This is a genomic window from Saccharothrix sp. NRRL B-16314 (assembly GCF_000716595.1).
Classification (GTDB): Bacteria; Actinomycetota; Actinomycetes; order Mycobacteriales; family Pseudonocardiaceae; genus Actinosynnema.
In genome coordinates this window covers 1-50303 of sequence record NZ_JNXC01000046.1, presented here as the reverse complement: position 1 = coordinate 50303, position 50303 = coordinate 1, and the positions used below count along the sequence as shown (strand labels likewise).

The window sequence follows — 50303 nt, the reverse complement described above, 5'->3', positions numbered from 1 at the left end:
TTATGGTGCGACATAACAGCGGTGCAGGTCTTTCACCTCCACATTGGTTGACAGCGCCTCGTGGCGCACCCCCGGAAAAGCACATCCCCGATCCCGGGCATGCAGCGCCTTGCGCTGCGCGACACTCACCGTCCGCTTCGTCCGCCCCAAATCCATTACCTCGGAATCGCTGCCCATCACCACGGGGAGAACTTTCGCGTCGCACGCGATCCGCCGAGCTTGGGCGGCACTCAGGTAACGGTCGCCGTCCAACACCGCGTGCCCCACACCCCGCCGCAGCGTCTCCAGGTCGACCGTGACGCTGATGTGCGGACGTTCCCCCGCCTCCGACGGCAGGTCACCCGACCGCGACGCGAGCGACACGATGTCGGCGAAGGCCTCGCCGAACCGGTGCGCCCGGTCCTTCGGCCCTTCCGGACGCGGCGTCGCGAGTGGTTCCAGCATCGCGGTGAACCGGGCACCGGTCTCCGCCGACACCTCACCCCAGAACTCCACCCGTCCACCCGGCAGATCCCGCACGTACAACACGTCCGCCGGTTCGGCCGCAGGTTCGTCCAGCTCGTCCACCGAGTCCTGCTCGACCCGGTCCCGGATGCGGTCGGCGAGCTGGCGGACCACCTTCGGCTCCACGGACCCGGCCGCCTCGACCAGGATTTCCTCCGACCAGTCCGGCAACTTCAACGTCGTGACGGCCCTCGTCAACTCCCGCAGATGGCCCTCCGACAACGTCCCTTCGGCCAGTGCCGCGCCGGCGGCCCGGTACAGCGGCGGTAGCGGCTGCCCGGTCGGTGTGGTGGACGGCAGGAACAACTCCACCTGCGCGATCCACTGCTTCACCTCCGCCGGATTCGCCCGCACCAAAGCCCGGTACGAATCCAGGTCATAACCACACCGCAACACCTGTGCCAGCAATTCCAGCCGCCGCCGGTGCGATGCCCGAATCGACGCTTCCGCCTCCGCGATGGCGGCGAACACGTCGTCCTCGGTCAACAACACCGGCGAAACATCCATACCTCGAACAATAGTCGAACAGGCATTCGCAGGTCATCACTCGACCGTGTAAGAAAATCGGTCGAAAACAAATGCGCACCGTCATCGATCGCACTGAGGGATGAATGCGATTGTCGAGCCCCGCGCGTCAGTCCAGACCCTGGCCCTGCTGGGCGGTGCGGCTGCCTCGGCGGGCGGCGGACCGTTGCCAGGCGAACACGCCGTAGCCGATGATCCCCAGCAGTCCGCCGGTGAGGCACGTCCACACCAGGACCGTGTCGTCCCGACCGAACAGCAGCACGCCGACCAGCGCCAGCAACCACAGCGCCGTGCCCGCCACGATCGCGGGCACCGGATCCGCCAGCCTGGGCGGTAGCGGGGGTGGGGGCGGGAGGGGTGTTGCGTCCTGTTCGGCCACGTCCGGCAGGCTACCTCGCTGAAACACGGGTGGGGCACGCTCTGCCTGCTCAGCCGACGGCACCCCCGCCTGGCCGCACAATTGCCCAGCCCGAGCCGCACAGACCCAGGAGACGCGATGGCCACCGCCGAGACACCCGCCGCCGACACGCCCGCCGGTGGCCCGGCCCGTTCCAAGCTGGACGGGTTCTTCAAGATCTCCGAACGCGGCTCGTCGGTCGGCCGGGAGGTGCGCGGTGGGCTGGTCACGTTCGTGACCATGGCCTACATCGTCGTGCTGAACCCGCTGATCCTGGGCAGCTTCGCCGCCGACGACCCCGGCGCGAAGGTCGACGTGCTCGGCAACATCCTCACCATCCCGCAGGTCGCGGCGGTCACGGCGCTGGTCGCCGGTGTCATGACGATCCTCTTCGGCCTCGTCGCCAACTACCCGTTCGCCCTCGCCACCGGCCTGGGCATCAACTCGTTCGTCGCCGTCACGATCGTCCCGCAGATGTCCTGGCCCGAGGCGATGGGCCTGGTCATGGTCAACGGGCTCGTGGTCCTCCTCCTGGTCGTCACCGGCGTCCGGACCGCCGTGTTCAACGCCGTCCCCGCCGAGCTCAAAGCGGCCATCGCGGTCGGGATCGGGTTGTTCATCTGCTTCATCGGCCTGGTCGACGCGGGTTTCGTGCGCCGTCTGCCGGACGCGGCGGGCACGACGGTGCCGGTCGGCCTCGGCATCAACGGCTCGATCGCCTCGTGGCCGACGCTCGTCTTCGTCGTCGGACTCGTCCTCACCGGCATCCTGGTCGCCCGCAAGGTCAAGGGTGCGATCCTCATCGGCGTCCTCGCCGCCGCCGTCCTGTCCATCGTGATCGAGGCCATCGTCAAGGTCGGCCCGTCGAAGGGCGTGAACCCCTCCGGCTGGAACCTCGGCTACCCCGCCCTCCCCGACCAGGTGTTCGGCCTGCCGGACCTCTCCCTCCTCGGTGACGTCTCCTTCGGCGCGTGGACCAGGATTCCGGCGCTCGCCGCCGCGCTGCTCGTCTTCACGCTGGTGCTCACCGACTTCTTCGACACCGTCGGCACGATGACCGGCCTGGGCAAGGAAGCCGGCCTCATCGGCAAGGACGGTCAGCTCCCGGGCGTCTCGAAGGCCCTGTTCGTCGACGGTGTCGGCGCGGTCGCGGGTGGGGCGGCGTCGTCGTCGTCCAACACCGTCTACATCGAGTCGGCGTCGGGCATCGCGGAGGGCGCGCGGACCGGGCTGGCGAACGTCGTCACCGGCCTGCTGTTCCTCGCCGCCATGTTCCTCACCCCGCTGTACGCGGTCGTGCCGATCGAGGCGGCGGCGCCCGCGCTGGTCATCGTCGGCGCGCTGATGATCATCCAGATCCGGGAGATCGACTTCACGGACTTCTCCGTCGGCCTGCCCGCGTTCCTCACCATCGTGGTCATGCCGTTCACGTACTCCATCGCGAACGGCATCGGCGCGGGGTTCGTCAGCTACGTGGTGCTGCGCGCGCTCACCGGACGGGCGCGCAGCGTGCACCCGCTGATGTGGGTCGTCGCGGCGGCGTTCGTCGTCTACTTCGGCATCGGACCGATCCAGGCCCTTCTCGCGGGCTGAATGGAGGAGTTCACATCCTGGGCGGCGAGATCGTGAGGTATGCTAACTACGTGACGGAGACCGAGGCGGAAGCGGGACTGGCAAGCCGACTGCGGCTGGCCGTGGTCCGGCTGACCCGTCGACTCCGCGCGCAGCGGGTGAACTCCGCGATCTCGCTCACCCAGGTGTCCGCGCTGTCCACGCTGCACAAGTGCGGACCGCTGACGCCGGGCGAGCTGGCCGCCAAGGAAGGCGTCCAGCCACCGTCGATGACCAGGGTGATAGCGGCTCTCGAGGAGTACGGGTTCGCCACGCGCCGCCCGCACCCCACCGACGGCCGCCAGGCCATCGTGGAGCTGAGCGCGACGGGGCTCGACTACATCAACGAAGAGGTGTCCGCCCGGGAAGCCTGGCTGGACAAGCGGTTGGCCGAGCTGACACCGGAGGAACGGGGCGTGCTGTCGCGCGCCGCCGAGATAATCGACAGGATGGCGGGGCAGTAACGACGTGCCGGCGTACGCGGGTGGGGCAGAGACCGATCAGCTCGATCGCAACACAGCCGCACCCCCGTCCCGACGTCCGAAACCGCAGCGCTCCGGCATGTTCGGTTCGCTCCGCGTCCGCAACTACCGCCTGTACGCGTCCGGCCAGGTCGTCTCGCTCATCGGCCTGTGGATGCAGCGCGTCGCGCAGGACTGGCTGGTGCTGGAGCTGTCCGACGGTTCGGCCGTGGCGCTCGGCGTCGCTGCCGCGTTGCAGTTCGCACCCACGCTGTTCCTCTCGCTGTGGGCCGGTGTGCTGGCCGACCGGATGGACAAGCGCAAGCTGCTGCTGTTCCTGGAGAGCGCGCTCGCGCTGTGCGCCCTCGCCCTCGGCCTGATCGACGTCACCGGGGTCGCGCAGCTGTGGCACGTCTACGCGCTGTGCCTGCTGATGGGCGCGGTCAGCGCGGTGGAGACGCCGGTCCGGCAGAGCTTCGTGGTCGAGATGGTCGGCCGCGACCAGCTCACCAACGCCGTCGCGTTGAACTCGATGACGTTCAACCTGGCCCGGATGGTCGGCCCGGCGGTCGCCGGTGTGCTGATCGTCGTCATCGGCACCGGCTGGGTGTCCATCATCAACGCGGTCACGTTCGCCGCTGTGCTGCTCGGCCTCCTGCTGATGAACGCCGCCAAGCTGTACCGGCTGGACCCGGTGCCGCGCGAGAAGGGCCAGCTGCGCGAGGGCCTGCGGTACGTGCGGCAGCGGTCGGACCTGGTGATCCTGCTGGTCCTGGTGTTCTTCATCAGCACGTTCGGGCTGAACTTCTTCGTCACGCTGGCCGTCCTGGCCCGCAACACCTTCGGCGGTGACGCCGACGCGTACGGGCTGCTGTCCACGATGCTGGCCATCGGCACGTTCGCGGGTGCGACGCTCGCCGCCCGGCGCAGCACGCGGGGCAAGCCGAGGCTGCGGTTGCTGATCATCGGCGCGCTGGCGTTCGGCGTGCTGGAGGTCGTGGCGGGCCTGATGCCGACGATGTGGCTGACGGGGGCGATGCTGATCCCGGTCGGGATCGCCATGATGACGTTCACGACCACCGCGAACGCGACCGTGCAGCTGGCCGTGTCGCCGGAGATGCGCGGCCGGGTCATGGGCCTCTACATGCTGGTCTTCCTGGGTGGCACGCCGGTCGGCGGACCGGTCATGGGCTGGCTCGCCGAGCACTTCACCGCCCGCGCGCCGATCGTCTTCGGCGGCGCGGTGTCGATCGTGGTGGCCGTGGTGGGCGGGATCGTGCTGGCCCGACGGGGTGGCATCACCCTGCCGGCGTACCGCCTGCGCCTGCGCCGCCGCGCCCGCCGTTGACCGCACGGCGGCGTTGACCGCACGGCGGCGCTGACCGCAGGACGGCGCTGACCGCACGACGGCGCTGACCGCAGGACCACCGCTGAACGCACGGCAGGCGGCGGCGCGTCCGACAATGGCCGGGTGGTCATCGCAACGGACTGGGTCCGGCTGCTCGTCGTCTGTCTGATCTTCACCGCGGTCGCCGGCGCGGTGGTGCGGTGGGCCGGGCTGGCGTCGCCCCGGCCGGTGGTGCGGGCGGCCGTGCGGGCGGCGGCGCAGCTGGCGGCGGTGTCGGCGGTGATCACCGTGGTGCTGGCGTCGCTGCCGCTGACGGCGGGTTTCCTGGTGCTGATGGCGGCCGTGGCCACGGGCACGTCCGCCGCGCGCACCAAGACGGGCCGGCGCGGCGCGTGGGTGGCCGCCGCGATCCTCGCCGGTACGGTGCCGGCGATCGCGGCCCTGGTGGCGAGCGGCCTGGTGCCGTTGCGGGGTATCGCGCTGGTGCCGGTCGGCGGCATCCTCATCGGCGGCGCGATGACCGCCACCACGCTGTCCGTCCGCCGGTCGCTCGACACGCTGCGGGACCGGCACGGGGAGTACGAGGCGGCGTTGGCGCTCGGGTTCGGCGAACCGGTCGCGGTGCGCGAGCTGATCCGGCAGCCGGCGGCGGAGGCCCTGATCCCGGCGCTGGACCAGACCCGGACGGTGGGCCTGGTGACGTTGCCCGGCGCGTTCGTCGGGATGCTCCTCGGTGGTGCGCCGGTGTGGCAGGCGGGCGCGTTGCAGCTCGTGGTGCTGCTGGGCCTGCTGGCGGTCGAGGCGGTGGCGATCGCGGTGGTGGTCGAGCTGGTCGCGCGCGGTTTCGTGCGCAGGACTGGTGCGACGACAGAAGTTAGGCTAACCTAAGTCTCGTCGCTTCGTGGTGGGAGCGGCAGTCAGTTCGGGAACAGACGAGGCCCCGCCTCCCGGCCGTACCACCGGGAGGCGGGGCCTCGTCGCGCCCGGGACGAGACCGGAAAACGGGATGCCGTCCGCGGGCGGTCCTGTCACGATCGGACCGTGTTGACAGCCAGGAACGTGACGCTGTCCTTCGGTCCCCGGATCGTGCTCTCGGAGGTGGATCTCGATGTTCCCGCAGGTGAACGCGTAGGCCTGGTCGCGCCGAACGGCGTCGGCAAGTCGACCCTGCTGCGGGTGCTGGCGGGTGAGCTGACACCGGAAACGGGCACCGTCACCGCGCGCGGGGTGGTCGCCCACCTGACCCAGGAAACCGACATCCGGCCCGGTGAATCGTTGCGGGACCACCTGGCCCGTCGGACCGGCGTCGCGTCCGCCGTCCACGAGTTCGAGCGCGCCACGCAGGCCCTGACCGACGGCACGCCGGGAGCCGAGGACGCCTACGCGCGGGCGTTCGACCTGTGGACCGCGTCCGGCGCCGCCGACTTCACCGAACGCGCCGACGAGGTGTGCGACCGGCTCGGCCTGCCCGCGACCCTGCTGGACGAACGCGGCTCCGGTGAGCTGTCCGGTGGCCAGTCGGCGCGGCTCCGGCTCGCCGCCGTGCTGCTGACCACGGCCGACGTGCTGCTGCTGGACGAGCCGACGAACGACCTCGACCTGCACGGGCTGGACCTGCTCGAATCGCACGTCCTGCGCAGCACCGCCGGCATGGTCCTGGTCAGCCACGACCGCGAGTTCCTGGCCCGCACCGCGACCGCGATCGCCGAGCTGGACGAGTTCAGCCACGGCGTGACCGTGTTCGGCGGCGGGTGGGAGGCCTACCTCCAGGAGCAGGCCAACGCGCGGCGGCGGGCGCAGGAGGATTACGAGGCGTACGCGGCGAAGCGCGACACGTTGACGCAGCGGGCCCGGCAGACGCGGGAGTGGTCGCGGCAGGGCGTGCGGCGCAACGCGAAGTCGGACGAGAGCGACAAGTTCATCAAGTTCTTCCGCAAGCAGGGCGCGGAGAACCTGACCGCCAAGGCGTCCATTGTGGACCGTCAGCTGGCCAGGCTGGAGGAGGTCGAGGAGCCGCGCGAGCCGTGGGAGCTGCGGTTGACGCTGCCGAGCGCGGGACGGGGCAGCCAGGTCGCGTTCACGTTGCGCGGCGCGGTGGTGAGCCGCGGTGACGTGACGCTCGGGCCGATCGACCTCACCGTCGGCGCGGGGGAGCGGTGGCGGATCACCGGGCCCAACGGTTCCGGCAAGTCCACGCTGCTCGGAGCCCTGCTGGGGCGTCTGCCGCTCGACGCGGGCGATCGCGCCCAGGGGCCGGCGGTGGTGGTGGGCGAGGTGGACCAGGTGCGCGCCGACTTCGCCGTGCCCGAGTCCGTGCTGGAAGTCGTGACCGCCCAGACCGGCCTCGCGGAGGTGGAGGCGCGGACGTTGCTGGCGAAGTTCCGCGTCGGGGCGGACGCCGTGCTGCGGCCCGCGCGTTCGCTGTCGCCGGGCGAGCGGACCAGGGCGGGGCTGGCCGTGCTCCAGGCCAGGGGCACGACGTGCCTGGTGCTGGACGAGCCGACCAACCACCTCGACCTGGCCGCGATCGAACAACTCGAACAGGCGCTGGAGGACTACGGGGGCACGCTGCTGCTGGTGACCCACGACCGGCGGTTGGCCTCCGCCGTGGGGGTTGACCACACCTTGGACGTGCGGAGCCTGGCAAGATAGGCGCATGGGCACCGAGGAGGACTGGCCGATCGAGCAGACGTGGTCACTGCGCAACACACATTGGCACGCCTATGTGGAGCACACGTCGCTCGACCACGCCTCCCCGCGCCAGGAGCGCCTGGAGCGGACGCCGGAAGAGGTCCTGACCACCCCGACCGAGGTCGCGGCGTGGCTGGAGGTCAACCTGCGGAGCGCGACGAAACCCGAGGAGGCCGGGAAGAAGCGGGCCAAGGACGAGCGGGACTTCTCCGACTCGAACCGGGTGCACGCCTCCCTCGCGTCCGCGGGCGAGAGCATCTACACCGGCGTGAAGGGCATGTTGACCCTCGCGGTGGAGGCGGTCACGCCGGACGAGTGCCGCAGTTCGCACGACGGCGCCGACGTCGCGCCCCTGAAAGCCGGCCGCCGCCGCTGACCGGCGTCCCGCCCTCCACGGCAGCACGCCACGCCACCACGACCCCGGACGTGCCCGCCGCGCCTCGACAGCGCGGCGGGCTGACGAGCGGGTTACAAGCCCACGGGCCAGGTGTGGACGGGTTCGCCGGCGTGCGACAGCTCGACGTACTGCTCGAGCATGGCTCTCAGGGCGGTGTCCCGGTCGGCCCCCCGCTCCTCCAGCAGCGCCACCGTGTCGCGCTGCCACTGCGACCCCGTGCGCCGCGCCAGGCACCGCGCCTCGATCACCCCGAGGTAGCGTTCGCGCGCCGCGTCGGACACGCCGCACGCGCGCAGCCCGTCATGGGCGAGCGGCAGGAGTCGGCGGAGGACCAGTTCGTCCGGTGGCACCCAGCCGATGCCCGGCCAGTAGAGCTGCGCGCCCATGCCGTGCCGTGAGCCGGCGTACAGGTTCTCCTCCGCCGCGTGGAACGACATTTGTGTCCACAAAGGACGTTCCAGGGTGGTGAGGGCCCGCTGGGCGCCGTAGAAGAACGCGGCGTTGGCCATCGTGTCGAGCACCGTCGGCCCGGCCGGCAGCACCCGGTTCTCCACCCGCAGGTGCGGCACGCCGTCGACCACGTCGTACACCGGCCGGTTCCACCGCCACACGGTCCCGTTGTGCAGCCGCAACTCGGTCAACGACGGTGTGCCGCCCGACCCGAGCACGTCCAACGGGTCCTCGTCACCGGTCTCCGGCAGCAACGCCGGGAAGTACCGCACGTTCTCCTCGAACAGGTCGAAGATCGACGTGATCCACCGCTCGCCGAACCACACCCGCGGCCGGACGCCCTGGTTCTTCAGCTCCTGCGTGCGGGTGTCCGTCGCCTGGAGGAACAGCGGTATCCGGGTTTCGTGCCACAGCGCCCGCCCGAGCAGGAACGGCGAGTTCGCCGCGATCGCCACCTGCACCCCGGCCAACGCCTGCGCCACGTTCCAGTGCGCCGCGAAGTCGTCCGGCGCGACCTGCAAGTGCAGCTGCACGGACGTGCACGCCGCCTCCGGCATGATGGATTCCGCGTAGCTGGACAGCTTCTCGCCCGCCCGGCCCGGCAGCGGCGCGCCTTCCATGGACAGCACGACCTCTTCACCGCGCGCCGCGAGGATCTGGTCGTTCAACGTCGTGTACCGCGCCTGCTGCGACAGCCACCGCCGCTCGAAGTGCTCCTGCCGCAACGTCGGCAGCACCCCGATCATCACGATCGACGTCCCGGCGTCGTGCGCCTTGTCGTCGGCCGACGCCAGCGTGGAGACCAGCTCCCGCTCCAGGTCGAGCGTCTCGTTCCCGGCCAGCTCGCGCGGCGGGACGTTGACCTCCAGGTTGTGCTGACCCAGTTCCAGCGTGAACGACGGGTCGTCGATCTTCTCCAGCACCTCGGAGTTGGCCATCGCGGGCCGGCAGGCGCCGTCGACCAGGTTCAGCTCTATCTCCAGCCCCATCTGCTGTCGGGGGAAGGAGAAGCTCTCCTCCACCAGCATGGTTCCCAGGGCGTCCATGCACCGCTGCATGCGCTCGCGGTAGCGCTGGCGGTCCTCTCTGGTGAACGTCCGACTGGACACATCCGTACCCATGCCGCCTCCCAATCGGTAAGGGCTGCTCCGGCGGGCTTAGCGGAGGCCAACCGTGACACAGCAATTACCGGCCCGCCAGCGTCCAAATCGGTGCTCTCTGTCACGTGCTGGTAACAATCAGCGAGAACGTGCTGGTTATCGCCGTGTGGGACACTTCACCTGTGATCGAGATCGACGATCCGGCCGACCCCCGGCTGGACGACTTCCGGGACCTGTCGACGGCAGACCGCCGGCCGGACCGCCCCGGCGGACGGGGACTGGTGATCGCCGAGGGCGTGGTGGTCGTCGAACGCCTCCTCGACTCGCCCTTCCCGGTGCGCGCGCTGCTCGGCGTGCGCCGCCGCGTGGAAGCGCTGGGCGAACTCCCCGCCCCCGCGTACGTCACGTCCGCCGAGGTCATGGCCGAGGTGGTCGGGTTCCACCTCAACCGGGGCGTGCTGGCCGCCGCCGACCGCGCACCGCAACCGGACCTCGCCGGGCTCGTCGCGTCGTCCCGCCGGCTGGCCGTGCTGGAAGGCGTCGGTGACCACGAGAACCTCGGCTCGTTGTTCCGCAACGCCGCCGCGCTCGGCATCGACGGCGTGCTGCTGGGCCCGGGGTGCAGCGACCCGCTGTACCGGCGCAGCGTCCGCGTCTCGATGGGTCACGTGCTGCGCGTGCCGTTCGCGTCGGTGCCGGACCTAGCCGAGGGCTTCGAACTGCTGCGCCACAACGGTTTCACGGTCGCCGCCCTCACGCCGCGCGCGGACGCGACCGGCTTGGCCGACGCCGGGCTGCGCGGGCGGAAGGTCGCCGTGCTGCTCGGTTCGGAGGGTCCGGGGCTCACCGAGGAGACCATCGCGGCGGCCGACGTGGCCGTCCGCATCCCCATGGCGGGCGGGGTGGACTCGCTGAACGTGGCGACGGCCGCCGCGATCGCCTTCTACGCGATCGTTTGAGCCGCTAGGTTCTGACCGAGCAGAGGAGGACGTAGGTGGAACTGCGGGTCCAGGACGGCAAGGCCGTGCTCGCGGGCCGCGACGACGCGGGCGAGCGGGAAGTCGACCCCCACACCCTCCCGCTCGGCGCAGGCCTCGCCGACGCGTTGCACGAGTGGGCGAAGGTGGCGGACGCGGTGGTGCGCACCGACACGCCGTCCGACGGCGCCGCGAGCGCCCTCGTGACCAGGCGCGGGCGCCAGTTGGCGGGCCGGTTGGCCGCCGACATGCGCACGCCGGTCGAGTACACCGATCCCGTGACCGGTGAGCTGGTCGTCGTCGACGCGCCCCCCGAGTCCGAAGCCGAGGCCGGAGCCGAAGCCGGGACCGGGCCGGAGTCGGTCGAGGAAGCGGAGGCCGGCCAGGAGGCGCCGGAGCCCGAGGAGGAAACCCCCTGGGGCACCGGCCTGACCGTCACCCTGATCACCGCCGCCGTGGTGACGTTCACCGTGTTCACCCTGTCCGTCGGCCTCGGTGAGACCAGCCAGTGGCTCGCGCTGCTGGCGAACGCCCTGGTGGTCGGCGGCATCGCACCGTCCGTGTGGCTGGCCCGCAACACGCCGGTGTGGCGGTGGGTCGCCTACGGCGTCGTCGCGGGTGTCCTCGCCGCCTGGCTCTCCCTCCTGCTGAACACCCTGCTCTGACGACTCCTGCCCTGACGACTCCTGCCCTGACGACTCCTGCCCTGACGACTCCTGCCCCGACCGGTCACGCCAGGGACTCCCGCCAGGCGGTGTGCAGGGCGGCGAACCGGCCGCGCCCGCCGATCAGCTCGTCGGGCGTGCCGTCCTCCACCACCCGGCCGTCGTCCAGCACCAGCACCCGGTCGGCGATCATCACCGTCGACAGCCGGTGGGCGATGATGAACGCCGTCCGGTCGGCCAGCACGGTCTCCAGCGCGCTCTGCACCGCGCGCTCGGTCGGCACGTCCAGGCTGGACGTCGCCTCGTCCAGCACCAGCACCGCCGGGTCGGCCAGGAACGCCCGCGCGAACGCCACCATCTGCCGCTGCCCGGCGGAGAGCCGCCCGCCGCGCTTGCGCACGTCGGTGTCGTAGCCCTCGGGCAGCGCCCGGATGAACCCGTCCGCGCCGACCGCCAGCGCCGCCGCCTCGATCTCGTCCCGCGTCGCCGACGGGCGGCCCAGCGCGATGTTCTCCGCCACCGACCCGTCGAACAGGAAGTTCTCCTGCGTCACCATGACGACCGCGCGCCGCAGGTCGACGTCGGCCACGGACCGCAGGTCGACCCCGTCCAGCAGCACCGCGCCGGACGTCGGGTCGTAGAACCGGGCGACCAGCTTGGCCAGCGTGGTCTTGCCCGCGCCGGTCGCGCCGACCAGCGCCACCGTCTGCCCGGCGGGCACGGCCAGGTCGAACGTCGGCAGCACCACCGGTGTCGTGTCCGAGTACCGGAACCCGACGTGGTCGAACCGCACCGACCCGTGCACGTCGCCGAGCGGCGTCGGCTCCTCCGGCTCGGGCACCTCGGGCCGTTCCTCCAGCAGGCCGGAGATCTTCTCCAGCGCCGCCGTCGCCGACGCGTAGGCGTTGGCGAACATCGCGAGCTGGTCGAACGGGTCGTAGAACCGCCGCACGTACAGCGTGAACGCGGCCAGCACGCCCAGCTCCAGCTGCCCGCCCGCGACCCGCAGCGCGCCCCAGGCGAGGATCACCGCCAGCGACAGGTTGCCGATCACCCGCACCAGCGACGTGAACGCCGCCATCACGCCCATCGCGTCGGTGTTGGCGTCGCGGAACCGCCCGTTCAGCTCGCCCATGATCTTCTCGTTGCGGCGCTCGCGGCGGAACGCCTGCACCGCGCGGATGCCGTTCATGGTCTCCACGAACTGGACGATGATCTTCGCGATCGCGCCGCGGGTGCCGCGGTAGGCGTGGCCGGAGCGGCGGTTGAACCAGCGGGTGAGCAGGATCAGCGGCAGGAACCCGGACAGCACCACCAGCGCCAGCGGCACGTCCAGGTACAGCAGCACCACGGAGATGCCGAGCAGCGACAGCATCGACGTGAAGAACCCGTCCAGGCCCTCCTCCACGAGGTCCTGCAACGAGTCGACGTCGCTGGTCAGCCGGGAGATCACCTTGCCGGACGTGTACTTCTCGTGGAACGAGACGGACAGCCGCTGCACGTGCCGGAAGACGCGCTCCCGCAGCACCAGCAGCATGTCCTGGCCGATCCGGCCGGTGAGCCGGACGAACGACCAGCGCAGCAGCGTCGCGGTGATCGCCGCCACCACGTACCCGCCGACGCACCACGCCAGGGTGTCCGGCCGGCCGTCCAGCGCGGCGGGCACCCCGGCGTCGATGGCCGCCGCGATCAGCAGCGGCCCGGACAGGTTGACCAGGTTCTCCGCCACCACGATCACCAGCGCGAGGATCGCCGCCCTGGTGTGCGGGCGGACCAGCTCGCCCAGCAGCCGCCGCGACCGGGCCTGCAACTTCACCCCGGTCGCGTGGTCCACGTCGACGTCCTCGGCGGCGACGCCCCGCCACTCCTCCTCGCCTTGCGCCGTCGGCTCGGTGGTCGTCACGCCGCCACCTCCTCATCCTCCATAGTGGACAACAGGTTCCGGTACTCCTCGTTGTCCGCCAACAGCTGCGTGTGGGTGCCGGTGGCCGCGATCCGGCCGTCGACGAGCATCGCCACCCGGTCGGCCAGCTGCACGGTGCTCGGCCGGTGCGCGACGACCAGCGCCGTCACGCCCTTGAGCACGCGGCGCAGCGCGGCCTCCACCTCGGCCTCGGTGTGCACGTCCAACGCGGACAGCGGGTCGTCCAGCACCAGCACCGCCGGGTGCCCGACGACCGCCCGCGCCAACGCCAGCCGCTGCCGCTGGCCGCCGGACAGGGAAAGCCCTTGCTCGCCGATCCGGGTGTCCAGGCCCCACGGCAGGGCGTCCACGAACTCCTCGGCCCGCGCCACCTCCAACGCCTCGCGGACCCGTTTCCCGCCCACGTCCTTCGCGCCGAGCGCCACGTTCTCGGTGACGCTCGCGGAGAACAGGATCGGCTCCTCGAACGCCGTGCCGACGACCCGGCGCAGCTCGGCCAGGTCCAGCTCGCGCACGTCCACGCCGTCGAGCGTGACGCGCCCGTCCGTGACGTCCGCCAGACGCGGCACCAGCGCGGTGACCGTCGTCTTGCCCGAGCCGGTCGCGCCGACCAGCGCCACCGTCTCGCCAGGCCGGATGTCCAGGTCGACGCCGCGCAGCACCTCGTGCTCCGCGCCGGGGTGCCGGTAGCGCACCCCCTCGAACCGCACGTGCCCGAGCACCGGCGTGGCCACGGGCTTCGGGTCCGCCGGGCTGGTCACGGTCACCTCGGCGTCGATCACCTCGAAGTACCGCTCCAGCGCCGACGCGGTCGAGTTCGTCTCCGCCAACAACCACCCGATCGAGTCGACCGGCCAGCGCAGGTAGGCGCTGACCGTGACGGCCGCGACGAGCGTGCCGACGGTGACCGTGCCGTTCGCGATGCCGATCGAGCCGAACGCGAGCTGGCCCGCGATGCCCAGCTCCGGCAGCACGATCAGCACCGCCCACAGCCCGGCGAAGATCCGCACCTTGGCCAGTTCCGTGTCCCGCAGCTCCCGCGCCTGCCGGAGGAACCGCTTGGACAGGTGAGGCCCGCGGCCGAACGCCTTCAGCACCCGGATGCCCAGCACCGACTCCTCGACCACGGTGGTCAGGTCGCCGGACTGGTCCTGCGCCCGGCGGGCGACGACCTTGAACTTCGACTCGAACAGGTACGACAGCGCCACCAGCGGCAGCGTGCTGGTCAGCACGATCAGCCCGAGCACCGGCGAGAGCCAGAACAGCACGCCGAGCCCGACCACCACGACCAGGCTGTTGACCACCAGGAAGATGACGGCGAAGCCGACGAACCGCCGCACCTGGGTCAGGTCGGTGGTGGCGCGGGACAGCAGCTGCCCCGACTGGTAGCGGTCGTGGAAGGCCACCTGGAGGTCCTGCAGGTGGTGGTACAGCTCGGCCCGCATCCGCGCCTCGACGTCCGACGCCGGTCCGGCGATCAGCTTCCGTCGGGCGTAGAACAGCGCCGCCTCGGCGCAGCCGAGCAGGGCGACGACGCCGATGAGCAGCGGCAACGCGTCGAGGTCGCGGCCGGCGATCGGGCCGTCCACGATCTGTTGGGTGATCAGCGGGATGCCCAGCCCGCACATCATCGCGAGCATGGTGGCGGCCATCGCGAGCGCCACCGGTGTGCGCACGGGTTTGAGGTACGGCCACAGCCTGCGCAGTGTCGCGGCTGTGGAAGTACGTTCTTCCGACACGAGTCCCCCTCCGGTCCACCCCTGACGGTACGAAGGTGGACCGACAATCGGCATCCGGTTTTCCCGCGTCCGACCCTGCAAGCTCGACATAGGTGGAGGTCAAGATGGAGGTGCGGTTCCTGCGCGCCGAGCCGACCATGGCGTTCCCGCGCGGCCGGCTCCTGGCGGTGCGCGGCGGGCGGCTGCACGTGCTCGCGCCGGACGGCTGGGACGTGCTGGGCGGCGCTCGACCCGAGGGCGCGAGGCCGATCAGCAGGGAGGACGCAGCCGAGTGGTGCCGGTTCGGGGGTTTCGACGAAGCGGTGCTCGACGCCGTCCCGTCACCCGGATAGCTACTTCTTGCGCAGCATGGTCGGCGCGGTGATCAGCCCGGCCACGCCGTAGCTGACGCCGGCGAACAAGGTCAGCACGGTCCACTTGTCGCCGACGTCGGCGAACTGCTCGGGCAGCTTGAAGTAGTGCGCGAGGCCCAGCAGGATCGGCCCGGTCAGCACGATCGGCCACACCGGGCGCACCTTCAGCAGCCACAGCACCGGCCCGGCCAGCAGGGCGCTGACCAGCAGCGCGATCGGCAGGCCGACCACGATCAGCAGGATGAACGCGCCGAGGCTGGTCTCGTTGACGACCCGGTCGAGGAGCCCGGCGCGGTAGGCCCAGATCCAGGCGATGAGCAGCCCGGACCCGACGGCGGCCGACACCAGGACGCGCACGAGCACCTTGAACGCGAAGCCGCCCGGGGCGCGGTGCGGGGTGTCAGTCACGTGCGGAAGTGTGGCCGACGGGGTGCCGTGCTGTCACCGGGGCCGCCAGCACGAACCCGATGACACCGGCCAGGACCGAACCGGCGGGCACCGACACCCAGATGGTCAGCAGGGTGAGCACGGCGGTGAACGTCACGCCGACCGCCGCGAACCCGAGCGGGCGTTCCTGGCGCGCGGCCTTGAGCACGACCCAGCCGAGCAGGACGCCGACGACCATGCTGATCGGCATCGCGAACAGGCCCATCGCCAGGCAGTCCCAGTCGTCCTTCGAGCAGATCGCACCGGACGCGATCAGCTCCCGCAGGCCCCACCAGGCCGCACCCAACCCGGCACCCAGCGCCGCACCGACGACCACTCGTCCCAGCATGACGACCGGTTACCCGCGTGATCACTCCCGATAAACCGATCACGCCGCGAGCAGTGCGGCCAACAGGAACGAGACCGCGCCCAGCAGCACCGCCCAGGGTGAGAACGGGATGTCCCGCAGCGCCGTGATCACGCCGAGCACCAACGCCACCACGACGCCCACCGCCGCCGTCACGCCCGGCCGGTCGACCTGCCGCCGGTCCAGCACGAACCAGGCCGCGAGCCAGCCCGCCACCGCCCACGCCGGTGCGAGCAGCACGGTGACGATCGTGCAGCCCAGGAAGGTCGTCCCGCAGTCGGCCGTCACGGCGAGGTGGAGCAGCCACCAGCCGAGGCCGAGGACCGCGCCCGTGCCGGTGACCCCGACGACCCGCCGCGTCAGTTCCCCCATGGGGGTGATGGTCGAGCACGACCGGGGCGGTGTCTTGAGTACGACTACGCGAACAGGGCCCCCGCTTCGGCGGAGGCCCTGCCCGACTGGTCCGTTCGACCGATCAGCCGCGGTTGGAGCGGACGCCCAGCAGGACGTCTTCCCACGACGGCACGATCGGGTGGTTCTTCTTGCCGCGCTTGGGCGGTGCTTCCTTGCGCGCCGGCTGCTTGGCCCCCGCACCCGCCGCGGGCTGGGGCGGCGCCGTCGGCGCGGGTGGCTCCTCGGCCGCGGGTGCGGGCTCCGGCTCCACCACGGGCAGCGGTTCCGGTGCGGGAGGGGGCTGCGGCGCCGGCTCCTGCGCGAGGATCTCCGGCTCCTCCAGCTTCTCCAGCTCCAGCGCCTGGCGGGCCAGCTGGGTCACCGGCCGGACCGTGCGCAGCGTCCGGTTGGGGTTCGGGTCCATGAGCTCCATGGCGCCGTCGTCCAACGCGGTCACCGTGCCACCCTGCGCACCGGGGTGGAACGCCCAGTGCGCCAGGTTGTCCGACCTGCCCGCGGTCCAGTGCAGCTGGACGACCCACCGGCCGTCCTCACCGCGCCACGAGTCCCAGCTCACGTCCGCGTACTCCTGGCCGCGCAGGCCGAACGAGTGCGCGACGACCTCGCCGAGCGTCTGCACGTCCGGCCCGTCCTCGCGGACGGGGTGCGCGCGCTGCGCCAGCTCCGCCGTGCGGGACCGCTCCAGCAGCACCGGGTACGCGTACCTCTCGACCCGGTGGGCGGGGATGCCCGCCGCCGCCGCGACCTGCGCGACGGATTCGCCGGCGCGGATCCGCGCCTGGATCTCGCGTGGCCGCATCTGGCTCTCCACCTCGATCTCGATCTGTCCGAGTCGGGTCAGGTCGCCGCGCGCCGCCGCGCGCAGCCGTTCGTCGGCCGGGAGCGCGAAGCGCTCGCCGCGATCCGGGTCCTCTAGGATGACGGTCTTGCCGTCGTCTTCGAGCCCGATGACTCGCAACGCTCGCATCATGGCCTCCCGGATGACTCACCTCGCCAGGTACTGACGTTAATGCGGCGCGCCGCCTTGACGCGGGAGACTCGCCGTGTTCACCGATATCTTCGTGTGATCTTGCCGTATGTCGTCGGCGACCGCACGTCCGTTACGGAGAGTTCATCCTCCGCGCAGCCGCCGGAGCGGCTCGAACAGCCTTGGCGCCACTGCGCCGAGCCGGGCGCGGCACGGGTCCGCGCCGAGTGCGGGTTCCCGAAGTCCCCGGTCGGCGGGTCGACGGGTCGGTGAAACGCCGAAGGGCCCGCCGGCTCGGCGGGCCCCTCGGTGCGGCACACGGTGCGGAACGCGGCTCAGAGCTTCGACACGACCCAGTCGACGGCCTTGGTCAGCGTGCTCACGTCGGTCGGCTCGACCGCCGGGAACATGGCCACCCGCAGCTGGTTGCGGCCCAGCTTGCGGTACGGCTCGACGTCCACGATCCCGTTGGCGCGCAACACCTTCGCCACCACGGAAGCGTCGACCGTGTCGTCGAAGTCGATGGTGCCGACGACCTGCGAGCGGTGCGCCGGGTCGGCCACGTACGGCGACGTGTACGAGGTGGCCTCGGCCCACGAGTACAGCCGCGACGACGAGTCGGCGGTGCGCTCCACGGTCCACGGCAGGCCGCCGTTGCCGAGCATCCACTGGATCTGGTTGTCCATCAGGAACAGGGTGGCCAGCGACGGCGTGTTGTACGTCTGGTCCTTGGTGGAGTTGTCCAGCGCCGTGGTCAGCGACAGGAACTCCGGCACCCAGCGGCCCGACGCGCCGATCTCCGCGACGCGCTCCAGCGCGGCCGGCGACATGAGCGCGATCCACAGCCCGCCGTCGGAGGCGAAGCACTTCTGCGGCGCGAAGTAGTAGACGTCGAAGTCCGCCGCGTCGACGGCCAGGCCGCCCGCGCCGGAGGTGGCGTCGATGGCGACGAGCGCGCCGTCGGAGCCGGCGGGCCGGGAGACGGGCACCGAGACACCGGTCGACGTCTCGTTGTGCGCCCAGCCGACGAGGTCGGCGCCCTCGGCGTAGGCGATCTCGGGCGCGCTGCCCGGGTCGGCCTTGACCACGATCGAGTCACCGAGGAACGGCGCGTCCGAGGTGACCTTCGCGAACTTCGACGAGAACTCGCCGTAGGTGAAGTGCTGGGCGCGCTCGCGGACGAGGCCGAACGCGGCGGCGTCCCAGAACGCGGTCGTGCCACCGTTGCCCAGGACCACCTCGTAGCCCTCGGGCAGCGAGAACAGCTCCCGCAGACCGGCGCGCACGGAGCCGACCAGGGACTTCACCGGCTTCTGCCGGTGGGAGGTGCCCATCAGCGCGGCGCCGTCGGCCGCGAGGGCCGCCAGGGCCTCGGGACGGACCTTGGAGGGCCCGCACCCGAACCTGCCGTCGGACGGCTGCAGGTCGGAGGGCAGGACCAACGTGGTCGGGTCGGCGGTCTGGGTCATCGCGAAGCCTCCGGTTACCGGGGAGGGGGACGGCACGACCGGCGCCGTTGCCGGGCCTCCAGTGTTGCAGCCGCGTGGCCGGGCGGTGACATCCGGGTGTTCCGGGTCACGCCAAGCGGGGTGGAAACGCCCAGATCGGAGGTCACGGGCGGGCCGGCGCCGTGACGTGCCCGACGCGGTCGGGCGGGCCCGGCGAGCGCCACGCCCGCCGAACCCGCCCGACCCGGTCACCCGACCGGTCACGTCACGCGATCTCGGCCCACCCCTGCACCTCGGACGGCTTGCGCGGGCCGGGGCCGACGTACTTCGCGGCCGGGCGGACCAGCCGGCCGGTGCGCTTCTGCTCCAGGATGTGCGCCGACCACCCGGCGGTGCGGGCGCAGGTGAACATCGCGGGCATCATGTGCGGCGGCACCTCGGCGAAGTCCAGGATCACCGCGGCCCAGAACTCGACGTTCGTCTCGATCGCCCGGTCCGGCCGGCGCTCCCGCAGCTCGGCCAGCGCCGCCTGCTCCAGCGCGTCCGCCGCCTCGTACCGGGTCGCGCCCAGCTCCAGGCACGTCCGCCGCAGCACCCGCGCCCGCGGGTCCTCCGCCCGGTACACCCGGTGGCCGAAGCCCATCAGCCGCTCGCCCCGGTCGAGGATGCCCTTCACGAACCCGCGCGCGTCGCCGGTCCGCTCGACCTCCTCGATCATCGGCAGCACCCGCGCGGGCGCGCCGCCGTGCAGCGGGCCGGACATGGCGCCGATCGCGCCCGACATGGACGCCGCGACGTCCGCGCCGGTGGAGGCGATCACCCGGGCGGTGAACGTGGAGGCGTTCAGCCCGTGCTCGGCGGCCGACACCCAGTAGGAGTCCAGCGCCTTGACGTGCGCCGGGTCGGGCTCGCCGCGCCACCGGGTGAGGAACCGCTCGGTGACGGTGGTGCACTCGTCGATCCGGCGCTGCGGCACGGCGGGCCGCCCGATGCCCCGCGCGGACTGCGCCGCGTACGACAGGGCCATCACGGACGCCCGCGCCAGCTGTTCGCGCGCCTGCTCGTCGGTGATGTCCAGCAGCGGCTGGTAGCCCCAGATCGGCGCGACCATGGCCAGCGCGGCCTGCACGTCGACCCGGACGTCACCGGTGTGCACCGGGATGGGGAACGGCTCGGCGGGCGGCAGGCCGGGGCCGAACCGCCCGTCCACCAGCAGCGCCCACACGTTGCCGAACGTGACCTCGCCGGCGAGGTCCTCGATGTCCACGCCCCGGTAGCGCAGGGCGCCACCGTCGCGGTCCGGTTCGGCGATCTCGGTGCGGAAGGCGACCACGCCTTCGAGACCTGGCCGGAAACCGTCGTCCTCGGTCTGCACCACGCTGTGCGCTCCTTCTCCGCGAAAGTGAAGAGTTGGAGAAACCTTGCTCCCCGGAAGACGCACTGGCAATCGCGGGTACGCGTGTCGTCGGTCACGATCAAGGAACCGATTCAGAGCAGGGGCGGTCGTCGAGTCGATCGTTAACGCCTTGTTTCGGCTCGGCGGTCCCGGGGGTTTCCCGTGGTAGACCACCGCCATGCACCTGACGCCGCACGAGCGGGACAAGTTGCTGGTCCACGTCGCGGCCGACGTCGCGCGCAGGCGGTTGGAGCGCGGCGTCGCGCTGAACTACCCGGAAGCGGTGGCCCTCATCACCGACCACGTGCTCGAAGGCGCCCGCGACGGCCGCACGGTGAGCGAGTTGATGGACAGCGGTCGCCACGTCCTCACGCGTGACCAGGTCCTCGCAGGGGTGCCCGAGATGATCGAGTCCGTGCAGGTCGAGGCGACCTTCCCGGACGGGACCAAGTTGGTGACCGTGCACGACCCGATCGTGTGAACCCGAGCGGAGGAGGTCCGATGAGCGCCATCGTGCCGGGGGAGATCGTCACCGGTGCGGAGCCGGTCGAGCTGAACCCGGGCCGCCCGCGCACCACGCTCGTCGTGGTCAACGCCGCGGACCGCCCGGTGCAGGTCGGCTCGCACTACCACTTCGCCGCGGTCAACCCGGGGCTGGAGTTCGACCGCGAGGCGGCGTGGGGCAAGCGGCTGGACGTCCCGGCGGGCACGGCGGTCCGGTTCGAGCCGGGCGTCGAACGCGAGGTGACGCTGGTCCCGCTGGCGGGCGCGCGGCGCGTGCCCGGTCTGCGGCCCGACTTGGCCGGGGAGCTGGACTGGTGACGCACATCAGCCGCGACCGCTACGCCGAACTGCTCGGCCCCACCACCGGCGACAGGATCCGGCTCGCCGACACCGACATCCTGATCGAGGTCACCGAGGACCGCAGCCGCGGCGCGGGCGCGGGCGACGAGGTGATCTTCGGCGGCGGCAAGGTCATCCGCGAGTCGATGGGCCAAGGCGTCGCCACCAGGGCCGAGGGCGCGCCGGACCTCGTCATCACGGGCGCGGTCGTGCTCGACCACTGGGGCGTGGTGAAGGCGGACGTCGGCGTGCGCGACGGCCGGATCGTCGGCATCGGCAAGGCGGGCAACCCCGACACCATGGACGGCGTGGACCCGGAGCTCGTCATCGGCCCCGGCACCGAGATCGTCTCCGGCAACGGGAAGATCCTCACCGCGGGCGGCATCGACTGCCACGTCCACTTCATCTGCCCGCAGATCGTGGACACCGCGATCGCGTCCGGCCTGACCACCCTGATCGGCGGCGGCACCGGACCGGCCGAGGGCACGAAGGCCACCACGGTCACGCCCGGCGCGTGGAACCTGGGCCGGATGCTCGCGTCGATGGACCACATGCCGGTGAACGTCCTGCTGCTGGGCAAGGGCAACACCACCCGCGAGGACGCGCTGCGCGAACAGCTCCGGGGCGGCGCGGGCGGCTTCAAGCTGCACGAGGACTGGGGCACCACGCCCGCCGCGATCGACGCCTGCCTGCGCGTCGCGGACGAGTCCGGCGTGCAGGTCGCCATCCACACCGACACGCTGAACGAGGCCGGTTTCCTCGAGTCCACCCTGGACGCCATCGCCGGCCGGTCGATCAACGCCTACCACTCCGAGGGCGCGGGCGGCGGGCACGCGCCGGACATCATCCAGGTGGTGTCCGAGCCGAACGTGCTGCCGTCCTCGACCAACCCGACCCGCCCGCACACCGTCAACACGCTCGAAGAGCACCTCGACATGCTGATGGTCTGCCACCACCTCAACCCGTCCGTGCCCGAGGACCTGGCGTTCGCGGAGAGCCGCATCCGGCCGACCACCATCGCGGCCGAGGACGTCCTGCACGACCTGGGCGCCATCTCGATGATCAGCTCGGACGCGCAGGCCATGGGCCGGATCGGCGAGGTGATCATCCGGACGTGGCAGACCGCGCACGTCATGCAGGGGCGGCGCGGCGCGATGCCGGACAACCTGCGCGCCCGGCGTTACGTGGCCAAGTACACGATCAACCCGGCCATCGCGCACGGCATCGACCACGAGGTCGGCTCGGTGGAGGTCGGCAAGCTGGCCGACCTGGTGCTGTGGGAGCCCAAGTTCTTCGGCGTGCGGCCGGCGCTCGTGCTCAAGGGCGGGTTCATCGCGCACGCCGCGATGGGTGACGCGAACGCGTCGATCCCGACGCCGCAGCCGGTCTTCGCCCGGCCGATGTTCGGCGCGCACTCGGCGGCGCGCAGCAGCCTGCACTTCGTGTCCCAGCAGGCGATCGACGCGGACCTGGCGGACGTGCTGCGGCTGGCCCGGCCGCTGTCGCCGGTCGGGGACACGCGTGGCGTGACCAAGGCGGACATGGTGCTGAACGACGCGATGCCGCGGGTGAAGGTGGACCCGGACAGCTTCTCCGTGCGCATCGACGGCGAGCTGGTCGAGCCCCGGCCGGTGGCGGAACTGCCGATGGCCCAACGCTACTTCCTGTTCTGATGAACCTCGCGGCGCTGATGCTGGCGGACTCCCGCTTCCCCGGCGGCGGGCACGTCCACTCGGGCGGGCTGGAGGAAGCCGTCGCGCGGCGGGCGGTCACCGACGAGCCGTCGCTGCGGTCGTTCCTGGTCGGCAGGCTGCGCACGGCCGGTGCGCTGAGCGCGGTGTTCGCGTCCGCCGCGTGTCGCGGCCGGTACGCGGAACTGGACGCCGAGCTGGACGCCCGCACGCCGTCGCCCGCGCAGCGCGACGCCTCCCGCGTGCAGGGGCGCGGGATCGCCCGTGCGGCGCGGAAAGCGTGGCCGTCGCCCGCGTTGGCCGAACTGCTCGGCGTCACGCCACGGCCGCACCACCCCGTGATCGTCGGCGTGCTGGTGGGCGACCCGTTCGAGGCCGCGCAGGTGGTGGCGTACCACGCGGTGACCGGCCCGGCGACGGGCGCGATCCGGCTGCTCGGCCTGGACCCGTTCGGGGTGAACGCGGTCCTGGCCCGCCTCGCGCCGGACATCGACGAGGTGGCCCGCATGGCGGCGGACCACGCCGACACCCCGCCCGAAGACCTGCCCGCGCCGAGCGCACCAGGCCTGGACCTGCTGGCCGAGGCGCACGACCGCCACCGCCACCACCACGACCGCCACCACTCGGAAGAGGTGCGTCTCTTTGTCAGCTGACCACGTGCACCCGGTGAACTTCGACCCGGCCGACCCCGGCCGCGACCCCCACCACGCGCAAGAGCACCGCGCGCACGACCACGAGCACCGCGCGGTACGCCTCGGCATCGGCGGCCCGGTCGGCAGCGGCAAGACCGCGTTGACCGCCGCCCTGTGCCGCGCGCTCGGCGGGAGCGTCGACCTCGCCGTCGTCACCAACGACATCTACACCACCGAGGACGCCGACTTCCTGCGCGCCGCGGGCGTGCTCGCCACCGACCGGATCGAGGCCGTGCGGACCGGCGCGTGCCCGCACACCGCGATCCGCGACGACATCACCGCCAACCTGGACGCGGTGGAGCTGCTGGAGCACCGGTTCCCCGGGCTGGAGCTGGTGATCATCGAGAGCGGCGGCGACAACCTGACCGCCGTGTTCAGCCGCGGCCTGGTGGACCGGCAGGTGTTCGTGGTGGACGTGGCGGGCGGCGACAAGGTGCCGCGCAAGGGCGGCCCCGGCGTGACCACCGCCGACCTGCTGGTGATCAACAAGACCGACCTCGCGCCGCACGTCGGCGCCGACCTCGGCGTCATGACGGCCGACGCCCACCGGATGCGCGGCGACCTGCCGGTGATCAGCCAGTCCCTTGTGGACACACCGGACGCGCCCGCGGTGGCCGACTGGGTCCGCGCCCAGCTCCGGTGAGGGCACGAGCCCACCTCGCGGTGGAACGTGACCCGAACGGGCGAACGGTCGTGCGCGATCTGCGGTCGATGGCCCCGCTGCGCCTCGTGCCGGCCCGGTCACGCCGCCCGGGGCCGGTCCTGGTCCACCTGGTGAGCGCGGTCACCGCTCCGCTCGGCGGTGACGACCTGGAACTGCGCGTCCGCGTCGGGCCGGGGGCGGCACTGGAACTGCGCGGGGTGGCCGCGACGCTCGCGCTGCCCGGCCGGCACCCCGGCCGCAGCCGGACGCTCGTCCACGTCGACCTGGACGAAGGCGCGTCGCTGGCCTACCTGCCGGAGCCGACCGTCGTCACCGCCCGCGCGTGCCACGAAGCGGTGTTCCGCGCCCGGATGGCCGAAGACGCCCGACTGCGCACCCGCGAGATCCTCGTCCTCGGACGGGTGAACGAGCGGTCGGGGTCGCTCGACACCACCGTGGACGTCCGCCGGAACGGCCCGGTGCTGAAGCAGACAACCCGCATCGGAACGCCCGAAGTGGACGAAAGCCCGGCCGGCCTGGCGGGGCGGCGGGTGCTCGGCACCGAGCTCCTGTGCTGGGGCGACGACCTCCCGGAAGCGGTCTCGGGGGACTGGTGGTCGCTCGTGCCGCTGGCGCGCGGAGGCAGCCTGACGACCGCCTTGGCCGACGACGCGGTGACCGTCGAACGCGCCCTCGACGCCGCGCTCGCCCGCCATCCGGGTTCGGCCCGCCCATCTGACTCGATCTCGTGCTCGATTCCGAGCGACAGGTCACACCGATAGTCACGGATCGGGTGGCGGTCATCACCGTGCGGGCGGTTTCGCGGCGGACGGGAAACCCGTACGGTCGCGGGATCGCTAGGCGCCACAAGTGCCTTGGCCAGGCCGAAGTACGCTCCGGGAGGTCGGGATGTCGGAGACGACGAACATCGCGTTGCCGTCTATGCGGGTGTCCTACGAACACGGTTCGCTCACAGAGAGCGACCTGGCTGCCACGTGGCACGAACAGCTCCAGCTGTGGTTGGACCAGGCGTCGGGCGCGGGTCTGCCCGAGCCGAACGCGATGGTCCTCGCGACCGCCGACCCCGAGGGCCGCCCGTCCTCCCGCACCGTGCTGTTGAAGGTGCTGGACGAGCGCGGCGTGGTGTTCTTCACCAACTACACGTCGGCGAAGAGCCACGACCTGATGGCCACCCGGTACGCGTCGGCCACGTTCCCGTGGTTCGCGATGCAGCGGCAGGCCCACGTGCGCGGCACGGTCGAGAAGGTCGGCCCCGCCGAGACCGCGCGGTACTGGGAGAGCCGGCCGCGTGGCTCGCAGATCGGCGCCTGGGCGTCGCCGCAGTCCAGGGTGGTCGGTGGACGATCTACTTTGGACAGCGCGCTGCACAAGATCGAGCGGCAGTTCGCCGACTCGGAGCGGGTACCCGTGCCGCCGCACTGGGGTGGCTGGCGCATCCGGCCCGAGGAGGTCGAGTTCTGGCAGGGCCGGCGCGACCGGATGCACGACCGCCTCCGCTTCCGCCTCGGGCGGGACGGCTGGGAGATCCAGCGCATCGCGCCCTAGTCCTTCTCGTCGAACGGCCCCCGTCACGCGGCGGGGGCCGTTTTCCGTCGGTCGGCCCACGAGGCAACTTGTTAGTTGCCGTACGCTAACGACCGTGCGGAAAGTGCTGGGGAAGATCGCCATGGACACGCGTCCGCTGAAGGTCGTGGCGTTCCGGCGGCTCTGGATGTCCACCGTGGTGACCGCCATCGGCAGCCAGATGACCGCCGTGGCCGTGCCCAAGCAGGTGTACGACCTGACCGGGTCGTCGGCCTGGGTCGGCGTGTCGGCGGGTGTGGCGCTGGTGCCGTTGCTGGTCTTCGGCCTGTACGGCGGTGCGATCGCGGACGTGGTCGACCGCCGCAAGCTGCTGGTCGTCACCAACAGCGGTGTCGCGGTCACGTCGGTGCTGCTGTGGCTCCAGGCGGCGCTGCACGCCGACTCGGTGTGGCTGGTGATCGCCCTGCTCGGCCTGCAACAGGTCTTCTTCGCCGCGAACGCGCCCGCCCGCACCGCGTCCATCGCCCGCCTCGTGCCCGCGGACCAGATCCCGGCCGCCGTGGCGCTCGGCGCGACCGTGATGATGTTCGGCGGGGTGTTCGGCCCCATGCTGGCCGGCGTCCTGATGCCGGTCGTCGGCCTGTCGACGCTGTACCTGGTCGACGCCATCGCGCTGACCCTCACCATCTGGGCCGTCTGGAAGCTCCCGCCGCTGCCGCCGTTGAACGGCACGACCAGGCGTGCCGGGGTGCGGGACGTCGTCGACGGGTTCAAGTACCTGGCGTTGCAGAAGATCGTGCTGGCGAGCTTCCTGCTGGACATCATCGCGATGGTGTTCGGGATGCCGCGGGCGCTGTTCCCGGAGATGGCGGAGGCGACGTTCGGCGACCCGCCGGGCGGCGGCCTGGCACTCGGCCTCCTGTACGCGGCGATGCCGTTGGGCGCGATGCTGTTCGGCCTGACGTCGGGCTGGACGTCGCGCGTGCACCGGCACGGCATGGGCGTCGTCTACGCGATCGTGGCGTGGGGCGTGGCGATGATCGGGTTCGGCCTGTCCCACGCCCTGTGGTTGGCCGTGGTGTTCATGGCCATCGGCGGCGCGGCGGACATGATCAGCATGGTGTTCCGCAGCGCGATCCTCCAGACGGCCGCGCCGGACGAGATGCGCGGCCGGATGCAGGGCGTGTTCATCGTCGTGGTGGCCGGCGGCCCACGCCTGGCGGACCTCCTCCACGGCACGACCGGCGCCCTGATCGGCCCCGGCACCGCCACCGCTCTGGGCGGTGCGCTGGTGGTCGTGGCCACGGGTCTGGCCGTGCTGGCCATCCCGGCGATCAGGCGTTACCGCTTCAAGCCCGAAGCCGACGAACGAACCGCGACCAGGAACTAGCGGGAACGGCGATGGTCGGCGCGGGGTTCTTCGAGTCCCGCGCCGCCACCCGCGTCCCGGCCAACGCCACCTCGACGCAGTTGGCGGTGCTGTTGCTCCGCGAACTCTTCCGCCACGAGACCTCGACGCAGTTGGCGGTGTCGGCACTGCGAGAACTCTTGCGCCACAGGGTCATGACCCCATGGTTTCACGCGAGCCCCTTCAGAAAAGCGGCAGTTTCCCCGGCGCTGTGCGCGAGACCGCACAGCGCCTTCCAGGTCGCCTCGAACACCGCGATCTGCTCGTCCTCGTCGATGAACAGGCTGGCGACCTTGTTCTCCACCAGGACCAGGCTCGGATCGTCGTCGTACTCCAGGATCACGAACGGCCCGCTGAGACCACCGTGCAGTGCGGCGTCAGTGGGAATCACCCGCACGGTGATGTTGGGGTGCTCCGAGGCGTCGATGAGGTGGCGGATCTGGCGGGTGTGAGCGCCGGGGCCGCCGAACGGGCGTTCCAGGACGCTTTGCTCGATGATCGCGTCCAACTTGAGTGGCGTGCTGCGGCTGAGCAGGCCTTGGCGGGCCATCCGGCTCGCGACCAAGGCGTCGACCTGGTGGTCGGACAGGGTGTGCCCGGTGGCTCGGATCAGGGTCCGGGCGTACTCCGGAGTCTGCAAGAGGCCGGGGATGACCAGCGGCTGATAGTGCAGCAGGGAACCGGCTTCGTCTTCGAAGTCGGCCCACGTCTGCCAGTCCTCGTGCAACTTCTGGTTGGTCATCCGCAGCAGGCCGCGCTGCTCGGCGTGGCGGGCGAGGTCCAGCAGTTCCACTCGTTGCTGCCGGCCGACCTGGTAGAAGTCGAGCAGCTTCTCCAGGTCGTCCAGGTAGATGCCCATCCCGGACGTCTCGATGCGGCTGATCTTGCTCCCGGACATGCCCAGCGCCTCGCCCACGGCGTCCGTGCTGACGCCGGTGGCGCTGCGGAGCTTCTTCAGGATGTACGCGAGTCGGCGAGAGCGGACCGACGTCCCGGCGCGGCGTGCCATGTGGATCAACGTAGGGCTATCGCGAATAGAGCGGCAATGATGCTCACTCCAAAGTGTCATTGCCGAGAGATAGGTAGCGCTGCAAGCCTGGCGACATGGAATCGGTGATCAGGGTGCAGCGGCCGAAGCGGGAGTGGTTGCTGCGGTGCTACTCGGACCGCGAGGACGTGCTCAGCCTCGAAGTGCAGGACGGCGGCATCGACCTGTTCCTGCCCGCCGGGTCCGACGGGGTCCGCCTCGAAGCGGCGCAGATCGCGGCGTTCCAGGACGCGTTGGGCGAGGCCGTCGAACAGGCCGAAGCCGATCTTCGGGCCACCGGCCGCGGCTGACCGTCCCCCCAACATCAAGACTTGCCCAAAGTGCGGCAATTCGACTATCCGGACCCCCTGTGATCCGGCACACTCAGGCGGCATGGCGGACGCTACGAGCGCACCGGCGCAACCGGAACTCAAACGGGCCATCGGCCCCAAGTTGCTGCTGTTCTTCGTGATCGGTGACATCCTCGGCACCGGTATCTACGCCCTCACGGGCAACGTCGCGGGCAAGATCGGCGGCGCGCTCTGGCTGCCCTTCCTGGTCGCGTTCGCGGTGGCCTTCCTGACCGCGTTCAGCTACCTCGAACTCGTCGGCAAGTACCCGAGGGCGGCCGGCGCCGCCCTCTACACCAACCGCGCGTTCAAGATCCAGTTCCTCACCTTCATGGTGGCGTTCGCGGTGATGAGCTCGGGCATCACCTCGGCGTCCTCCGCCGCGCTCGCGTTCGGGCGCACCTACCTCCAGTCCGTCATCAAGGAGTTCTTCTCGGACACGTTCACGGTGTCCGCGACCCTGGTGGCGATCCTGTTCATCATCGGCCTCGCCCTGATCAACTTCCGGGGCGTCTCGGAGTCGGTCAAGGCGAACGTCGTCCTGACCTGCATCGAGCTGTCCGGCCTCGTCATCATCATCGCGATCGGCATCTACGCGGTGCTGTCCGGTGACGGCGACCCGAGCCGGCTGACGCAGATCGACCCGGCGCCCAACCAGCACGCGCTGGTGGCGATCACGTCCGCCACCGCGCTGGCGTTCTTCGCCATGGTGGGCTTCGAGGACTCGGTGAACATGGCCGAGGAGTGCCGTGACCCGGTCCGCATCTTCCCGCGCGCGATGCTGTGGGGCATGGTGATCGCGGCGATCATCTACGTGCTCGTCGCCATCACGTCGTCGCTGCTCATCCCGGCCGACGAGCTGTCCAAGGCCGGGTCGTCGGCGCTGCTGAAGGTCGTCACGGTCGGCGCTCCGGGCTTCCCGCTGTGGATCTTCTCGCTGATCGGCCTGTTCGCGGTCATCAACTCGGCGCTGATCAACATGCTGATGGCCAGCCGGCTGATCTACGGCATGTCGAACGAGCGCATCATCCCGAAGGTCTTCGGGACCGTGCACCCGTTCCGCCGCACGCCGTGGATCTCGATCGTCTTCACGTCGGGCGTCGCGATCATCCTCGTCTCGACCACGGACATCGCGAAGCTGGGCGGCACGACGGCGCTCCTGCTGCTGATCGTCTTCACCATCGTCAACATCGCGGTGCTGGTGCTGCGCAAGGAGAAAGCGGACCACAAGCACTTCCAGGCGCCGACGTGGGTGCCGGTGCTGGGCGCGATCACCTGCGCGTACCTGGCCAGCCCGCTGTCGGGCCGCCCGGCCGCCGACTACGAGATCGCGCTCTACCTGCTCGCCGCCGGCGTGGTGCTGTGGCTCATCAACCGGCTCGTGCACGGCAAGGTCGAGTTCGACGCGGCCAAGCTGTCCAAGTGACCCGCTGAAACGGTGGTGGGGTCCGTCCGCGCGACGGCCCCACCACCGCTGTGGTTCAGGCCTGGAGTTCGGCCAGCACGGCAACGAGCCGGCGGCGCTGCTCCTCGTCCCGGTGGACCTCCCGGCCGTCGATGCCCAGGCCGGGGATGGCGGCGTCGCCGTGGGCCAGTTCGTGCAACGCGGGCAGCAGCGGTGCGGCGTCGGCGGCCAGTTCCCGCAGCGACTCCTCGAGCCACGGCCCGGCTCCGAAGGTGGGCAACCGCCGGCGCACGGCTTCCAACAGCGGTTCGGCTTCGCCGGTCACGCGGCGAATTGCCAGCGCGGCCTCGTGGGAGGTGTGGGGGCTGTCCAGCAGCTTCCGCAACCGGGGCACGAGGTCCGCGGCGGCCGGTCCCACCAGGCCCGCGAGTTCGGCCGCGTCCGCCGTGTACCTACCGCTGTCCAGCGCGTCCGCGGCGGCGGCGAGGGGTGCGGACGTGTCGCCGGCCCGCAGCACCAGCCGGGCCGCCTCGACCCGGACCCGGATGGCGGCCGGCTCGTCACCGGTGGCGGTGGTCGCGATGTCGCGCAGCGCGGGAACGAGGCCGTCCAGCGGAACGTTGTGGTGCAACGCCATTCGCGCCGCGGGCACGGCTTGGCCGCCGGCGGCGGCGTCGGTGATGCAGGCGGTCAACTGGGCGACGTCCCCCGTGATGGCCGCCAAGGCCTGGGCGCAGTCCAAGCGGTGCGGCCACGACGCCGCCGGGTCGTCGCGGACCTCCGTCAGCACGGGCACCGCCGCCGACGCCGCCGGGCCGAACGACGCGAGCGCCCGGACCGCCCACCACCGGTCGAGCGGGACGAGCGCGACGAGTTCGGGGACGGCGTCCGACGCGTCCGGACCCCAGTGGTGCAGCACCCTCGTCAGGGTGTTGACCTCGTTGTGCCACTGGATCGAGTCGACCAGGGGGCCGGAGCTCGCCGACCGCTTGGACGGCAGCGCCGCCAGCCGTTGCCGCACCGCCGTCAGCAGGACGGGATCGCAGGCCACGTCGGTGTCGATCAGCAGTCCCAGGACGCCGAAGGTCAGCCGGCCCGCCGTCAGCGCGGTGATGAACGGCTCGCGCCAGCGCGGATCGCCCAGCGCGAGCAGGACTTCCAGGCCGATCCGGAACAGCCGTGCCTCCCCGGAGTTCGCGTCCTCCGGGAACGGGCCGGCGACGAAGGACGCGAGGGAGTCGGCGGCCAGGGGAGCGGCGGCGGCCACGTCGCGCACGGCGGTGGCGGCGGCGACGCGGACCGCGACGTCGGGGTGGTCGATCCCGGCGGCCAGCAGCGGCGCCGACCCCTCGCGGGCCGAACGGGACCGCACGCACCGCTCGTACACCGCGTCGATCGCGTTGCGCGCGGCGTCGGCCGTGCCTTGGTCGAACATCGTCCGGCAGAGCTCGGCGAAGGACGCGCCGTCGACGCGCGAGACGATGTCGCCGAACGGGTCGTCCGACCAGACCCAGTTCTTCAACGGGGTGCCGTCGAGCCAGAGCTGCCGCACCGCCTCGGTGGCGGCGTCGGACCACGGGTGCCCCGCGTCGGCGATCGCCCACAACGCGCCGGCCCGTGCGGCGGCCGGCCGGCCCGGCGCCAGTTCGGCGGCCAGCCACTCGGCGCTGTCGGACGGGGCGAGGCGACCGGCCGCGGCGAGCAGGCCCGCCAGCACGCGGGGCGACCTCTCTCGTTTGCGTCGTGCGCGCAGTGCCGGCACGACCTCGGCGGCGGAAGACGGCGGGAGGTTGCCGAGCAGGTGGGTCGCGAGGTGCCGGACGTCGACGTCCGGGTCGTCCAGCAGCGGCAGCAGCCGCGTGGTCTCACCGGCCAACGCCGTCCGCACGTCCGCCAGCACGTCCGGCTCGGCGTCGTCGGAATCGGCGATCGCGGCGAGCAGGTTCACCAGGTGGGCGCGTCGGGGAGTGCCCGGCTCGGCGGCGAGCCGGGCGACGAACGGGACGGCCCACGGCGTCGCCGCGTACAGCGTGCCCTGGTGGTAGATGCTGCCGAACAGGTGCTCGATCGCCTCGCCGGCCAGTTCGTCGTCCGCGCCGACCGCCTCGCGCAACGTCTGCGGCACGTCCCCCGCCGGGCCGTACGCGTGATCGAGGGAAGCCCAGTCGATGTCGTCGATGCCGTCGAGCGAGACCGTCGTCATGGGCGATCAGCCTAGTGTCGCGCCGACGGGCCCCCGATCAGTGCCGGGGCGCCGTCGAGTTCCGGTGCCGGCGCAGTTCCGCGGCGTCGTGCGCGCTGAAGACGTCCACCTCGTCGCCGTGGTCGCGCACCAGTTCCCGCAGCCGTTCCTGGTTGGCCAGGCGCAACTCGCGCGCGACCTCCATCCGGTCCTGCATGAACGTCAACCCCGGCGGGCAGTGCCTGGACGCCGCCAGCTCACCGTGGAAGAAGTACGAGTCGCCCGCGTGCAGCAGCCAGCGGTCACCGTCCCGCACCGCCACGCCCGTGTGCCCGTGCGTGTGGCCGAACAACGGCACGAGCAGCACGTCCGGCCGCACCTCGCGCACGCCGGAGAAGCCGAACCACGACTCGCCCGTCGTCTCGTGCGCCACCCACCGTGGCCCGTGCCGCCACTGGTTGTCGGGGTACCGGACGCGGTCGTTGCCGGACTTGCCCGGTCGCGTCGCCACCGCCAGCTCCTCCGCCGACAGGTGCACCCGCGCCTGTGGGAAGTCGCGCAGGCCGCCGCCGTGGTCGAGGTCCAGGTGGGTCAGCACGACGTCCCGCACGTCCGACGCGGCGAAGCCGAGCGCTTCCACCTGCCGCAGCGCGGTTTCCGACTCGTCCAGCGCCGGACGGCACAGGAGCCGCCAGTGCTTGGCCAGCGTCTCGGCGGGCGTGCGGACGTCGTCCACGCCGAGGCCCGTGTCGACGAGCACCAGGCCGTCGTCGGTCTCCAGCAGCAGGACGTGGCAGACGAGTTCGGCGGCGCGGAAGTACGAGCCCTCGCCGGTGACCAGCTTGCCGCCGAACGGGCGCATGGTGCCGCAGTTGAGGTGGTGCACCTTCATGAGCCGGGCCTTCCCAGGAGGACGCCCAGGTGGGCGCCGACGGTGTGCAGTGGAGTGAGTGAACGGCGGGTGCGGGCGAGCAGCAGGGCACCCTCGATGGCCGCCAGCACGACCGTGGCGAGGTCTTGGTCGCCGACGTGCGCCGCGATGACCGTGTGCCAGGACGAGTAGGCCTGCTCGCACGCCGAGCGGATCGGCTCGCTGTCCGCCGCTGCGTCGAGCGCCACCGTGGCGATGGGGCACCCCCTGCGGAAGTCCGAAGCCAGCAGGTCCGCGCCCAGCAGTTCCAAGGCTTGGGAAAGGGCTTTCACCGGATCGGGTTCGGCGGCGAGCACGGCGGCCAGCGCGTCGCGGAGGTCGTTGCCCGCCAACGCGACCGCCTCGACCGCCAGCTGCTCTTTGCCGCCCGGGAAGTGGAAGTAGAGCGATCCCTTGGGCGCGGCGCCCTCCGTGAGGACCTGGTTCAGGCCGGTCGCGTGGTAGCCCTGCGACCGGAAGAGCTCGGCGGCGGTCCGGAGCATGCGCTGCCGCGTGTCGGTGCGTTTCGGCATGGTTTTACTATAGAGACCGGTCTACTGGGAACGTCAAGGGGATACGCTCTTGTTCCATGCTGGAGATCGCCCACGGCGCGGCACGCGCCGTCATCGCACCCGAGGGTGCGGTCCTGAAGTCCTACGAGGTCGGCGGCGTGCCGTACGTGGAGACGTACGACGACGAACCGCCCATGGGCAGCGGCGCGGTGCTCGTGCCGTGGCCCAACCGGACGGCGGGCGGCAGGTGGACGCTCGACGGTGTCGAGCAGCAGCTCGAAGTCACCGAGCCCGCCCGGGGCAACGCCATCCACGGCCTCGTGCGCCGCGTGGTGTGGGACGTGGTGGAGCACACCGGCGGCCTGCTGTCGATGGAGGCGTCGGTCGCCGGGTTCGGCTGGCCCGTGTCGCTGCGCACGACCGTCACCTACGCGCTGGACGACAACGGCCTCAGCGTCTCGCACGGCGTCACGAACGTCGGTGACGGGCGCACGCCGTTCGGTGTCGGCACCCACCCGTACCCGCGGGCGGGCGCTTCGTCCACCGACGAGACGTCCCTGTCCCTGGCCGCGACGACGGTCCTGCCGGTCGACGCCGACACGATGATCCCGAACGGCCCGGCCGAGCCGGTGTCGGGCGACTACGACTTCCGCGTGGCCCGGCTGCTGGAGGGCGTGAAGCTGGACACCGCGTTCGGCGGGTGCGTGCCGGTGGACGGGCTCGTGCGGCACGTGCTGAAGGGTCCGGGCGGTGGCGTCGAGCTGTGGGCGGACCCGGACTTCAAGTGGGTGCAGGTCTACACGCCGGACAACTTCCCCGGTCGGGGGCGTGCGGTGGCGATCGAGCCGATGACGTGCCCGCCGGACGCGTTGAACAGCGGTGTCGACCTGCTGTGGCTGGAGCCGGGTGATTCGTGGGCCGGCCGCTGGGGTTTGCGCCCGCTGTCGTAGACCGTTAGCGTCGCTAACTATGAACGTCGCAATCACGGGTGGGTACGTCGTCCCGGTGGCCGGTGAGCCGATCGAGGGCGGCACGGTCCTGATCCAGGACGGGAAGATCGTCGCGGTCGGCGTCGACGTCGAGGTGCCGGACGGCGTCCCGGTCGTGGACGCGGCGGGTGGCTGGGTGCTGCCCGGCTTCGTGGAGGCGCACGGCCACCTCGGCGTGCACGAGGAGGGCGAGGGCTGGGCCGGGCAGGACACCAACGAGATGACCGACCCCAACGGCGCCCGGCTGCGCGCGTTGGACGCGATCAACGCCGCCGACCAGGGTTTCGCCGACGCCCTGGCCGGCGGCGTCACGACCGCGGTGGTCAAGCCGGGGTCGGGCAACGTGATCGGCGGCCAGACCGTGGCCGTGAAGTGCTGGGGTCGCACGGCGGACGAGATGCTGGTGCGCAACCCGGTCAGCGTGAAGAGCGCGCTCGGCGAGAACCCGAAGCGGGTGTACGGGGAGCAGAAGAAGCTGCCGTCCACCCGTCAGGGCGTGGCCGCGGTGATCCGGGACGCGTTCGTCAAGGCGCAGGACTACGTGGCGAAGCGGGACGCGGCGGACGGGCCGTTCGAGCGGAACGCCACGTCCGAGGTGCTGGCGAAGGTGCTGTCGGGTGAGCTGCCGTGGTGCCAGCACTGCCACCGCGCGGACGACATCGCGACGGCGTTGCGGCTGGCGGAGGAGTTCGGGTACCGGCTCATCGTCAACCACGGCACCGAAGGTCATCTGATCGCGGACCTGTTGGCGGAGCGGGACATCCCGGTGATCATCGGGCCGCTGTTCACGTCGCGGTCCAAGGTCGAGGTGCGGCAGCGGTCGTTGCGCAACCCCGGCATCCTGTCGCGCGCGGGCGTGCGGATCGCGATCACCACGGACCACCCGGTCGTGCCGATCCACTTCCTCGTGCACCAGGTGACGCTGGCGGTGAAGGAAGGCCTCGACCCGCGCGTGGGTCTGGAGTCGATCACCGTGAACCCGGCCGCCATCATGGGCCTTGACGACCGCGTCGGTTCGCTGCGGCCGGGCCTCGACGGCGACGTCGTGATCTGGTCGGGCGACCCGCTGGACGTGATGAGCCGGGCGTTGAAGGTGTTCGTGGAGGGCCGCGAGGTCTACCGCTACGAGCACGGCGAGGAAGTCGTCACCAACCCCTTCTACACCGAACCCAACCCGTGAGTCCTACGTTCAGGCCTCGTGAGTCCTACGTTCGGAACCCCCGAGTTCAACGCTCACGCACCGACCGTTCGTCGTGAGCGTTGAACTCGGGGGTCCGGAACGTAGGACTCACGCATTCCGAACGTAGGACTCGCGCGTTCTGAACGTAGGACTCACGGGTTAGTGGCGGAGGTGGCGGGCGATGACGACTCGCTGGATCTGGTTCGTGCCCTCGAAGATCTGGAGCACCTTGGCCTCCCGCATGTAGCGCTCCACCGGGAAGTCACGCGTGTAGCCGGCGCCGCCGAGCACCTGGACGGCGTCGGTGGTCACCTTCATCGCCGTGTCGGTGCAGACCAGCTTGGCGACCGCGGCCTGGCGGCCGAACGGCAGGCCGCGGTCGCGGCGGCGGGCGGCGTCGAGGTAGGTGGCACGGGCGGAGTCGACCGCGGCGGCCATGTCGGCCAGCAGGAACTCCAGGCCCTGGAAGTCGATGATCGGGCGGCCGAACTGGGTGCGCTGCTTGGCGTACGCGACGGCCTCGTCCAGCGCCGCCTGCGCCAACCCGACGCCGCACGCGGCGATGCCGAGGCGGCCGGAGTCCAAAGCGGACAGTGCGATCTTCAGGCCGTCGCCTTCCGCGCCGATCAGGCGGTCGGCGTCCACGCGCACGCCGTCGAACTGCAGTTGCGCGGTGACCGAGCCGGTGAGGCCCATCTTGCGCTCCGGCTTCGCCGCCGTCAGACCGTCGACGCGGCCGGGCGCGAGGAAGCAGCTGATGCCCTTGCCACCGTCGTCGGACGTGCGGGCCATCAACGTGTAGAAGTCCGCCACACCCGCGTGCGTGATCCACGCCTTGGTGCCGTTGACGGTGTAGTGGTCGCCCTCGCGGGTGGCACGGGTGGACAGCGCGGCGGCGTCCGAACCGGCGTGCGACTCGGACAGCGCGTACCCGCCGAGCTGGTCGCCCGCCACCACCTCCGGCAGCCAACGGGTCCGCTGCTCCTCCGTGCCGAACGTCGCCAGCGCGTAGCTGGACATGACGTGCACCGACAGCCCGACGGCGACCGACATCCACGCCGACGCGACCTCCTCCAACGCCTGGAGGTACACCTCGTACGGCTGCTCCGAGCCCCCGAACCGCTCCGGGTACGGCAGGCCGAGCAGCCCCACCTTGCCCAGCAGCCGGAACTTCTCGCGCGGGAAGACCTCGTGCTCCTCGGCGTGGGCGGCGTGCGGCGCCAGCTCGTCGCGGGCGATCTCGCGGACGAGGGCGAGCAGGTCCTCGGCCTCGGTGGTGGGCAGCAGGCGCTCGGCGGGCATCGTCGACCTCCGGTGCGGCTTGTGGCCGCTTCTTCGAAGTACTGTCACCAGTACTGTAGGACGTACCAGAGTACTGTCGCCAGGCGCTGTGACAGAGTTGAGGACTATGACCTCGATCGCGCGCCGGCCGCTGACGCCACGGCAGGTGGAGCTGCTCGGCCGGCTTGAGGCCTTGGTGCTCGCCGAGGGGTTCGCCCACTTCACGCTGGACGACCTGGCCGCCCGCCTGCACTGCTCGAAGTCCACGCTGTACGTGCTCGCGCCCAGCAAGGAGCAGCTCGCGGTGCGGGTCGTCGGCCGGTACTTCAAGGGCGCGGCCGAGCGGATCGAGCACCGGATCGCCGGTGTGGACGACGTGCGGGTCCGGGTCGGCACGTACCTCGCTGGCGCGGCGGAGGAGCTGCGGCGGGCGTCCGCGCAGTTCATCACCGATGTGTCCGCGTTCACGCCCACGCGCCGCACCTACGAGCGCAACGCGCGGGCGGCGGCCGAGCGGATCCGCGAGTTCATCCAGGAAGGGGTCCGCGACGGCGTCTTCCGGGACGTGCATGCGACCCTGATCGCCGAGATGGCCGGTCTGCTCATCGAGAGCATCCAGACCGGTGTGCTGCCCCGGCGCGCGGGTGTGTCGGACGCCGAGGCGTTCACCGCGCTGGGCGAACTGCTGCTGGACGGGTTGCGGAGAGAACGGAGCCAGTCGTGATCGTGGTTGCAGGTGAGGCGCTGGTCGACCTGGTGCCCACGCCCGAGGGGCACTTGGCGCCCCGGCTCGGTGGCGGTCCCTACAACGTGGCCGTGGCCGCCGGACGGCTGGAAGCGCCGGTGGGCTTCCTGTCCCGGGTGTCGTCGGACCTGTTCGGCGACCGGCTGATCGAGCGGCTGCACGCGTCCGGCGTCGGCACCGACCTGGTGCAACGCGGCGACCAGCCGACGACGCTCGCCGTGGTCGGGCTGACGGACGACGGGTCGGCGCGGTACTCGTTCTACGTCGAGGGCACGGCGGACCGCCAGGTCACCGACCCGGGCCCGCTGCCCGCCGGCACGAAGGCCGTCTCGTTCGGAACGCTGTCGATGGTGCTGGAGCCGGGCGCGAGCACGTACGAGCGGGTGCTGTGGCGCGAGGCCGAGCGCGGCGCGCTGACCGTGCTCGACCCGAACATCCGTGCGGGCCTCATCCACGACCCGATGGCCTACCGGGACCGGTACGACTCGTGGCTGCCGCACGTCGGCCTGCTGAAGGTGTCCGTGGACGACGCCCGGTGGCTGGCCGAGCTGCCCGACGACGCCCCCGAGGACGAGGTGCTGGAAGTCGTGCGGGACTGGCAGGGCGCCGGTCCGGCGGCTGTGGTGCTCACCCGCGGCGGCGACGGGCTGGGCGTGCTGACCGCCGCCGGCGACGTGATTCGCGTCCCACCGACGCCGGTCGACGTGGTCGACACCATCGGCGCGGGCGACACCGTGCAGGGCGCCCTGCTGGCCTGGCTGCACGACCACGACGCGCTCTCCGTCGAGGCCGTGCGGGGTCTGGACGCGGGGAAGTGGCGTGAAGCGCTGGCCTACGCGGGCGCCGCGGCGGCCATCACGTGCTCCCGGGCGGGCGCGGAGCCCCCCTTCAAACGCGAGCTGGAGATGACCTAGCTCTCACCCCGTGTGAGGTGGAGGAACAGCCCGAAAGGGCTACGGTGGTCGGACGCACGCTAGCCACCCATGCATCCGGATGTGATGCCGGTCCCATCTCGCAGAATCGGTTCACACCGCGGCTGTGTGGAGGGTCGTCCGCTGACTAGCGTGGGAGAACCGACAGGACCCCAACGGGGTGGTGCTGCGACGTGAGGCGGTCTTACGCCCGCGCGCGCAGGCGTGCGAGACCCGCACCGGCCGCCCCGTTCTAGCGTGAGAGGGACTCTGCATGCCCGACGCGACGACTGCGCCGAACGACACCACCGTCGCGCTGCGCCATCCGGGCGGAGAGCACGAGATGAAGGTAGTACCGGCCACCGAAGGTGCGCCCGGTATCGATCTCGGCAAGCTGCTGGCCACCACCGGCTTGGTCACCCTGGACAGCGGGTTCGTCAACACCGCTTCCTGCTCCTCCGAGATCACCTACATCGACGGTGACGCGGGCATCCTGCGCTACCGCGGCTACCCGATCGAGCAGCTCGCCCAGAAGTCGAACTTCATCGAGGTCAGCTACCTGCTGATCTACGGCGAGCTGCCGACCCAGGCCCAGCTGGAGGAGTTCTCCTCCAAGATCAACCGGCACACGCTGCTGCACGAGGATCTGAAACGGTTCTTCGACGGCTTCCCGCGCGACGCCCACCCCATGCCCGTGCTGTCCTCGGCGGTCTCCGCGCTGTCGACGTTCTACCAGGACAGCCTGAGCCCGTTCGACGCCAACCAGGTGGAGATCTCCACGATCCGCCTGCTGGCCAAGGTGCCCACCATCGCGGCCTACGCCTACAAGAAGTCGGTGGGCCAGCCGTTCCTGTACCCGGACAACTCCCTGGGTCTGGTGGACAACTTCCTGCGCATGACGTTCGGCTTCCCGGCCGAGCCGTACGACGTCGACCCCGACCTGGTCAAGGCGCTCGACCTGCTGTTCGTGCTGCACGCCGACCACGAGCAGAACTGCTCCACGTCGACCGTGCGGCTGGTCGGGTCGTCCGAGGCGAACCTGTTCGCGTCCATCTCCGCCGGCATCAACGCGCTGTTCGGCCCGCTGCACGGCGGCGCGAACTCCGCGGTGCTGGAGATGCTGGAGAAGATCCGGGCCGACGGCGGTGACGTCGCCGCGTTCGTGAACAAGGTGAAGAACAAGGAGGACGGCGTCCGCCTGATGGGCTTCGGCCACCGGGTCTACAAGAACTACGACCCGCGTGCCGCGATCATCAAGACGACGGCGGACGAGATCCTGGGCAAGCTCGGCGCCTCGGACGAGCTGCTGGACATCGCGAAGAAGCTGGAGGAGACGGCGCTCGCCGACGACTACTTCGTCGAGCGGAAGCTGTACCCGAACGTCGACTTCTACACCGGTCTGATCTACCGGGCGATGGGCTTCCCGACGAAGTTCTTCACCGTGCTGTTCGCGCTGGGCCGGCTGCCCGGCTGGATCGCGCACTGGCGCGAGATGATCCAGGACCCGGCCACCAAGATCGGCCGCCCGCGGCAGGTCTACGTCGGCGCTCCGGAGCGCAACTTCGTGCCGCTCGACCAGCGCTGACCCGTTCCACGCCGATCCACCCGTTCGACGCACCTCCGCGAAGGCCCGCACCCCTCCGGTGCGGGCCTTCGCCGTTCGGTGGGGGAGGGGTCAGCCGCCCAGCTCGGCGATCAACGCGCGGTAGGTCTCGAACGCGGGCTTCGGCGTGTAGTCGTCGGTGGTGAGGCCGAAGTTGTGGAACGGGCCGGGGTTCGCGCTGTCCGCGTCGCGCAGCGCGAAGTGCGTGTAGCCGGTGATGTTCAGGCGCTCGGCGTTCTCGGCGATGACGCGGACCACCGCCTCCACCACTTCCGCCTGACGTCGCGGCGACCGGTCCGGGCCGGTGGGCCAGCCGTGCTCGGTGATGTGCAGCGGCAGGTGCCCGAGGCCGGCCGGCGCCATGACGGCTTCGCGGTGGTGCGCAAGGAGTCCCGCCACGCCTTCCGCCAAGTCCCCCTCGACCGGGCGGAACACGTCCGGGAAGAAGTCGAGGCCCACGTAGTCGAGCGCGTCCGCGAAGGCCGGGTCGCGGGCGGTCAGGTCGGCGGGGAACGACGTCGCCGGGCCGAACAGCGGCGTGGTGTTGAAGCCGACCGCCACGTCGTGGCCCAGGGCGCGGGCGTGGGCCTTGGCCGCGACGACCCCGGCCGTGATCGCGTCCCGGACGCCCGGGTAGAAGCCGTCCAGCACCGGGTTGTCGGTCACGTTCGGCTCCTCGGTCACCTGCAGCGTCGAGGTGACCGCGCCGTACCGCTCGACCAGCGAGCGCACGAAGTCGCAGTAGCCGGCCACGTCGCCGGACGCCGACTGGTACTGCGCCACCAGGTCCAGCCGCCGACCGCGCACCGCGTGCCGCGCGGCGTCGGCAGGGGTGGTCGGGGTGCTGCCGGTGTCCTTGAACGCGGTGTACGCGCGCACCAGGAACGGGCCGCCGGCGCCCTGCAACTCGTCCAGCAGGTCGGAGATCCGGTCGGGCGAGTCGGGCGGGCCGGTGGTCACGCCGCCGTTGTCGTCACCGGACGCGCCGCCGGGGTAGATGCCGAAGATCATCGGATCAGTCCTCTCGCGTGGGGAAGGGCAGGGAGCCTGCGCGGATCTCGTCCGCGACCGAGCCGATCCAGGCGAGTTCGGCGCGGGCCTGGCCCAGCGCGTACTCGGCCTCGATGACGTGCAGCCGTGGCACGCCGCCCGCCAGCACCTCGGCCAGCCGGGTCTCGTCGGCCGCGATGCGGTCGGAGAGCCGTTGCGCGCGTTCGGTCAGCGCTTCCGCGGCCCCGGCCGGTCCCAGTGCGCCGAGGTAGGCGACCGCGCCGACGAACTGCGTGAACTCGCGCCGAGGTGTGCGGATCTGGCTGTCCAGGCGGCGCACCAGCTCGTCGCGCCCGGCGTCGGTGAGCGCGTAGACGGTCCGCTCCGGGCGGTTGCCGGTGCGTTCCGTGGCCCGCGGCGCGACCCACCCGGCGGCGACCAGGGCCTCGACGACGTCGTACAGCGTGCCCCGGTTGATCGCGGCGGCGCGGTTCGCGTCACGCGCCCGCAGCTCGGAGAGCATCTGGTACGGGTGCCGGGGGTGTTCCAGCAGGAGACCCAGCACCGCCAGGACCAAGGGGTTGTCGAGGGCGCGTCGTGGCATGGTCGAAAGCTACCAGTCGAAATCGTTCAGTCGAAATCGACTATTGTCGAGCGGGTCTTGCCGTGCGGGGTGTCGTGGGCGCTCCTAGGGTCGGTCCGTGGACTCCTCGACCGTCGTGTGGTTCCGGCGTGACCTGCGGACCCGCGACCACCCGGCGATCCGGGCCGCCGCCGAGCGGGCGTCACGCGCGCTGGCGCTGTTCGTGCTGGACCCCTTGCTGCTGAAGGCCTCCGGCGCACCCCGGGTCGAGTTCCTGCACCGGTGCCTGCGGTCGTTGGACGCCGAGCTCGACGGGCGGCTCGTGGTGGTCGGGGGAGACCCGGCGGAGGTCGTGCCGCGGGTGGCCGCGGAGGTCGGGGCGTCGTCCGTGCACGTCTCCGCGGACGCCGGTCCGTACGGCCGGGCGCGTGACGCGGCGGTGGAGGAGCGGGTCGAGCTGGTCCGGGTCGGGTCTCCGTACGCCGTGACGCCGGGCCGGGTCACCAAGTCGGACGGGACGCCGTACCGGGTGTTCACGCCGTTCGCCAAAGCCTGGCTGGACCACGGTTGGCGCCCGCCCGCCGACACCGACGCGTCCACTGTGGACTGGCTGCGGTCGGACCTCGGCCGTGATCTGCCCGAGGGGGAAGGACTTCCCGACGTCCGCGCCCTGTGGGACGTGTTCCGGGACGAGAAGCTGCCCGACTACGCCACCCGCCGGGACCGGCCGGACCTCGACGGCACCAGCAGGTTCTCCGCGTTCCTGAAGTGGGGCGTGGTGCACCCCCGGACGCTGCTCGCCGACCTGGGCCGGGGCGCGGGCGCGGCGGCGTTCCGCACCGAACTCGCGTGGCGCGACTTCTACGCCGACGTCCTGTGGCACCAGCCGGAGTCCGCGCGCCGCAACTACAACCGCGCGTTCGACCGGATGCGGCTGGACGCCGACCGCGAGCGCTTCGAGGCGTGGTGCGAGGGCAGGACCGGCTACCCGTTCGTCGACGCGGGGATGCGCCAGCTCCTGCGCGAGGGCTGGATGCACAACCGCGTCCGGATGGTCGTGGCGAGCTTCCTGGTCAAAGACCTGCACCTGCCGTGGTGGTGGGGCGCGCGGTACTTCATGCGCCATTTGGTCGACGGCGACCTCGCGTCCAACCAGCACGGCTGGCAGTGGGCCGCCGGCACCGGAACGGACGCCGCGCCGTTCTTCCGCGTCTTCAACCCAGTGACCCAGGGCGAGAAGTTCGACCCGAACGGCGACTACGTGCGCAAGTACGTCCCCGAGCTGCGCGGCATCCCCGGCAAGGCCGTGCACCAGCCGCGCGACCCGATAGTCGACCACGCGCACGAGCGCCAGGAAGCACTCGCGCGCTACGCCGCCGTGAAGGACTAGCGCACGCGTCGGCGTCCAGCCTGTCGGCGTCGGGAACCCGTCAGCGGAGCACGTCGCGCAGGCGGACGCGGGCGCCGGTGCGGAGGACGGCGTTCGAGTACACCTTGCCGGCCAGCCACGTGATCGCGGCGACGGCGGCGAGGGCCAGCACGATCGCCAGCAGCACCTGCCACGTCGGCGCGGCGCCCATCGCCATCCGGCCCGGCATCAGGATCGGCGCGAACGGCGGCAGCAGCGACAGCACCGTCACCGTGGTCCCCGTCGGGTCGCTGATCATCAGGTTGATGCCGACCACGAACGCCACCACGATCGACATGCTGATCGGCGTCAGCACCGACTGCAGCTCCTCCTGCCGCGACACCAGCGACGCCGCCGCCGCGAAGATGGTGGCGTACAGGAAGAACCCGAGCAGGTACCACAGCAGACCGGTGGCCAGCGCCCCGCCGGCGACGCCCGCGACGTCGATCACCCCGGACACCGACGACAGCCCCAGGCCGATGCCGCCGATCAGCACGAGTTGCAGCAGCCCCACCGCGCCCAGCCCGAAGACCTTGCCCAGCAGCAGCTGCCACGGCCGCAACGTGGCCAGCAGGATCTCCACGACGCGGCTGGACTTCTCCTCCACCACGCCCTGCGCGACCATCGTCCCGTAGACCAGCAGCGAGTAGTACAGCAGCGCCGCGATCACCAGGCCGATCGCGAGCCGCTGGCCCTTCCGGTCGTCCTCCGGCTCCAGCGCCACCACGTCCACGCCCGAGCGCTCGACGTTCCGCGCCACCGCGGCGGGGTCGAGGCCTGCCTCGGCCAGCTGCGCGTTCAGCACCTGCTGCTTGACGATCAGGTCGATGGAGTTGCGCAGGTCGTCGCCCAGCGACTCCTTCACCACCACGCGCAACGCGTCCGGCGCACCGGTGACCAGGGCGTCCAGCTCGCCGGACCGCACCTGCTCCTCGGCCGCCGCCGGATCGGTCGCGTCGACCGTGTCCACCTCCCGGCCGAACGACCGGGCGGTCTGCTTCAACGGCTCCGCCAGCACGGTGGCCTGGCCGCTCAGCGCGACCCGGTCGCGACCCGCGTCGTCGAACAGCACGGCCTGCAACAGCACGTACCCCGCCATCACGGCGACGATCACCAGGGTGCCCCAGAGGAACGACTTCGTGCGCACCTTGCCCAGGAACTCCCGGCGCGCCACCAGGAACACGGCCCGGCCGGGGGTGAGGCTGCTCATGCCGCGGACTCCTCGGTCACCACGCTGCGGAACAACTCGGTCAGCGACGGCCGCTGCCGGGAGAACTCGTGCACCGGCCCCGTTTCCAGGGCGGCGCGCAACACCACCTGGTCGTCGGCTCCCGGTGCCAGGTCGACGACCGTGCGGCCGGCGGACGTGTGCGCGGACCGCACACCGGGCAGGCGGTCGGCCCAGCCCGGGTGCGCCTGGGGCGCGTCGACCACCAGCTGCGTCCGACCGCCCGCGCGCAGCTCGTCCACCGAGCCGCACGCGACGAGCGTGCCGCTGCGCACGATGCCGACCCGGTCGCACAACCGCTCCACCAGGTCCAGCTGGTGGCTGGAGAACACCACGGGCACGCCGCTCGCGGCCTTCTCGCGCAGCACCTGGCTCATCACGTCGACGGCCACCGGGTCCAGGCCGGAGAACGGCTCGTCCAGCACCAGCACCTCCGGCTCGTGCACGAGGGCCGCGGCCAGCTGCACGCGCTGCTGGTTGCCCAGGCTGAGCTTCTGCACCTCGTCGTGGCGGCGGTCGCGCAGGCCGAGGCGGGCGACCCAGTCGTCCGCCGAGCGGTGCGCGGCGTTGGTGGACAGGCCGTGCAGCTCCGCCAGGTAGACGAGCTGGTCGTGCACCTTCATCTTCGGGTAGAGGCCGCGCTCCTCGGGCATGTAGCCGATCCGGCGGCGGGTCTCGAACGTGATCGGCGCGCCGTTCCAGCGGACCTCGCCCGAGTCGGCGGCGAGCACGCCCAGCGCGATGCGCATCGTGGTCGTCTTGCCCGCGCCGTTGCTGCCGACGAACCCGAACAGCTCACCCGCCCGCACGTCGAAGGTCATCCCGTCCAGCGCGACGACCTCCCCGTAGCGCTTGGAGACCCGGTCGATCTCCAGCACGCCCGAAACGGTGCGGCCCTCTGTCACGGTGCTCTCCTCCTGTCACGACCAGCGGTTCCCGGCGTTCGCGACTGCCGATCCGGGCCTAGCGGTAGACCTGCGTGGACAGCGGTTCGAACGGCGCACGGCTGAACACCGCCTCGACGGGCAGGTCGAACACGCCGCAGATCCGCAGCGCGAGGTCGAGGCTGGGGTAGTGGTCGCCCCGCTCCAACGCGCCGATCGTCTGCGGGTTGACCTCCACCGCCTCGGCCAGTGCCGCCCTCGTCATACCCCGCTCGACCCGGAGCACCCCGATCCTGTTGTGGATGGGCTGCCCGGCCCCCCGGCGCACCGGACTCATGCTACGAAGTGTTGCGAAAACCCAACAGAACGGCAAGTAAACAATTCACAGAATAGGCCGGATGGCCGTAACCGCTGGTCGGGGTCACGGAAATCACGTTTCGGTGAAACGATACGTCGCCGGGAACCGAAACGACTGTCGACGGGTCGGATGCGCAGTAGGGCCGCAAGCCCCGTTGCCGTGAGGGGTGAACATGGAGCCGGACCAGTGGCTCGCGCAGTACGGAGAGAAGATCGAGCAGGCCAAGCGGAACGCCGCGCAGGCCGAGTCGCAGCTGGGCGGCGTCGGCGGCAGCGCCACGTCGCCGGACGGCCTGATCACGGTCAGCGTCAACGCCGCGGGTGCGTTGACCGACCTGATCCTGCGGCCACAGCTGCGAGGTGAGGACCCGGAGCGGATCTCCGGTGCGATCCTGACCGCGGTGGCGCAGGCGCAGCGCGCCGCGGCGGGCAAGGTCGTCGAGATCATGACGGAGTTCGTCGGCGAGAGCCCGGCGCTGGAGTTCGTGAAGTCCAAGATGCCGAACGGCTATTCGGGTGACGACGCGGACGCGGTGGAACCGGAGCCCGAGCTCCAACGTCGAGACACCAGGCCCGACGACGACTACTTCACCAACCCACCCGATGTCATGGCCTGAGCAGGGGGTAGATGACCATGTTCGACTCGTTCAACGTGAACCCGGCAGAGGTCCGGGCGCACGCAGGCACGGTCGACCAGCTGACGCAGCGGATGCTCGCGGCCACGAACACCGCCGACCCGTCGCTGTCGACCGACGCGTTCGGCGTGTTCGGCTCGTTCCTGGCCGAGTTCCTGCTCAAGGCCGCCGGGTCGTCCCAGGACATCCTCGGCCAGGCCACTGAGACCGTCGCCGACATGTGCCAGGGCCTCCGCGAGGTCGCCGACCTCTACGAGAACGTCGACCTCGACAACGCGTTCGGCTTCACCGGAAAGGCACGGGGATGAACGCTCAAGCCACCACCGGCAACTCCTCCGGGCAGGGCCGCGACCCGTCGCACCTGATCGGCGACGTGCAGGGCACCGTCGCGGCGGTCGAGCGCGGCGACTGGGTCCAGGCCGGGCTGGGCATGGCGAACACCGCCATGGGCATCGTCGGGATGGCGAGCAACCCGTTGTCGGGCCTCCTGTCCGCCGGGTTCAGCTGGGCCATGCAGCACGTCGACTTCCTGCGCGAGCCGTTCGACGCGCTGCTCGGCAACCCGCAGGCGATCCAGAAGATGTCCGACAGCTGGGCGTCCTCGGCCAAGCAGATCGAGGGCATCGTCGCGGACTACCGGCGCACGTCGGTGGAGGAGACCCGGACCTGGCGCGGCCGTTCGGCCGACGGCTACCGCGCGGCGAGCGCGAAGCACGCCTCCGGGCTGGAGACGCTGGCGAAGGCGTCGCAGGGGATCTCGCGCGCGGCCAAGGGCGCGGGCGAGCTCGTGGCGACCGTGCGCAAGACCATCATGGACCTGATCAGCAAGGCCGTGTCGGACATGGTCATGAAGATCATCCAGTGGCTCTCGGCGTCGTTCCTGACGTTCGGCGCGGCCATCGGCGCCGCGATCGCGGACATCGTGCAGATGGCGTGCAACTACGCCAAGAAGCTCGCCGACTTCCTGCAGAAGCTCGGCAACTCGCTCAAGAAGCTGATCGACCTGATCAAGTCGGTCGCGCAGATCGCCCAGACCGCCAAGCAGATCCTCCAGGCGATCACCGCGATGACGTCGTCCAACAAGGGCGGGTCCGGCGGTGGCGGGTCCGACCCGCGGTTGACGCGGGGCGGTGTGGGGCTGACCGAGGAGCAGTTGGCCGACATGCACCGCGACGCCGACCGGCGCTACACGGCGCCTCCGGGTGGCTCGACGAACCCGTCCGGCTCGGGCGGCGGCGGTGGCACGGGTGGGCCCGTGGTGAGCCGTCCGCCGACGGTCGGCGGGGGCTACGGTCCCGGCACGGACGAACCCCGCTACTACCCCGGCGGTCCGGGCGGGCCGGTGGTCAGCCGTCCGCCGACGGTCGGTGGCGGTTCCGGTGGTTCCGGCGGCAGCGGTGGCGGTGGCCACTGGGAGCCGGGTCGCTGGGTGCCGGAAGGCGGTTCGACCGGTGGCCGCGTCCCGTCGCCGCCCCCTGTGGGCGGGACGACCTACGCGACGGGTGGCGGCGCGCCGACCGTTCCGGGTGTGCCGACGATGCCGACCGTCCCGCCGGTGCGTCCGATGGGTGACATGCCCGCGATGCCCGGTGGCGGTGGCGGTGGCGGTTTCGCCGGTGGTGGCGGTGGCGGTGGCTTCGCGGGTGGCGGCGCCTCCGGTGGCGGCGGTGCCGGTTCGACCCTCCAGGCCGGCGGCGCGTCCGGTGTGCTCGGCACGGCGGGCAACCCCGCCGGCGGCGCGGGCCCCGGTGCGCCCGGTGGCGCCGGTGGCCGTCCCGGTGGCGCGGGCGGCATGGGCATGATGGGCGGCGCGCCGATGATGGGCGCACCCGGCCAGGGTGGCGAGGGCAAGGACCACCAGCGCAAGGTGCGGCTCGAGGGCGAGCCCCTGATCGACGAGCCGCCGAAGGCGGCGAAGCCGATCATCGGCGAGTGACCTGAACGGCGAAAGGGGACCTCCGGCCCGGAGGTCCCCTTTCGCATGTGCCGGTGCGTCAGGTGAGGGCGGCCAGTTCTTCGGTGACCTGGCGGGTGACGGCGGCTTCGGCTTCGGCGCGGTCGGCCGGGACGAGGCCGATGCGGGTGCGGCGGTCCAGGACGTCGTCGGCGTCCAGGGCGCCTTCGTGGCGGACGGCCCAGGCGACTTCGCCGATCTCGGCGACCCGGTGCGCCTCGGTGCCGTAGCGGGCCACCAGGTGCTCCGGGCCGGTGGCCGGGCCCGCGCCGATCAGCGGGAGGTTCGCGGTGTCGGAGCGGACGGTGGTGAGGGCGGTGGCGTCCACCGCGTCGGCGGCCATCCGGCGGTAGGTGGTGAGCTTGCCGCCGACGACGGTGGTGACGCGGTCCCGGGTGAGCACGGCGTGGCGGCGGGAGAGGTCGGCGCTGGGGCCGTCGCCGGTGTCGAGCAGGGGGCGCAGACCCGCGAACGAGCCCAGGACGTCGGCCTGGGTCAACGGGCGCTCCAGGACGGTGGAGGCGACCGACAGGAGGAAGTCCACATCGGACTGGGGGACCGCCGGGACGTCCGGGATCGGGCCGTCGACCGGTTCGTCCGTCAGTCCGAGGTAGACCCGACCGTCCTGTTGCGGGAGCAGCAGGACGAAGCGGCTGAACGTGCCGGGCACGCGCACGGTCAGGGCGGCGTTGGCCAGGCCGGCGGTGGACGCCGCCACCACCAGGTGCGAGCCGCGTGACGGGCGGAGTTTCACGTCCACCAGGTCGCCCGCCCAGACACCCGTCGCGTTCACCACCGCGCGAGCCTTGATGCGCAGCGATGCGCCGGTCAGGCCGTCCACGACGTCGGCGCCGTCGCCGGTCAGCGACGTGGCGCGGGCGCGGGTGATGACGCGTGCGCCGAGCCCGGCGGCGGTGCGGGCCAGCGCGACCACCAGGCGGACGTCGTCGACGACCTGGCCGTCGAAGCTCAGCAGGCCGCCGCGCAGGTCGTCGCGGCGCAGGCCGGGTGCCAGGGCCAGGGACTCGACGGCGGACACGTGCCGAGGGCCGGGGAGGACCCGGGACGGGGTGCCGGCCAGGCGGCGCAGCACGTCCCCGGCGCGGAGGCCCGCCGCGACGACGAGGTCGTGCGACCTGCCGTGCAGGGGCGCCAGTTGCGGCAGCGCGCGGACCAGGTGCGGCGCGGTGCGGGTCATCAGGATGCCGCGCTCCACCGCGCTCTCGTACGCCAGGCCGATCTCGGCCTGGGCGAGGTAGCGGAGGCCGCCGTGGATGAGCTTGCTGGACCAGCGCGACGTGCCGAACGCCAGGTCGTGCGCTTCCACCAGGCAGACGGACAGGCCGCGCGACGCGGCGTCCAGGGCTACGCCGGCACCGGTCACCCCGCCGCCGATGACCAGCAGGTCCACTTCGGAGGAGACCAGGTGGTCGAGGTCGGCGCGGCGGCGGGAGGCGTTGAGGGAGGTGTTCGGTGAGGTGGTCATCTGGGTTCCTGTCGGCGGATACCCCGGCGTTCACGCCGGGAGGAGAGCGGTGCCCTGAACCCGTGGCGACGGTTCATTGCCTGTGGTGTTGGCTGTGAGGCATGGTGTCGGTGGTGAAGCGGGCGTTCCGGTACCGCTTCCATCCGACTCCGGCGCAGGAAGTGGAGTTGTTGCGCACGTTCGGGTGTGTGCGGGTGGTCTACAACCGGGCCGCCGCGTTCTGGGAGAAGCGATCCCGCTACCCGCGTTTCAAGTCCCGCAAGCGGGGCAGGGCTTCCGCCGAGTACACCCGGTCGGCGTTCCGCTGGCGTGACGGGCGGCTGACCCTGGCGAAGATGGCCGAACCGCTGGACATCGTGTGGTCCCGGCCGCTGCCCGAGGGCGCCGAGCCGTCCACGGTGACCGTCTCGCGCGACCCGGCCGGCCGGTGGCACGTGTCGATCCTGGTCGAGACCACCGTCGACCACGCCCCACCCACCGACCGCGCGGTGGGCGTCGACGCCGGGATCACCTCCCTGCTCACCCTCTCCACCGGGGAGAAGATCACCAACCCCAGACACGAACGACGGGACCGGGAACGCCTCGCCCGTGCGCAGCGGGCACTGGCCCGCAAGCAGAAGGGCTCCGCCAACCGGGCCAAGGCCCGACTGCGGGTCGCGCGTGTCCACGCCCGCATCGCCGACCGCCGCCGAGACCTGCTG

Annotated in this window: 52 protein-coding genes; 29 read left to right on the top strand and 23 right to left on the bottom strand. The window is 71.5% G+C overall.

Features of this window, described 5'->3' with window-relative positions; genetic code table 11:
- Both OQ02_RS41710 and OQ02_RS37075 read right to left on the bottom strand, forming a co-directional pair.
- Positions 1 to 1011, bottom strand: coding sequence for a DUF222 domain-containing protein (locus OQ02_RS41710; RefSeq protein WP_081916208.1), 1011 nt, complete (start codon positions 1009 to 1011; stop codon positions 1 to 3).
- Between the two features lie 127 nt (positions 1012 to 1138).
- Positions 1139 to 1408 (bottom strand): DUF2530 domain-containing protein, encoded by a 270-nt coding sequence (locus tag OQ02_RS37075; RefSeq protein WP_081916207.1) that lies wholly within the window; start codon positions 1406 to 1408, stop codon positions 1139 to 1141.
- 117 nt (positions 1409 to 1525) lie between these two features.
- Here OQ02_RS37075 and OQ02_RS37070 point away from each other — a divergent pair, with 117 nt between their 5' ends.
- The 6 genes from OQ02_RS37070 to OQ02_RS37045 all read left to right on the top strand — a co-directional run bounded on the left by OQ02_RS37070 (position 1526) and on the right by OQ02_RS37045 (position 7913).
- On the top strand, positions 1526 to 3019 hold the full coding sequence (locus tag OQ02_RS37070; RefSeq protein WP_051773269.1) for an NCS2 family permease: 1494 nt from the start codon (positions 1526 to 1528) through the stop codon (positions 3017 to 3019).
- A gap of 32 nt (positions 3020 to 3051) precedes the next feature.
- Positions 3052 to 3501: a MarR family winged helix-turn-helix transcriptional regulator gene (locus tag OQ02_RS37065; protein ID WP_197043668.1), complete on the top strand. Its 450-nt coding sequence runs from the start codon at positions 3052 to 3054 to the stop codon at positions 3499 to 3501.
- Positions 3502 to 3505: 4 nt separating this feature from the next.
- Complete coding sequence (locus OQ02_RS37060; protein WP_063747222.1) at positions 3506 to 4846, top strand: MFS transporter; 1341 nt, start codon at positions 3506 to 3508, stop codon at positions 4844 to 4846.
- Positions 4847 to 4969: 123 nt separating this feature from the next.
- Entirely contained in the window at positions 4970 to 5734 is a 765-nt protein-coding gene (locus OQ02_RS37055) for an ABC transporter permease (protein ID WP_051773268.1), read from the top strand.
- Between the two features lie 153 nt (positions 5735 to 5887).
- Positions 5888 to 7498: an ABC-F family ATP-binding cassette domain-containing protein gene (locus OQ02_RS37050; protein WP_033443354.1), complete on the top strand. Its 1611-nt coding sequence runs from the start codon at positions 5888 to 5890 to the stop codon at positions 7496 to 7498.
- A gap of 4 nt (positions 7499 to 7502) precedes the next feature.
- A complete protein-coding gene (locus tag OQ02_RS37045; protein ID WP_033443353.1) occupies positions 7503 to 7913 on the top strand; it encodes a hypothetical protein in 411 nt (136 codons plus the stop codon).
- 92 nt (positions 7914 to 8005) lie between these two features.
- Here the strand turns inward: OQ02_RS37045 and OQ02_RS37040 are convergent, their stop codons facing one another.
- Positions 8006 to 9505 (bottom strand): glutamate-cysteine ligase family protein, encoded by a 1500-nt coding sequence (locus OQ02_RS37040; RefSeq protein ID WP_033443352.1) that lies wholly within the window; start codon positions 9503 to 9505, stop codon positions 8006 to 8008.
- A 161-nt stretch (positions 9506 to 9666) separates the two neighbouring features.
- On the opposite strand from OQ02_RS37040, the gene OQ02_RS37035 reads away from it, so the two are divergent.
- Together OQ02_RS37035 and OQ02_RS37030 are read left to right on the top strand one after the other, a co-directional pair.
- Positions 9667 to 10443 (top strand): TrmH family RNA methyltransferase, encoded by a 777-nt coding sequence (locus tag OQ02_RS37035; RefSeq protein ID WP_156077542.1) that lies wholly within the window; start codon positions 9667 to 9669, stop codon positions 10441 to 10443.
- A gap of 35 nt (positions 10444 to 10478) precedes the next feature.
- A complete protein-coding gene (locus tag OQ02_RS37030) occupies positions 10479 to 11126 on the top strand; it encodes a DUF2537 domain-containing protein (protein ID WP_033443351.1) in 648 nt (215 codons plus the stop codon).
- 64 nt (positions 11127 to 11190) lie between these two features.
- Here OQ02_RS37030 and OQ02_RS37025 read toward each other — a convergent pair whose 3' ends face one another.
- Positions 11191 to 13029, bottom strand: coding sequence for an ABC transporter ATP-binding protein (locus tag OQ02_RS37025; protein WP_033443350.1), 1839 nt, complete (start codon positions 13027 to 13029; stop codon positions 11191 to 11193).
- Positions 13026 to 14726: an ABC transporter ATP-binding protein gene (locus OQ02_RS37020; RefSeq protein ID WP_231500394.1), complete on the bottom strand. Its 1701-nt coding sequence runs from the start codon at positions 14724 to 14726 to the stop codon at positions 13026 to 13028. Before OQ02_RS37020 ends, OQ02_RS37025 begins: the two co-directional genes overlap by 4 nt.
- Positions 14727 to 14881: 155 nt before the next feature.
- Between OQ02_RS37020 and OQ02_RS37015 the strand changes: the two genes are divergently transcribed.
- Positions 14882 to 15121: a hypothetical protein gene (locus tag OQ02_RS37015; RefSeq protein WP_231500393.1), complete on the top strand. Its 240-nt coding sequence runs from the start codon at positions 14882 to 14884 to the stop codon at positions 15119 to 15121.
- On the opposite strand, the gene OQ02_RS37010 is transcribed toward OQ02_RS37015, so the two are convergent.
- The 6 genes from OQ02_RS37010 to OQ02_RS36985 form a co-directional block, all read right to left on the bottom strand.
- Positions 15122 to 15550: a hypothetical protein gene (locus tag OQ02_RS37010; protein WP_033443348.1), complete on the bottom strand. Its 429-nt coding sequence runs from the start codon at positions 15548 to 15550 to the stop codon at positions 15122 to 15124.
- Entirely contained in the window at positions 15543 to 15917 is a 375-nt protein-coding gene (locus tag OQ02_RS37005) for a hypothetical protein (protein WP_033443347.1), read from the bottom strand. Before OQ02_RS37005 ends, OQ02_RS37010 begins: the two co-directional genes overlap by 8 nt.
- 39 nt (positions 15918 to 15956) lie before the next feature.
- Positions 15957 to 16307, bottom strand: coding sequence for a hypothetical protein (locus OQ02_RS37000; RefSeq protein WP_033443346.1), 351 nt, complete (start codon positions 16305 to 16307; stop codon positions 15957 to 15959).
- Positions 16308 to 16410: 103 nt separating this feature from the next.
- Positions 16411 to 17316 carry a septation protein SepH gene (gene sepH / locus OQ02_RS36995; RefSeq protein ID WP_033443360.1) on the bottom strand — a complete coding sequence of 302 codons (906 nt, stop codon included), beginning with the start codon at positions 17314 to 17316 and terminating at the stop codon, positions 16411 to 16413.
- A 335-nt stretch (positions 17317 to 17651) separates the two neighbouring features.
- Entirely contained in the window at positions 17652 to 18785 is a 1134-nt protein-coding gene (serC, locus tag OQ02_RS36990; RefSeq protein WP_033443345.1) for a phosphoserine transaminase, read from the bottom strand.
- A gap of 244 nt (positions 18786 to 19029) precedes the next feature.
- Positions 19030 to 20142: a citrate synthase 2 gene (locus OQ02_RS36985; RefSeq protein ID WP_033443344.1), complete on the bottom strand. Its 1113-nt coding sequence runs from the start codon at positions 20140 to 20142 to the stop codon at positions 19030 to 19032.
- A 196-nt stretch (positions 20143 to 20338) separates the two neighbouring features.
- On the opposite strand from OQ02_RS36985, the gene OQ02_RS36980 reads away from it, so the two are divergent.
- From OQ02_RS36980 to OQ02_RS36945, 8 genes are all read left to right on the top strand, one after another.
- Entirely contained in the window at positions 20339 to 20641 is a 303-nt protein-coding gene (locus OQ02_RS36980; protein WP_033443343.1) for an urease subunit gamma, read from the top strand.
- 29 nt (positions 20642 to 20670) lie between these two features.
- Complete coding sequence (locus OQ02_RS36975) at positions 20671 to 20982, top strand: urease subunit beta (RefSeq protein WP_033443359.1); 312 nt, start codon at positions 20671 to 20673, stop codon at positions 20980 to 20982.
- Positions 20979 to 22676: an urease subunit alpha gene (locus tag OQ02_RS36970; protein ID WP_033443342.1), complete on the top strand. Its 1698-nt coding sequence runs from the start codon at positions 20979 to 20981 to the stop codon at positions 22674 to 22676. The genes OQ02_RS36975 and OQ02_RS36970 overlap by 4 nt, the downstream gene beginning before the upstream one ends.
- Positions 22676 to 23347: an urease accessory protein UreF gene (locus OQ02_RS36965; protein WP_033443341.1), complete on the top strand. Its 672-nt coding sequence runs from the start codon at positions 22676 to 22678 to the stop codon at positions 23345 to 23347. Before OQ02_RS36970 ends, OQ02_RS36965 begins: the two co-directional genes overlap by 1 nt.
- Before the next feature lie 4 nt (positions 23348 to 23351).
- The gene (ureG, locus tag OQ02_RS36960) at positions 23352 to 24029 is read left to right on the top strand and encodes an urease accessory protein UreG (RefSeq protein ID WP_033443340.1); all 678 of its coding nucleotides are present in this window, start codon (positions 23352 to 23354) and stop codon (positions 24027 to 24029) included.
- 50 nt (positions 24030 to 24079) lie between these two features.
- Positions 24080 to 24811, top strand: coding sequence for an urease accessory protein UreD (locus OQ02_RS36955; RefSeq protein ID WP_442973733.1), 732 nt, complete (start codon positions 24080 to 24082; stop codon positions 24809 to 24811).
- A 127-nt stretch (positions 24812 to 24938) separates the two neighbouring features.
- Positions 24939 to 25595, top strand: coding sequence for a pyridoxamine 5'-phosphate oxidase (gene pdxH / locus OQ02_RS36950; RefSeq protein WP_033443339.1), 657 nt, complete (start codon positions 24939 to 24941; stop codon positions 25593 to 25595).
- A 94-nt stretch (positions 25596 to 25689) separates the two neighbouring features.
- A complete protein-coding gene (locus OQ02_RS36945; protein WP_033443338.1) occupies positions 25690 to 26964 on the top strand; it encodes an MFS transporter in 1275 nt (424 codons plus the stop codon).
- On the opposite strand, the gene OQ02_RS43165 is transcribed toward OQ02_RS36945, so the two are convergent.
- Positions 26924 to 27139 (bottom strand): DUF397 domain-containing protein, encoded by a 216-nt coding sequence (locus OQ02_RS43165; RefSeq protein WP_081916205.1) that lies wholly within the window; start codon positions 27137 to 27139, stop codon positions 26924 to 26926. The two genes, OQ02_RS36945 and OQ02_RS43165, sit on opposite strands and share 41 nt — an antisense overlap.
- A 12-nt stretch (positions 27140 to 27151) precedes the next feature.
- Entirely contained in the window at positions 27152 to 27991 is an 840-nt protein-coding gene (locus OQ02_RS36940) for a helix-turn-helix domain-containing protein (protein ID WP_051773266.1), read from the bottom strand.
- Between the two features lie 95 nt (positions 27992 to 28086).
- On the opposite strand from OQ02_RS36940, the gene OQ02_RS36935 reads away from it, so the two are divergent.
- Positions 28087 to 28320 (top strand): hypothetical protein, encoded by a 234-nt coding sequence (locus OQ02_RS36935; protein ID WP_033443336.1) that lies wholly within the window; start codon positions 28087 to 28089, stop codon positions 28318 to 28320.
- Between the two features lie 82 nt (positions 28321 to 28402).
- Positions 28403 to 29785: an APC family permease gene (locus OQ02_RS36930; RefSeq protein WP_033443335.1), complete on the top strand. Its 1383-nt coding sequence runs from the start codon at positions 28403 to 28405 to the stop codon at positions 29783 to 29785.
- A gap of 55 nt (positions 29786 to 29840) precedes the next feature.
- Here OQ02_RS36930 and OQ02_RS36925 read toward each other — a convergent pair whose 3' ends face one another.
- From OQ02_RS36925 to OQ02_RS36915, 3 genes are read right to left on the bottom strand one after another with little or no spacing between them, the layout of a single operon-like run.
- Entirely contained in the window at positions 29841 to 31967 is a 2127-nt protein-coding gene (locus OQ02_RS36925; protein WP_033443334.1) for a hypothetical protein, read from the bottom strand.
- Positions 31968 to 32004: 37 nt separating this feature from the next.
- Positions 32005 to 32838: an MBL fold metallo-hydrolase gene (locus tag OQ02_RS36920; protein ID WP_033443333.1), complete on the bottom strand. Its 834-nt coding sequence runs from the start codon at positions 32836 to 32838 to the stop codon at positions 32005 to 32007.
- A complete protein-coding gene (locus tag OQ02_RS36915; protein ID WP_033443332.1) occupies positions 32835 to 33389 on the bottom strand; it encodes a TetR/AcrR family transcriptional regulator in 555 nt (184 codons plus the stop codon). The genes OQ02_RS36920 and OQ02_RS36915 overlap by 4 nt, the downstream gene beginning before the upstream one ends.
- Before the next feature lie 56 nt (positions 33390 to 33445).
- Between OQ02_RS36915 and OQ02_RS36910 the strand changes: the two genes are divergently transcribed.
- Together OQ02_RS36910 and OQ02_RS36905 are read left to right on the top strand one after the other, a co-directional pair.
- The gene (locus OQ02_RS36910; RefSeq protein WP_033443331.1) at positions 33446 to 34318 is read left to right on the top strand and encodes an aldose 1-epimerase family protein; all 873 of its coding nucleotides are present in this window, start codon (positions 33446 to 33448) and stop codon (positions 34316 to 34318) included.
- A gap of 19 nt (positions 34319 to 34337) precedes the next feature.
- Positions 34338 to 35537, top strand: a complete 1200-nt coding sequence (locus tag OQ02_RS36905) for an amidohydrolase (RefSeq protein WP_033443330.1) — start codon at positions 34338 to 34340, stop codon at positions 35535 to 35537.
- A 159-nt stretch (positions 35538 to 35696) separates the two neighbouring features.
- Here OQ02_RS36905 and OQ02_RS36900 read toward each other — a convergent pair whose 3' ends face one another.
- Entirely contained in the window at positions 35697 to 36839 is a 1143-nt protein-coding gene (locus OQ02_RS36900; RefSeq protein WP_033443329.1) for an acyl-CoA dehydrogenase family protein, read from the bottom strand.
- Between the two features lie 106 nt (positions 36840 to 36945).
- Here OQ02_RS36900 and OQ02_RS36895 point away from each other — a divergent pair, with 106 nt between their 5' ends.
- From OQ02_RS36895 to OQ02_RS36885, 3 genes are all read left to right on the top strand, one after another.
- Entirely contained in the window at positions 36946 to 37542 is a 597-nt protein-coding gene (locus OQ02_RS36895; protein WP_033443328.1) for a TetR/AcrR family transcriptional regulator, read from the top strand.
- Entirely contained in the window at positions 37539 to 38477 is a 939-nt protein-coding gene (locus tag OQ02_RS36890; RefSeq protein ID WP_033443327.1) for a carbohydrate kinase family protein, read from the top strand. The genes OQ02_RS36895 and OQ02_RS36890 overlap by 4 nt, the downstream gene beginning before the upstream one ends.
- 271 nt (positions 38478 to 38748) lie before the next feature.
- The gene (locus tag OQ02_RS36885) at positions 38749 to 40059 is read left to right on the top strand and encodes a citrate synthase (RefSeq protein ID WP_033443326.1); all 1311 of its coding nucleotides are present in this window, start codon (positions 38749 to 38751) and stop codon (positions 40057 to 40059) included.
- Between the two features lie 90 nt (positions 40060 to 40149).
- Here the strand turns inward: OQ02_RS36885 and OQ02_RS36880 are convergent, their stop codons facing one another.
- Both OQ02_RS36880 and OQ02_RS36875 read right to left on the bottom strand, forming a co-directional pair.
- The gene (locus tag OQ02_RS36880) at positions 40150 to 41088 is read right to left on the bottom strand and encodes a hypothetical protein (protein ID WP_033443325.1); all 939 of its coding nucleotides are present in this window, start codon (positions 41086 to 41088) and stop codon (positions 40150 to 40152) included.
- A 4-nt stretch (positions 41089 to 41092) separates the two neighbouring features.
- The gene (locus OQ02_RS36875) at positions 41093 to 41671 is read right to left on the bottom strand and encodes a PadR family transcriptional regulator (protein WP_033443324.1); all 579 of its coding nucleotides are present in this window, start codon (positions 41669 to 41671) and stop codon (positions 41093 to 41095) included.
- A gap of 97 nt (positions 41672 to 41768) precedes the next feature.
- On the opposite strand from OQ02_RS36875, the gene OQ02_RS36870 reads away from it, so the two are divergent.
- Complete coding sequence (locus OQ02_RS36870; RefSeq protein ID WP_033443323.1) at positions 41769 to 43040, top strand: cryptochrome/photolyase family protein; 1272 nt, start codon at positions 41769 to 41771, stop codon at positions 43038 to 43040.
- A gap of 40 nt (positions 43041 to 43080) precedes the next feature.
- Here the strand turns inward: OQ02_RS36870 and OQ02_RS36865 are convergent, their stop codons facing one another.
- From OQ02_RS36865 to OQ02_RS36855, 3 genes are all read right to left on the bottom strand, one after another.
- Positions 43081 to 44268 carry an ABC transporter permease gene (locus OQ02_RS36865; protein WP_033443322.1) on the bottom strand — a complete coding sequence of 396 codons (1188 nt, stop codon included), beginning with the start codon at positions 44266 to 44268 and terminating at the stop codon, positions 43081 to 43083.
- Positions 44265 to 45107, bottom strand: a complete 843-nt coding sequence (locus OQ02_RS36860; RefSeq protein WP_081916210.1) for an ABC transporter ATP-binding protein — start codon at positions 45105 to 45107, stop codon at positions 44265 to 44267. The genes OQ02_RS36865 and OQ02_RS36860 overlap by 4 nt, the downstream gene beginning before the upstream one ends.
- Before the next feature lie 142 nt (positions 45108 to 45249).
- Positions 45250 to 45507 (bottom strand): helix-turn-helix transcriptional regulator, encoded by a 258-nt coding sequence (locus tag OQ02_RS36855; RefSeq protein WP_033443320.1) that lies wholly within the window; start codon positions 45505 to 45507, stop codon positions 45250 to 45252.
- 193 nt (positions 45508 to 45700) lie between these two features.
- Between OQ02_RS36855 and OQ02_RS36850 the strand changes: the two genes are divergently transcribed.
- The 3 genes from OQ02_RS36850 to OQ02_RS46860 are packed head-to-tail and all read left to right on the top strand — an operon-like array spanning position 45701 to position 48098.
- On the top strand, positions 45701 to 46144 hold the full coding sequence (locus OQ02_RS36850; RefSeq protein WP_033443357.1) for a YbaB/EbfC family nucleoid-associated protein: 444 nt from the start codon (positions 45701 to 45703) through the stop codon (positions 46142 to 46144).
- A gap of 11 nt (positions 46145 to 46155) precedes the next feature.
- The gene (locus OQ02_RS36845; RefSeq protein WP_033443319.1) at positions 46156 to 46470 is read left to right on the top strand and encodes a type VII secretion target; all 315 of its coding nucleotides are present in this window, start codon (positions 46156 to 46158) and stop codon (positions 46468 to 46470) included.
- Positions 46467 to 48098 carry a WXG100 family type VII secretion target gene (locus OQ02_RS46860; RefSeq protein ID WP_033443318.1) on the top strand — a complete coding sequence of 544 codons (1632 nt, stop codon included), beginning with the start codon at positions 46467 to 46469 and terminating at the stop codon, positions 48096 to 48098. Before OQ02_RS36845 ends, OQ02_RS46860 begins: the two co-directional genes overlap by 4 nt.
- 58 nt (positions 48099 to 48156) lie before the next feature.
- On the opposite strand, the gene OQ02_RS36835 is transcribed toward OQ02_RS46860, so the two are convergent.
- The gene (locus OQ02_RS36835; RefSeq protein WP_033443317.1) at positions 48157 to 49602 is read right to left on the bottom strand and encodes a glycerol-3-phosphate dehydrogenase/oxidase; all 1446 of its coding nucleotides are present in this window, start codon (positions 49600 to 49602) and stop codon (positions 48157 to 48159) included.
- Between the two features lie 101 nt (positions 49603 to 49703).
- On the opposite strand from OQ02_RS36835, the gene OQ02_RS36830 reads away from it, so the two are divergent.
- Positions 49704 to 50303: RNA-guided endonuclease InsQ/TnpB family protein (locus OQ02_RS36830; RefSeq protein WP_033443316.1), on the top strand; the 600-nt coding region annotated here is incomplete at its 3' end.

Bases quoted from the DNA above. Each gene is read 5' to 3' on its own strand.
- OQ02_RS36860 (WP_081916210.1), bottom strand. From the start codon at position 45,107: ATGACCTTCGACGTGCGGGCGGGTGAGCTGTTCGGGTTCGTCGGCAGC.
- OQ02_RS36880 (WP_033443325.1), bottom strand. From the start codon at position 41,088: ATGATCTTCGGCATCTACCCCGGCGGCGCGTCCGGTGACGACAACGGC.
- OQ02_RS43165 (WP_081916205.1), bottom strand. From the start codon at position 27,139: ATGACCCTGTGGCGCAAGAGTTCTCGCAGTGCCGACACCGCCAACTGC.
- OQ02_RS36925 (WP_033443334.1), bottom strand. From the start codon at position 31,967: ATGACGACGGTCTCGCTCGACGGCATCGACGACATCGACTGGGCTTCC.
- OQ02_RS36855 (WP_033443320.1), bottom strand. From the start codon at position 45,507: ATGAGTCCGGTGCGCCGGGGGGCCGGGCAGCCCATCCACAACAGGATC.
- OQ02_RS36910 (WP_033443331.1), top strand. From the start codon at position 33,446: ATGCTGGAGATCGCCCACGGCGCGGCACGCGCCGTCATCGCACCCGAG.
- OQ02_RS36835 (WP_033443317.1), bottom strand. From the start codon at position 49,602: ATGACCACCTCACCGAACACCTCCCTCAACGCCTCCCGCCGCCGCGCC.
- OQ02_RS36920 (WP_033443333.1), bottom strand. From the start codon at position 32,838: ATGAAGGTGCACCACCTCAACTGCGGCACCATGCGCCCGTTCGGCGGC.
- OQ02_RS36845 (WP_033443319.1), top strand. From the start codon at position 46,156: ATGACCATGTTCGACTCGTTCAACGTGAACCCGGCAGAGGTCCGGGCG.
- OQ02_RS36965 (WP_033443341.1), top strand. From the start codon at position 22,676: ATGAACCTCGCGGCGCTGATGCTGGCGGACTCCCGCTTCCCCGGCGGC.
- OQ02_RS36935 (WP_033443336.1), top strand. From the start codon at position 28,087: ATGGAATCGGTGATCAGGGTGCAGCGGCCGAAGCGGGAGTGGTTGCTG.
- OQ02_RS36905 (WP_033443330.1), top strand. From the start codon at position 34,338: ATGAACGTCGCAATCACGGGTGGGTACGTCGTCCCGGTGGCCGGTGAG.
- OQ02_RS36895 (WP_033443328.1), top strand. From the start codon at position 36,946: ATGACCTCGATCGCGCGCCGGCCGCTGACGCCACGGCAGGTGGAGCTG.
- pdxH (WP_033443339.1), top strand. From the start codon at position 24,939: ATGTCGGAGACGACGAACATCGCGTTGCCGTCTATGCGGGTGTCCTAC.
- OQ02_RS36930 (WP_033443335.1), top strand. From the start codon at position 28,403: ATGGCGGACGCTACGAGCGCACCGGCGCAACCGGAACTCAAACGGGCC.
- OQ02_RS41710 (WP_081916208.1), bottom strand. From the start codon at position 1,011: ATGGATGTTTCGCCGGTGTTGTTGACCGAGGACGACGTGTTCGCCGCC.
- OQ02_RS37005 (WP_033443347.1), bottom strand. From the start codon at position 15,917: ATGCTGGGACGAGTGGTCGTCGGTGCGGCGCTGGGTGCCGGGTTGGGT.
- OQ02_RS37070 (WP_051773269.1), top strand. From the start codon at position 1,526: ATGGCCACCGCCGAGACACCCGCCGCCGACACGCCCGCCGGTGGCCCG.
- OQ02_RS36875 (WP_033443324.1), bottom strand. From the start codon at position 41,671: ATGCCACGACGCGCCCTCGACAACCCCTTGGTCCTGGCGGTGCTGGGT.
- OQ02_RS37000 (WP_033443346.1), bottom strand. From the start codon at position 16,307: ATGGGGGAACTGACGCGGCGGGTCGTCGGGGTCACCGGCACGGGCGCG.
- OQ02_RS36885 (WP_033443326.1), top strand. From the start codon at position 38,749: ATGCCCGACGCGACGACTGCGCCGAACGACACCACCGTCGCGCTGCGC.
- OQ02_RS37040 (WP_033443352.1), bottom strand. From the start codon at position 9,505: ATGGGTACGGATGTGTCCAGTCGGACGTTCACCAGAGAGGACCGCCAG.
- OQ02_RS37045 (WP_033443353.1), top strand. From the start codon at position 7,503: ATGGGCACCGAGGAGGACTGGCCGATCGAGCAGACGTGGTCACTGCGC.
- sepH (WP_033443360.1), bottom strand. From the start codon at position 17,316: ATGCGAGCGTTGCGAGTCATCGGGCTCGAAGACGACGGCAAGACCGTC.
- OQ02_RS36940 (WP_051773266.1), bottom strand. From the start codon at position 27,991: ATGGCACGCCGCGCCGGGACGTCGGTCCGCTCTCGCCGACTCGCGTAC.
- OQ02_RS36915 (WP_033443332.1), bottom strand. From the start codon at position 33,389: ATGCCGAAACGCACCGACACGCGGCAGCGCATGCTCCGGACCGCCGCC.
- OQ02_RS36980 (WP_033443343.1), top strand. From the start codon at position 20,339: ATGCACCTGACGCCGCACGAGCGGGACAAGTTGCTGGTCCACGTCGCG.
- OQ02_RS36865 (WP_033443322.1), bottom strand. From the start codon at position 44,268: ATGAGCAGCCTCACCCCCGGCCGGGCCGTGTTCCTGGTGGCGCGCCGG.
- OQ02_RS36850 (WP_033443357.1), top strand. From the start codon at position 45,701: ATGGAGCCGGACCAGTGGCTCGCGCAGTACGGAGAGAAGATCGAGCAG.
- OQ02_RS46860 (WP_033443318.1), top strand. From the start codon at position 46,467: ATGAACGCTCAAGCCACCACCGGCAACTCCTCCGGGCAGGGCCGCGAC.
- serC (WP_033443345.1), bottom strand. From the start codon at position 18,785: ATGACCCAGACCGCCGACCCGACCACGTTGGTCCTGCCCTCCGACCTG.
- OQ02_RS36900 (WP_033443329.1), bottom strand. From the start codon at position 36,839: ATGCCCGCCGAGCGCCTGCTGCCCACCACCGAGGCCGAGGACCTGCTC.